Raw genomic sequence first — 56417 nt, forward strand, 5'->3', positions numbered from 1 at the left:
GCGGCCTGGCCTCGTACGGGGTCGACAGCACGATCGTCGTGCGTGTCGAGACGCCCGCCAGGGAGCGGATCCGCGCCAGCAGGTGCTCCAGCTCCAGCGGCGTGGCGACCCGCACCTTGAGGATGTAGTTCTCGTCGCCGGCCACGCTGTGGCACGCCTCGATCTCGGGGATCTCGGCGAGCCGGTCCGCGATGTCGTCGGGGGCGCTGGGATCGAACGGCTTCACCGAGATGAACGCGGTGAGCGGCAGCCCGACCGCCTCCGGGTCGACCACGGCCGCGTAGCCGCGGATGACGCCCCGCTGTTCGAGCCGGCGCACGCGCTGATGCACCGCCGAGGTGGACAGGCCGGTGGCCTTCCCCAGGTCGGTGTAGCTCATCCGCCCGTCCTTGACGAGCAGTTCCACGATTTCTCTGTCCAGCTCCTCCACGCGGATCAACCTACTGGGTCCGGGCGGGAGCGGCACAGCCGACGGCTCCATGGGGGCGCATACCCCCGCACAGAGACATGTGACGAACAACACAGGTATGCACCCGTGTCCTCCGTGATGCGGCGATTACCCGGCTCGCGGCGCGGGAAGTGCTTGCTGTGGCCGAGGCCGAGAGCCTGGCCGGCCAATCCGAGGGGGAGAAAGACTATGCCCAGCCTGGAACGCCTGAACGAAGGCGACGGCAGCCCGTACGAGCCTTATGAGGTCGACACCAGCACGATGTTCCGGGTCACGTGCCCGGACTGCGCGCGCCCGATCGCGCTGCTCCCCGACGAGGACGTGCTCCCCGAGCACGCGCTGTGCCCCTCGCCGTGGAATCCGTTCGGGCTCACGGTGTGCCCCGGCTCGGGCCGCGCCATGGAGGACGCCGCCGCGGCGGACGAGTCGCCGGACGGCCGGGAGTTCGACGCGGCGCTGATGCTCACGCTGCCGGAGAGCCTGGACTGGCGGACGCAGCCGTTCTCCCACATCGGGGGCCCGGGCTCGCAGCCGGTCCGTGTGCCGGAGATGCGCCGGCCCTCCTGACCCGGGCGGCGCGGGTTCCCGCGGGCGGGCCGCGAGGAGCCCGCCCGCCGTACCGGTGCCCGCACCCCCGGCCCCGTGATCAGCGGTTCTCGCGGCTCTCGGGGCCCGCCAGGTGACGGGCGATCACCATGCGCTGGATCTGGTTGGTGCCCTCGACGATCTGCAGCACCTTGGCCTCGCGCATGTAGCGCTCGGCGGGGAAGTCGGCCGTGTAGCCGTAGCCGCCCAGGAGCTGGACGGCGTCGGTCGTCACGCGCATCGCCGCGTCGGTGCAGAAGAGCTTGGCCATCGCCGCCTGCTTGGAGAACGGCAGGCCGGCGTCGCGCAGCCGGGCCGCGGCGAGGTAGAGCCCGCGGCCGGCCTCGATCTGGGTGGCCATGTCGGCGAGCATGAAGCGCAGGCCCTGGAAGTCGGCGATGGGCCGGCCGAACTGCCGCCGTCCGGCGGTGAAGGCGAGCGCCTCGTCCAGCGCGGCCTGGGCGACGCCGATCGCGCAGGCGGCGATGCCGAGGCGCCCGGAGTCCAGCGCGGACAGGGCGATCGCGAAGCCCTGCCCCTCCTCCCCGATGCGGCGGGAATCCGGCACCCGCACGCCGTCGAAGTGGAGTTGGGCCGTCGGCGAGCCCTTCATGCCCATCTTGCGCTCGGGCGCCGCGGCGGACAGGCCGGGCGCGTCACCGGGCACGAGGAAGGCGGTGATGCCGTGCGCGCCCTCGCCTCCCGTACGGGCCATGACCGTGTAGAAGTCCGCGATCCCGCCGTGGGTGATCCAGGCCTTGGTGCCCTCGATCGTCCAGGTGTCGCCGTCGCGGACGGCGCGGGTGCGCAGCGAGGCGGCGTCGGAGCCGGAGGAGGGCTCGGAGAGGCAGTAGGCACCGAGCAGGCCGCCGCCGAGCATCGCGGGCAGGTGCTCGGCCTGCTGCTCCTTGGTGCCGTAGCCGGCGAGGGCGTGGCAGGAGAGGGTGTGCACGCTCACGCCCAGGCCCACGGTGAGGCGGGCGGCCGCGAGCTCCTCCAGGACCTGGAGGTAGACCTCGTAGGGCTGGTCCCCGCCGCCGAACTCCTCGGTGTAGGGCAGGGCGAGCAGACCGGAGGCGGACAGCAGCCGGAAGACCTCGCGGGGGAAGCGCCCGGCTTCCTCCTCCTCGGCCGCGGTGGGTTCGATCTCCCGCTGCACCAGGTCGCGTACGAGCGCGAGCAGGTCGCGGGCCTCCTCGGTGGGCAGCTGTCGCTCCACCGGCTGCGGGCCGTGGTCGGTCATGGCGGCGCTCTCCTCCCTGTTAGGGCGCTGCGGCGACGGGCGCGCAAGGGTGTGGCGCCGTCGCCGGTGTGCCCAGCCGATGATCCCCCGCCGGGTCTCGGCACTGGATGACCTGCGGCTGTGGCGGCTTGGAGTATGCCCGATCGGCGGGCGGACGTCACGGGTTGACAAGTGCCGCACCAGGCACAACGGGCTGGTGACGGAGTCGTGAACGGGGTTGGTCCAAACCATTGACCGGACTGGTCTAGTCCTTCTATGGTCCTGGGCACCGCCCGGCGGGTCCATGCCGAACCGCCGCTCTTCCCCGCCGGGCCGTCAGCGCAGGTCACCCCCCCCCCCCCCCGAAGCAGCTCTCCCCACCCCACCGAGGAGAACCGATGCCCGCACGACCGCGTACCCTCCTGGCCGCCTTCGCCGCCGCCGGGGCCCTGATCACCACCACGCTCTTCACCGGGGCGGCGAACGCGTCGCCCGCAACCGCGACCGTGACCGGTACCGGCAGCACCGCCGACGACACCACCGACGACACCGCCGCCGGCCGCAAGGTGGTCGGCTACTTCACCAACTGGGGCGTCTACGGCCGCAATTACCACGTCAAGAACATCGAGACGTCGGGCTCGGCCGCCAAGCTCACCCACATCAACTACGCCTTCGGCAACGTCACGGGCGGCAAGTGCGCCATCGGCGACGCCTACGCCGACTACGACAAGGCCTACGACGCCGCGGGCAGCGTCGACGGCAAGGCCGACACCTGGGACGACGGCGCCCTGCGCGGCAACTTCAACCAGCTCCGCAAGCTCAAGAAGCTGCACCCGGGGCTCAAAGTGGTCTGGTCCTTCGGCGGTTGGACCTGGTCGGGCGGCTTCGGCGAGGCCGCCCGCAACCCGGCCGCCTTCGCCGAGTCCTGTTACGGCCTCGTCAAGGACCCGCGCTGGGCCGACGTCTTCGACGGCATCGACATCGACTGGGAGTACCCCAACGCCTGCGGCCTCACCTGCGACACCAGCGGCCGCGAGGCGTTCACCAAGCTGATGGCCGCGCTGCGCTCGAAGTTCGGCACGCGCAACCTGGTCACGGCCGCCATCACCGCCGACGGCTCCGACGGCGGCAAGATCGACGCCACCGACTACGCGGGCGCCGCCCGCTACGTCGACTGGTACAACCCCATGACCTACGACTTCTTCGGCGCCTGGGACGCCAAGGGCCCCACGGCCCCGCACTCCCCCCTCACCTCCTACGCCGGCATCCCCAAGCCCGGCTTCACCACCGACGCCGCGATCACCAAGCTCCGGTCCCTCGGTGTCCCCTCCTCCAAACTCCTCCTCGGCATAGGCTTCTACGGCCGCGGCTGGACCGGCGTGAACCAGTCCGCCCCGGGCGGCACCGCCACGGGCCCCGCCAAGGGCACCTACGAGGACGGCATCGACGACTACAAGGTCCTGAAGACCAAGTGCCCGGCGAACGGCACGATCGCGGGCACGGCCTACGCCAAGTGCGGCAGCGACTGGTGGAGCTACGACACCCCGTCGACGATCGCCGGGAAGATGGCGTACAAGAACCGGCAGGGGCTGGGCGGCACGTTCTTCTGGGAGCTGAGCGGCGATACGGCGGACGGCGAACTGATCAAGTCGATCAGCTGACGCCGAGCGGGAGCCCCGCCTCCTCCCCGCCGCCCCGCCGGAGGCGACCGGGCGTCCGGTGGTCGAAGGCGATCAGGGGGTCGCCCGTCAGGGGGTGGTCGACGACCGCCGCCCGGACGCCGAAGACGTCCGCCAGGAGCTCCGGGGTCAGCACCTCCCGCGGCGGGCCCGAGGCCACGAGGGCGCCTTCGTGCAGGACGTGGAGGCGGTCGCACAGGGAGGCCGCCGCGTTCAGGTCGTGCAGCGAGAGCAGCGTCGTGCGGCGCTGCTCCCGCAGCAGGGCCAGCAACTCCACCTGGTGCAGCACGTCCAGGTGGTTCGTCGGCTCGTCCAGGACCAGGACCTCCGGGTCCTGGGCCAGCGCCCGGGCGAGCAGCACCCGCTGGCGCTCGCCGCCCGAGAGCGCCGAGAAGCGCCGCTTCTCCGCCCCGGCGAGCCCCACGCCCGCCAGCGCCGCCGTCACGATCTCCCGGTCGGCGGGGTCCTCGCCCGCGAAGGCCCGTTTGTACGGGGTGCGGCCCATGGCCACCACGGCCCGCACCGAGAGTTCGAAGTCGCTGCCGCGCTCCTGCGGGAGCGCGGCCACGCGCCGGGCCGACTCGGCGGCCGTCAGCGACGTGATGTCCGTACCGCCCACCAGCACCCGGCCGGCGTGCGGCCGCAGGTAACGGTAGACGGTGCGCAGGACCGTCGACTTGCCGCTGCCGTTCGGCCCGACCAGCCCGGCGATCTCCCCGTCCTCCGCGACCAGGTGCACCCCGGAGACGACCGTCCGCCCGGACAGGGACACGTCCAGGTCCTCGATGGCGATCCTCATCCCGTCATCCCCTCTCCACCAGGCGCCGGTCCAGCAGGTACAGCAGCGCCGGCGCACCGACCAGCGCCGTGACGACGCCCACCGGCAGCTCCTGGTCCGGCAGCGCCGTACGGGCCACCAGGTCGACCACGACCAGCAGGACCGCGCCGAACAGCGCGGCCACCGGCAGCAGGACGCGGTGAGCGCCGCCCACGACCATCCGGCAGACGTGCGGGACCATCAGCCCCACGAAGCCGATCGCCCCGGAGACCGACACCAGCACCCCGGTGAGCACGCTCGTCACCACGAACAGCTCGCGTCGCAACCGGGTGACGTCCACGCCCAGCCCGGCCGCGGTCTCATCACCCATCAGGACGGCGTCGAGGGCCCGGGCCCGGGCGAGGAGCGCGGCGAGCCCGAGCAGCACGGCCGCCGCCGGCACGCCGAGCGTGGCCCACTGGGCGCCGCCGAGGGAGCCCATCAGCCAGAAGAGGACGCCGTGCGTCTGCTGGTCGTCGCCGGCCTGCAACACCAGGTAGTGGGTGAAGCCGGACAGGAACTGGCCGATTCCCACCCCCGCCAGCACCAGCCGCAGCGGCGAGAAGCCGCCCCCGCGCCGCGCCATCGCCCACACCAGAGCGAACGACCCGAGCGCACCGGCGAACGCGGCCGCCGAGAGCCCGAGCCCCAGCAGGCCGCCCGCGCCCGCCCCCAGCACGATCGCCGCGACCGCCCCGAGCGAGGCCCCGCTGGAGATCCCCAGCAGGTACGGGTCCGCGAGCGGATTGCGGACGAGGGCCTGGACGGCCGTGCCCACCAGGCCCAGGCCCGCGCCCACCACGGCCGCCAGCAGCGCCCGCGGCACCCGCAGCTGCCACACGATCAGGTCCTGGGTGCCCGGCACCGGCTCCCGGCCGCCGATCCCGCGCGCCACCGAGGACCACACGTCCCCGAGCGGCACGTCCGTGGAGCCCAGGCACACCGAGGCCGTCAGCGCGACCAGCAGCGCGCACCCCAGCGCGGCCGCCACCCAGGGCGCCCGCGCCCCGGGTTCACGCTCCCGCGCCTCCTCCGCGGCCGCCGTGGTGAGCGCCGCCATCTACTTGACCCGGTCCGGGTGCAGCGTGTGCGCGATCTCGCGGACGGTGTCCGCGCTGCGCACGCCCCCGATCGTGGTCCGCTCGGAGCCGATGCGCAGGAAGCGGCCCTCCTTCACGGCGGTGAGGTCCTTGGTGGCGGGGAAGTTCTTCAGGAACTCCGCGGCCTCGTCGAAGGCCTTGGCGTTCGCCTCGTCGCTGCCCCGGTTGCGGACGCCGAGCTGGATCCAGTCCGGGTTCTTGGCGACGACGTCCTCCCAGCCCACGGGCTTGAAGTCGCCGTCGCAGCCGTCGAAGACGTTGCGGCCGCCGGCCATGCCGATGACGGCGTTGGCGACCTGCCGGTTGCAGACGGCCATGGGCTGCTTGGTGCCCGCGTCGTAGTCGAAGAAGAAGTACGAGGGCCGCTTGTCCCCGGGGACGTCCTTGAGGGCGTCGCGCACCGCGTCCGTCTTCTTCCGCATCTCCCGCACCAGTCCGGCGGCGCGCGCGGAGGTGCCGGTGACCTTGCCCAGCTCCTCGATGTCGGCCTCGACGCCGGAGAGGTCCGTGCGCGGGGCCTTGCTCATCGCGGCGCAGGCCGTCGACTTCAGGAAGACGTGCTTGATGCCGGCGGCCTCGAACTCCGCGGCGGTCGGCGCGTCCCCCGCCTTGCCCATGTTCTTCATGGACGAGAACGCGTCCACGTACAGCTCGGCGCCCGAGCCCAGCAGCTTCTCCTTGGGGATGGCGGTCTTCCCCAGCACCGGCACCTTCGCCGCCCGGTCCGCGTACTGCTCCGGCATGGCTCCCTTGCCGGGCGGGAAGCCCGTGCCGACGGCCTTGTCGCCGGCGCCCAGCCACATGAGCAGCTCCAGGCCGGCGGCATTGCTGGTGACGATCTTCCGGGGCGCCGACGCGAACGTGGTCTTCGCGCCCATGCAGTCCGTGACGCTCACCGGAAAGCCGGAGGGGGTGCCGGACCCGGCCTCGTCGGACGTCTTCGCCGCACCGCCACCGCCGCCGCAGGCCGTCGCCGACAGGGCCACAGCGGCCAGAACACCGCACCACGCACGAGGGCGCATCAGACAACTCCAGGAAATTCGATTCGCCACGGGCCCGCCCGTGCGGGCCCGGATCAGGTAGTCGGACCGCGGGCCCGCCCGGTTCCCGCGTGTCGCGAAGAACTGCGACGTACGCTTGCCCGAACGCCCTGCCCACGGCGCGCGGCGCGCCCGGGGCGGATCCGATAGCGTGGAGGAGGCCGTGATGGCGGATGCGACGGACGCGACGGGCACGGCGGATGTGACGGGCACGGCGGAGGCGGCGAAGGCGGCCGAGGCGAAGGCGGCGAAGGCGGCGGAGACGAGCCGTCCCGAGGGGCAGTCCTCGGACCAGCAGCCTGTTCAGCAGCCGGCCCGGCAGCCCGCCCCGCTCAAGGAGATGCCCACCGACTGGCGGCGCGCCCTCGCCATCGTCGCCCACCCCGACGACCTCGAATACGGCGCCTCCGCGGCCGTCGCCGCCTGGCTGGACGACGGCCGCGAGTGCGTCTATCTGCTGGCGAGCGCCGGCGAGGCCGGGATCGACACCCTCGCCCCCACCGAGGCCGGTCCGCTGCGCGAGCGCGAGCAGCGGGCGAGCGCGGCCGCCGTGGGCGTGGCGACCGTCGAGTTCCTCGGCCACCCCGACGGCGTCATCGAGTACGGCACGGCCCTGCGCCGCGACTTCGCCGCCGCCATCCGCCGCCACCGCCCCGAGCTCGTCCTGACGCTCAACCACCACGACACCTGGGGCGGCACGTACTGGAACACCCCCGACCACCGCAACGTCGGCCGGGCCGTCCTCGACGCCGTCGCCGACGCCGGCAACCGCTGGATCTTCCCCGACCTCGCCGAGGAGGGCCTCGTGCCCTGGGACGGCGTGCGCTACGTGGCGGTGGCCGGCTCCCCGCAGCCCACGCACGCCGTCGACGCGAGCAGCGGTCTGGAGCGGGCCGTCGCGTCCCTGCTCTGCCACCGCACGTACATCGAGGCGCTGACGAAGGAGGACCCGGAGACGTACTGCCGCACGTTCCTGGAGAGCAGCATGCGGGCCGTCGCCGGACGGTTCGGCGGGCGGCCGGGCGTGGCGTTCGAGCTGTTCAGCCGCTGACGGACCGCTTCTCGTCCTCCGCGGCCGGGGCCCCTCCGCCGTTCCCCCGGGCCGCTTCTTGCCCTACGTGGCCGGGAGCCCCTCCGCCGCTCCCTCGGGGCCGGCCACCCCGTGGTACTCCGCCGCCCGCTCCATCACCAGCACCGCCACGTCGTCCTGCAGCCGCCCGCCCGTGTGCGCGTCGAGGTCCGCGCGCAGCCGCTGCAGCAGCTGGGGGGTGGGCAGGGCGGCCCAGGCGTCCAGCCGTTCCGCCAGCGGGTAGAAGACGCCGTCCGGCGACCGGGCCTCGGTGACCCCGTCGGTACAGGCCAGCACCCGGCAGCCGGGCGGCAGGGCGAGGCGCTGCGCCGTGCGCGGGGCGGCGGCCAGGTCGCCGAGGCCCAGGGGCAGCCCCGCATCTGCCGGTACCAGCTCGCGCACCCCGCCGTCCGCGTCGATGAGGAACGGCGCGACGTGCCCGCAGTCCACGAGCACCACCGGCACGTGCCCGTCGGCGCCGGGCCCGGCCGGATCCTCCCCCGGCCCCGTCCCCTCTCCCAGGCCCATGCCCTCCTCCGTGCCGAGCACGAGCGCCGTCACGAACTCCTCCGACGCCCGCATCCCCAGCTCGTCCGGCAGGCCACCGGTGCGCTCCGGCTGCAGCCGCGCCTGGTACTCCGCCGACCGGTGGTAGCGGAACAGCCCCTGTTCCATCGCCACCACCCCGCTCGCCAGGTCGCGCCGGTGGTAGGCCGCCTCGCGGAAGGCGGTGAGCACCGCCGCCCCCGCGCCCAGCGTCCCCAGCCCCTTGCCCCGCACGTCACCGATCAGGACGCGCGTCCCGTACGGGGTGTCGACGACCTCGTACACATCGCCGCCGACGAGCGCCTCCCGCTGCGAGGACACGTAGAAGCCGTCCACGACCACGCTGCGCGTACGCAGCGGCAACGGCCGCAGCAGCGCCCGCTGCGCGGCCTCCCCGGTGGCCCGCACGCGCTCCAGCAGGGCCTCGCCGTCGCGCCGCAGCCGGGCCACGGCGATGCTCGCGCCCACCATCAGCGCGTTGCCGACGAAGGAGCCGACCCTGTTGACCGCCACCTCGCCGTTGACCACGCCGTGGTGCGCCACCATCAGGCAGAAGTCGAGGACGCCGACGAACACCGTCTGCCGGTACGTGCACAGCGCCGCGGCCGTCATCGGGGCGAGGGCGGCGTAGACGTCCAGGCGGAGGTTCGACGGGGTCATCAGATCGACGGCCACGATGGTCGCCAGGTAGGCCAGGACCAGCGCGAAGGGGAGTCTGCGCGACGACACCGTGGCGGGACCTCCACGCCGGAATGGGATTCACTGGGGAATTCGTGCCATTACACCCTGGCACGGGTGGTGCGCCCCGGCCCTCGCTGCGATCTTGGCGCCGTCGGGTCTTGACCCAGAGTTTGCTGTAGGTAGTCAGAGTTTGCGATAGGTGCGGGCGTCGTCCGCCGCGGCGAGGACGGCCGCGAGGTCACCGCCGGCCGACGCCGTCACCAGGGCGGTCACGGCGCCTTCCACGAAGGGGGCGTCGGCGATCCGCACCTCGGAGCCGCCGAACCCGTCGGCGAGGAGCGCCTTGACCGTGAGGACCGCGCTGCCCATGTCGCAGAAGACCGCCACCCCCTGCCCCTGGTCCGCGGCTTCGACCGCCCGGCGCACCAGGTCGGCGCTGGTGCCGACCGAACCGTCCGGCAGGCCGCCGGCCGGCGCCGCCGGGGCCGGGTCGCCCGTGCCGACGAGGGACTTCGCGAGCGCTGCCGTGGCGGCGGCTACCTCGCGGCTGTGCGAGACCAGCACGATGCCGACGCGGCCGGGGGGCGCGGCCTCCGCGGGGGCTTCGGCCGCGGCGGCCTCCCGCTCCGGGGCCACCGCGCACAGCTCCGGGTCCGTCGCCTCGTACAGGGCGGTGACCAGCAGCGCGGACGACGTCGCGCCGGGGTCTTTGTGGCCCATGCTGCGCTCGCCCAGGTAACTCGCCCGGCCGCGGCGGGCCCGCAGCGGGACCGTCGCCTCGGCGCCCTCGCGGGCCGCCCGCGCCGCGGCGTCCAGCGCGGCCACGACGCCCTGCGGGAGGGCGGCGGTGTACGCGTCGGCGGCCGGCTGGAGCGCGTCGACCATCGTCTTGTCGCCCGGCGCCGAGTCCCCGAGACGCCGCACGCTCGCCACGGCGGCACCGAGCGCCCGGCCGAGCGTCTCCGGCCCGACCACGGCGTCCTCGCCCAGGATCTTCCCCATGCGCCGCAGCACCGTCCCGTACAACGGCCCGGACGCCCCGCCCACGGTGTTCGTCAGATGCACGCCGACGGCCGTCAGCAGCGCTCCCGGCGTGGCGGGCGGCTCCGCGGCCACCGCCTCGGCGGCAGAGGTGAATCCGCGCTTGAGGTTCGCGCCGTGGTCGGCATCCCCGATGGCGGCGTCGAGGTCGGTGAGGTACGCGGACTCCGCGACGATCACGCGCGTGGCGCGGTCGAGGAAACGGCGGAAGAAGTCCAGGTCGAGCGGGACGGTCATGTGCGGCGACTCCCTCGGTGAACGACAGACCGGGCCCGGCTCAGCGTAGTGTGCGAACGTCGCCCATGTGATCGCTTGCCGACCGCAGAACCGCGCGCCCGCACCCGGATTCGCTGAACCCGTAACGAACCCTTGCCGAGCGGGTATGGCCCGCTCCCCCGCTCCGGCCCCCCGTTGAAGCCGTCGGCAGCATGACGAACCGACAGATCCGAGGCCGAGGCACCGGGCGGCGCCCTGTCGCAGCAGATGCTGACGACGTTCCTTCGGCCGCTCGTTCATCACGGACAGCCGGGGGCGGCTCGCATCCAGTGCCGTTCCGTTGTCCAGCCGAGGAAGCGGCGGGCCCGGCCGTCGTCCGCCGTGCCGTCCGCGTCGAAGGATCCGCCCGCCGCGACCAGCCGCAGGCCCGCGAGTGCGGGTGCGAGCCGCGCCGCGACGTGGTCCGGCTGACGGGCCGTCTCCTCCTCCAGCCGGGCCAGGACCGCGGCCTGTCCGGTCGGCGGGCACAGCGACAGGTGGAAGAGCATCTGCCGCCACGCGTACGCCGCGTCCTTGATCGTGGGGAGCGGGCGCGGGTGGTGCGGGATCCGTGCCGTCAGCCGGCACACGGCGGTGAACGAGCGCCGGGCCAGGTCGGCCCAGCCCGGTGCCGGGGCGGCGCCGAGGGGGCCGGCGAGGGCGGCCAGGTTGTGCGTGGTGAGGATCTGGGCCTGTTCGATCACCGTGCCGTTGGCCGCCACGGACCACCCGCGGGAACCGGTGCCGGCGTACGCGCGGCACAGGTCCGCGAAGTCCCGCTGCGCCGACGTGCCCGGGCCGAGGACCCCGCGGCCGTGCGCGGCCTCCTCCAGGGCGACGACCAGCTCGTAGTCGAGGCCGTAGTACCGCTCGTAGAGCGAGCCGGCGAGCAGCCGGCCCGCGACCGCCGCCGACGCCAGGAACTTTCCGGAGAACGTTCCCATGAAGATGTCGGCGGCGAGCTCCTCGACGAACGGCACGTCCTCGCCGGCCTGCCGGGCCAGCGTCGACAGCTCGCGGACCAGCGGGTTCGGCAGGATCGTCGCGGGGAAGCCCTGCAGCGCGACCTCCGACAGGTGCACCAGCGCCGTCCGGGCGCTGCGGCCCGCCGCGCCCTTCCGGCGCAGCCCGGCGACCGCCGCCACCCAGGGCAGCTCCTCGACGCGCACCTGGCGTTCGAGGTTGAGGAGGAGCAGGGAGCGGCGGTTGCGGAAGGCCAGGTAGTTGGCCGTCATGAGCGCCCGCAGCGACTCGTCCGGGTAGGCGAGCGCGGCGGTCGACGCGACGAGCTGCGGGACCAGCCCGGCCAGGACCTCGGCCGAGGGCACGACGCCGCGCGCGACCAGCGTGGCGAGCGGGGCGCTCAGCGCCGCCTCGACCACACGGCGCGTCGGCTCCGGGATCTCCGCCCCCGCGGGGAGGCCGCTCGCACCCGCCTCCTCCTCGGTGACCGGAGCGAGGAGCGGCCCGACGTCGGGCGCGCCGGTGTCCTGCGGGAGGACGGACAGGCGGCGGGCCACGAGCTGCGCCAGGGCGTGGTGCGGGGGCCGCGCGGCGTCGGCGGCCTGCCGCGCGCGCAGCTCGCGGTGGCGCCCCGAGCCGGGCTCGCCGCGCCGCCGCACCATGGAGTCGACGGCGAGCCGGAGCTGGCCGAGGCAGCGCGGGGCCAGCGCGCGGCGCGCCACGTAGGTCTCCAGCGCGAGGCGCAGGACGGCCGGATTCTCGCCGGGCTTGCGGTGCTTGGTGCACAGGGTGTGCTCGGCGGACAGCCGCTCGTACCGCCGCAGCAGCGCGCCGGCGCGCGCGATCCAGTCCTCGTCCGGCGTGCGGGCCAGGACGCGGCCGGACGTCTCGGCGGTCTCCAGCCAGAGGGCGAGCATGTCGCCGGAGAACGGGTTCCAGACGGTGAGGGCTTCGTGCATGGCCTCGACGGCCCGGTTGGGGCGGCGCCGGCCGATGGCCTGCGCCGCTTCACCGACGGTGAGGCGGTGCGCGACCGCGGCGGCGAGCCCGGGGGCGGGGGCGGTGGCAGGAGCTGTCCCGGGGACGGCGTCGGCTCCTGGGCGGGGGGCGAAACGCAGCCGGTCTGCGAACGGCCGGAGCGTCTCCAGTAGTTGCAGGGCACCGAGCCGGTCGCCGGAGCGCACCAGCCACGCCACGGTGAGCAGCGCCGCTTCCTCCGGAACGGCCACCTCGTACGCCCCGCTGTCGAGCATCGCGTGCAGCTCGGCGAGGCCCTCGTCCGTCAGCCAGTGGGCGAACAGGGCGGCACGGTCGGCGGGTATGCCGGCCCGCCGTGCGGTGTCGCTCTCGTGGGGCAGAAGGGGACCGCCGGCGCTCGCCGCTCCGGTCGCGAAGCCACCCCGGACCACCTCGGGGGTGACCCACGCGGGGAGCCCCGCCACGGGGGTGCGCGATCCGACGGCCAGCCGTCCCGCGGCCATGCCGTCCACGACGTCCCGCCAGCGGCGGATCCGCTCCCCGGCACGGCGGCGGGTGTCCGGGTCCTCGAGCGTCACCGCGGTGGTGAACGCCCGGGCCAACTGCCCGGCGGCATAACCCGCGTGGACGCCTACGGTCTGCTGCGTCGTCTCATCCTGCTCGTTCATGGCCGGCGTGGCAGGCTCTGCCCCTGCGCCCTCCGGGTAAGGAGCCCGGTGATCTACTGACTGATCTACACGCCGATGCCGAGCACGCTAGACGCGGCCGGCACGAACCCGCAAACGGCTTTTCGCAGGAGGAGCCCGGAACCCGCTCCCCGGGAGGGACCCCGTGCTCAGCGTTCCTCGAAGTGGCTCGGGCGCCCCGCGCGGAACACGAGACGACCCCGCCGCTCCGCCTCCGCCCGGTGCATGAGCCGCGCCTCTCCCTCGCGCCCCCGCAGGACAGCCGTGTGCCACGGCGTGGCCCACGCGTCGGCCGCTTCCAGCAGACGGATACCGAACTTCTCCGCGCCGGGCCGCTGCGGGTGGATGGACAGGCGTACGGACCGCGGATGGCAGTCGGCGATGAGGTCGCCCCAGGCGCGGCTGCGGGCGATGACGCCGTACGCGCGGGCCCGGCATTCCCGCTGCAGCGCGGAGCGGGTGCCGGCGAAGTCCGCGGTGTCCTCGACGAGGAAGCGGGTGATGCCGCGGTAGAGCCGCGCCGTCTCCTCGTCGCCGCGGACCAGGGCCCGCAGCTCCTCCACCGGCGGCGCGTAGGCCTCGGTGACGAGCCGCCGCTTGGTGTCGTGGTCCAGGTCCCCGTGGACGTCGCGCAGGTCGAACGTGTCCAGCCGGCCGAGCCCTTCCCCGGTGATCAGGTCGCGCAACGCGTCCCCGTAGGCGTCGATGTGCTCGTCAGGTACGCGGATCAGGTCGCCGAAGATGTGGCCGTCGGAGCAGATCAGTATCCGCGCGCCGGGCGCGTAGATCTCGCCGATGCGCGCGCAGAGCCGGTCGAGGAAGGCGAGCGAGAGGCGCTCGCCCTCGTCCGGCAGGTGTCCGAGGACCTTGGCCGGGTTGGGGGACTTGCACGGAAAGCCGGGGAGGGTGAAGAGGACCGGCTCGCCGGCGTCCGTGAACCGCCGTATCCGGCGCAGCTGCTCCGGGAAGTCCGCGGGGTCCGCGGAACCGGTCCCGGTGGTGCGGTGGTACGGCAGGAGGAGGCGCAGAATGCGTGCCTCCACGGGGGACGGGGCGGTGACAGGAGTGGCGGGGGGGCCGGCGGGGGCCGCGGGAGGGGTCAGGGTGGCCTGGGACATCCGCGCGTTCACCCCCGTCCGTACGGGCAGCCGGGCCGGTCGAAGGCGACCGGGAGTTCGGCGGTGCCGCGTCCGAGGACGGCGGGGATCCAGGGCAGCTCCTCTTCGGGAACGGCGAGCCGCAGACCGGGCAGCCGGGCCAGCAACGTCCCCAGGGCCACCTGGAGTTCGACGCGGGCGAGCGCCGCGCCGGGGCAGAAGTGAATGCCGTGGCCGAAGGCGAGGTGCGGCCCCTGGGCGCGGTCGAGGTCCAGGGTGTCGGGGTCGGGGAAGCGCTCGGGGTCGCGGTTGGCGGCGCACAGGGAGACGATCACGGAGTCGCCGGCGGGCACCCGCGTGCCGTGCAGGTCCGCGTCCTCGGCGAGGAACCGCCAGGTCGTCAGCTCGAAGGCGCTGTCGAGGCGCATCAGTTCCTCGACGGCGGCCGGCATGAGCTCCGGTTCGGCCCGCAGCCGCGCCAGCGCGTCGGGGCGGCGCAGCAGGGCCACCATCGCGGTGGTGATCTGGTTCGTGACGGGTTCCTGGCCGGCCACCAGCAGCTGGAAGATCATGGAGTCCAGCTCCTCCCGGGTCAGCTCGCCGCCGTCGCGGGCGGCGACCAGCCGGCTGAGCAGCCCGTCGCCGGGCGCCTCGCGGCGGTCGGCGACCACCTCGGCGATGTAGCCCTGGAGTTCGCGGAGCAGCGCCTCGTAGGCGGGCCGTCCGGGGTCCGCGGGGCCGACGGGCGCCACGACCTTGCCCCACTCGCGGCGGAAGCGGGCGGCCAGGTGCGGCGGCAGGCCGATGACCTCGGCGAGGACCTGGAAGGGGAAGCGGGCGGCGAAGCACCGCACGAGGTCGACGGGCTCGACCGACCCGGCCGACCCGGCCGAGCCCGTGTCCGCGGCGGCCGGGATCGCGTCGACGAGCGCGTCCGCCATCTCCTGGAAGCGCTCCCGCATCCCCTCGACGCGCCGCGGCGCGAAGGCGTCCGTGACCAGACGCCGCATGGCGGTGTGCTTAGGCGGGTCCTGGTGGAGCAGGTGCACCTGCAGCTGCGAGTGCTGCGGCTCGGGCATGATCGAGGCGCGCTCGCGCCAGCGGTCGTTGCCGCGGTCGTGGTTCTTGCCGAGCCGGGGGTCGGCGAGGGTCTTCTGGGCGGCTTCGTGCCCGGTGACGAGCCAGGCGGTGACCCCGCTCGGGAACAGGACCCGGTGGATCGGGCCCGCCTCCCGCATGCGCGCGTACAGCGGGTAGGGGTCCCGCTTGTACCCGGGCCCGGACAGCGGGACCGGATCGGGCAGCGGGGCCGGACCAGGCGGCAGGGCCGGATCGGCCGGCGGGACCGGACCGGTCGGCGCGGACGGCTCGGACAGGGACACGTGAAGGCTCCTCAGGAAGACGTGGACCCCTGAGAAGTCGGACGGAGGGAGGGGTGAGTTCCCGCCGGTCCGGCGAAATTTCGTACGGATGTCCCCACGCCCGTACGGGTTCCGTATCTCCAGGTAGTCGGCCGGCGGCGACCGCTGGTTCCCGCGGACAGAAGGGACAATCCTCACGCGCCGGGAGCCGGTCGCGGGCGGCCGAACGGGCCGTGCAGCGTGCCACGATGCCCGGATGACCGCTCGTCGCTCCCTCAGTCCGTACGGAACCCTGGCCGGTTTCGTCCTGCTCCTGGCAGCCCTCTTCGGCGTCTCGTACGCCGTCGGCTCGGCCGCCGGCCCGGCCGCCCCCGGCATACACCGCACCGGCGGCGGCTCCGGGCCCGGACCGGGTCCGGGCGGCGGGACGGGCAGCACGGGTGGGACCGGCGGCATGGACGGCATGGACGGTATGAAAGGCATGGGTGGCATGAACGGGATGCACGGTACGGGCGGTGGACGGTGACCACGAGCACGACGTCGACCTCGGCCACGGCCTCCGCCACGGCCGCATCCGCAACCCCCGCTGAAACCACGACCGCCACGACCACCACGACCACCGAACTGATCGTCGGCGGCATGACCTGCGCCGCCTGCGTCGCGCGCGTCGAGAAGAAGCTGGGCAGGGTGGACGGCGTGAGCGCGACCGTCAACCTCGCCACCGGCCGGGCCCGCGTCTCCCACCCCGCGGCGGTCACCGCGGCCGAGCTGGTGGCGGTCGTCGAGGGCGCCGGCTTCACGGCGGCGCTGCCCGAGCCCGAGGCCGTGCCGGAGGCCGGTGAGGAACAGGGCGCGGAGGCGGGCGGCGCCCTCACCCGGCTGCTGATCACGGCGCTGCTCTCCGTCCCCGTACTCGTCCTGTCCATGGCTCCCGGCCTGCAGTTCCGCAACTGGCAGTGGCTGTGCTTCGTGCTCGCGACGCCGGTCGCCGTGTGGGGCGCGTGGCCCTTCCACGAGCGGGCCCTGCGCGGCCTGCGGCACTCGGCCGCGACGATGGACACGCTCGTCTCGCTCGGTGTGCTCGCCTCCTACTCCTGGTCCGCGTACGCCCTCTTCTTCGGGGGCGCGGGGCGGCCCGGCATGCGGATGCCGTTCACACTGCTGCCGTCGATGGCGGGCGGCACGGCGGACGTGTACCTCGAAGCGGTCGTGGGCGTCCCCCTGTTCGTGCTGGTCGGCAGGCTGCTGGAGGCGCGGGCACGGCACAGCACGGGCTCGGCGCTGCGGGCGCTCGCCTCGCTCGCCGCGAAGGACGTGCTGGTACGGGCGGCGGACGGTACGGAGCGCCGCGTGCCCATCGAGCAGTTGCGGGTCGGCGACCGCTTCGTCGTCCGGCCCGGCGAGCGGGTCGCGACCGACGGCGTGGTCGTGACGGGCAGTTCGGCGCTGGACCTGTCCCTCGTGACGGGCGAGAGCGCACCGGTGGAGGCCGGTCCGGGCTCGTCCGTCGTCGGCGGCGCCGTGAACTCCGGCGGGCTGCTGGAGGTACGGGCCGGAGCCGTCGGCTCCGACACGCAGCTCGCCCGGATCGCCAGGCTGGTGGAGGAGGCGCAGGCGGGCAAGGCGAAGGCGCAGCGCGTGGCCGACGCGGTCGCCGGGGTCTTCGTACCGGCGGTGCTGGCCGTCGCCGTGACCGTGCTCGGCTTCTGGCTCGGCGCGGGCGCCTCCCCGCAGGCGGCGGTCACCGCGGCAGTGGCGGTCCTCGTGGTCGCCTGCCCGTGCGCGCTCGGCCTGGCCACGCCCACGGCCCTGCTGGCCGCCACGGGCCGGGGCGCCGGCCTCGGCATCCTGGTCAGCGGGCCGCAGGCCCTGGAGGGACTGCGCCGCGTGGACACCGTCGTCCTGGACAAGACGGGCACGCTGACGACGGGTTCGATGGCGGTGACGGGCGTGACGGCACGCCCGGACGGGCTCGGTGCGGAGGAGGCGGTGCGGCTGGCCGCGGCGGTCGAGCGCGGTTCGGAGCATCCGGTGGGGCGTGCGGTGTGCGCGTACGCGGCTGCGCGGGACGCGGGGGTCGAGGGGGCGGCGAGCCGTGCGGGAACAGGCGACGGGCGTGACACGGCGGGGGTGACGGAGGGCGCGCCGGCTACGGGGGCTGCGGGCTCCGCAAGCGCCGCAGACACTGCAGGCGTTGCGCGCGCCGCAGATGCCGCGAACGCCACCGTCGGCACAGAAGGCACCCCAGACGCGGCCGACACGGCGCAAGCGGCAAGCGCCGTAGCCCCGGCGAGCACGGCGGACACGGCGGACACGGCGACCGCACCGGTCACCTCGGGCTCACCGGTCACGGCGTGCGCACCCGCCCTGCCGGAAGTCACCGGCTTCACGGCCACACCGGGCCGGGGCGTCGCGGGGCGCGTCGCGGAGCGGCTCGTCGAGGTCGTACGGCCGGACGCCTCTCCCGCCGCGGCGGCGCCCGCTTCCCGGACGTCCGGGAAGAACGGGAAGAAGCAGCGGAAGGGACAGCAGGTCTCATCGGGCGGCTCGGGGAGCTCGCAAGGCCGCCTCCCCCAGGTGCTCGCCGACGCCGTGGAGGCCGCCGGGCGCGAGGGCCGGACCGCGGTCGTCGTCCGCGTGGACGGCACGCCCGAGGCCGTGATCGTCCTCGGGGACACCGTCCGCTCCGGCTCGTACCGCGCCGTCGACCACCTCAAGCGGCTCGGCCTGCGGCCCGTCCTCGCGACGGGCGACAGCGAGGGCGCGGCACGGGCCGTCGCCGCCGAACTCGGCATCACCGAGGTGCACGCGCGGGCCACGCCCGAGGACAAGGCCCGGCTCGTCCGCGAACTGCGCGCCCGGGGCCGCCGGGTGGCGGTCATCGGCGACGGGGTCAACGACACGGCCGCACTGGCCGGCGCGGACCTCGGCATCGCCATGGGCGGTGGCACGGACGCGGCCATCGGCGCCGCGGACGTGACGCTCGTCCGCGAGGACATGGGTGCCCTGGCCGACGCCGTCCGGCTCGCCCGGCGGACGTCCTCCACGGTCCGGGCCAACCTCGCCTGGGCGTTCGGCTACAACCTGGTCACCCTGCCGCTGGCGGCGGTGGGGCTGCTCAGCCCGATGGTCGCGGCGGCGGCCATGTCCGTCAGCTCGGTGCTGGTCGTCGGGAACAGCCTGCGGCTGCGGGGCTGGCAGCCGGTGCCCTCGCGGGCGGCGGCCGGACGGCGGCCGCGGCGCGGCACCGTCTCCCCCGGCTCCGCAGGGTCCGCCGATCCAGCCGGTTCGGTCGGTCCGGTCGGCAGGCGCGCCGCCGCCCTGGCGTCGCGAAGTGACGTGTGAAGGTCGTGGAAACCTTGAAGACCTCTTCTCTTGCCGCGGCCGGGCGCGCCGCCCTCGTACCCGTCCTCGCGGGCGCGGTGGCCCTCGGCGGGCTCTGCGCCTGGACGGCTTCGGGCGCGGCGGGCCGGCCGCCGGCCGTCACGGTCGAGGACGCGCGGGTGCTGCTGCCGCTCGGCCGGGACGACACCGCGGCCTTCCTCCGCGTACGGAACGCGGGCGACGTGGACGACGAGCTCATCGGCGTGGACGCGCCCACGGCGGCGGGCGCGATGCTCAGCCGCACCGTGGTGCGGAAGGGCGCCGGCCATATGGAGATGGTGCGGTCCGCGACCGTACCGGCCGGCGGCACGCTGGAGATGTCCCCGCACGGCCTGGACGTCATGGTGTGGGCCCCGCCGCGCATGAAGCCCGGCGACCGGCTGCCCGTCGTCCTGCAGTTCCGGCGTGCAGGGACGGTACGGACGGAGGCGGAGGTCGTCCGGGCGGGCAGCGGCGGCGGCTGACGGCCGGAGCGGGCGCATGCGAGCGGGCGGGGTGGCGGGCGTGTTGCCCGGCCACCCCGCCCACTCATGCGTCCCGCGCTTCCGGCGCAGACGGCGACGGGCGCTAAGCCGCGACCGGCATGCGCACGGCGTCCCGCTCCGCCGTCTCCAACTGGCAGATCAGCGCCTCACGGGCCCGCGCCACGCGCGACCGCACCGTACCGACGGGGCAGCCCGCGACGACGGCCGCCTCCGCGTACGGCAGGCCCAGCATCTGGGTCAGCACGAACGCCTCGCGCCGCTCGTACGGCAGCCGGTCCAGCAACTGCGACAGCGCCACGCCCTCGTCGAAGCCGGGCAGCTGTGCCGTCTGGGCGCGCTCGGCAGCCGACTGCCAGTCGTCCGTGTCCGACAGGCGCGGCCGGGCCGCGTTGAAGCGCAGCCGGTCGACGACCGTGCGGCGGGCGATGGTCAGCAGCCACGTACGGGCCGAGGAGCGGCCCTCGAAGCGGGGCAGCGTGCGCAAGGCCCGCAGGTACGTCTCCTGGACGAGGTCGTCCGCGCCCTGCGGGTCGTTGCTGAGGCGCGCGACGTAGCGCCGCACGTCGTTCTGCGTGGCCCTGATGAAGCACTCGATGGCGTCGGCGTCGCCGCTGCGGGCGGCGAGCGCCCAGGCGGTCACCGTCTCGTCGTCACGCACGGCGGCCTCCGCGGCGGAGCGTCCGGGGGGTGCTGCCCGGGGCAAAAACGGCACCGGGGACGATGGCGGGGTGCACTGCAGCGAGTTCCGTACCGCCATATCCGCCCGCGTCGACGGCGAGGACCTGCCGCCGCGCGTGACCGGCGCAGCGCTCGACGCGCACCTGGGGGGCTGCGCCGAGTGCTGCGCGTGGGGCGAACGAGCACGCCGGCTGAAGGTGCTCGCGGCGCAGCTCGGCATGGGCTGAGGAACCGGCTGCGGGAGTGGCCGCGGGGGCTGCAGGGGCCGCCGGAGGAGCGGCCGACGAGGCGGCCGGAGAAACCGTCGAGGAGACCGCCGGGGAAGCGGCGGGGCTTGCGGGGAGGGTGTGCCGGCGTGGCACGTCCCGCCTACGGGCAGGGGTCATCGCCCTGTGTCCTTCCTGGAATCCGGGCACCCCGAGGAGCGGGGCGGGCCCGGTGACGTGGTTCTGGCGCGGGGGTCGCCGTCAGCCGACGGCGACGCGGGCCGGCGGGCCACGTCGGGAGAGGACGTGCGCGTACAGCAGCTGCCGCAGGCGCTGCGCGGCGCGGCTCCGGTCGGCGCGGATGCGCGGCGGTCCGGAGGGCGCGGGTACGGCGCGGAAGAGGGCGAGGAGCGGGACGAAGAGCCGGCTGCCCACGGTGCGGGCGAGCCGGAAGGCCGCCTGTTCGCCGCCGGCGAGCCACACGCCGCAGACGACGGCGACGAGGACGTGCGCGGACCACATGCCGAGGGCGCCGTGGCCGGCGTGCATGGACATGGAGTGGCCGGCCATGCCGCCCATGGAGGACATGTCCATGGAGGAGACGTCCATGGAGGACGGATCCATGGAGGGCAGGTCCGTGGAGGACATGGCGCCGTGGTAGTCCTTGGGCACGGGGGAACCCGGGTCCAGCCCCAGCCGGGCCGCCCGGGCCGTGTTCACGACGACGTCCTGCGCGAGGCCGAAGAAGAAGTGGAGGCCGGTCTGGGCGCCGACGGTGGCGAGCGTGATCAGCAGCGGCCCGCGCTCGCGGCCCGCCAGGAACCACGCCGCGCTGCCCGTGCCGCACAGCGCGACGGCGACGGCCCACCACGGGACCGTCGTGCCGGACATGACCGCGTGGCCCAGGGCAGCGAGCAGCACACAGACCGCTGCGAACACCGCGGCTCGCAGCGCTCGCGGTCCCTGTTCCGGCTGCGGCCCTGCTCTCATGACGTGCACATCGTTGCACCCGCGCCGCGCGGCGCGAAGGCGGGGTACGCCCTGACGCCCCGTACGACCCCCCGCTCGGGCGCACGGACCCCGCCCCGTACCGTCCGCCCGGCGGTACGAGGCGGGTGGGCCGCCGGCTCGGGGGAAGGACCGACGGCCCGGGGTCCCGTCGCTCCATTGGGACTCGCAGCACCGAGTCAAGCGCGGGGCGCGCGGGCGCGGGAGCGTGTGTGCGGGGGTGATCGTGGGTGCGCGGCTCACACCCCGTGTGAACGATCAGCCTCCGGTGGCGCCGGTGGAGTCCCCGGCGGCTCGGGACGCCTCGGCTGCCTCGGGTGTCTCGGGTGCCTTGGAGGCCTCGGCTGACTTGGCCGGCTTGGCTGTCTTGGCTGTCTTGGCCGGCTCGGCCGGCTCGGCCGGCTCCGGGGCCTCGGCAGTGCTCGTGGCTTCGGTCGTCGTGCCGGGCTTCCGCGTACGGCCGGGCGTCCCGCTGCGGCTGTGGCTACGACTACGGCTACGGCCGCCACCCGGCAGCCAGGCCGCGCTGTTCTTCTCGCCGATGCGCGTGCCTATCGCTCCCTTGATCACGGAGAGGGCGGCGGGCAGGGCGGCGATCGCGGCGGCCTTGAGGGCGGAGACGTCGGTCAGGTCGAACCCGTCGGCGAGGAGGAGACCCAGGAAGGTGGTGACGTAGGCAGCGGCGGTGCGCTCGAGGATGTCGAGCAGGACTTTCGGCACTTTCGGCGCTTTCGGCATGGCTGTTTCTTCGTCTCTTCCGTTCGTGTCCGATGGGTAAGGGAAGCGTCATGGCGGGACGGCCCGTACCGCAAGTCCCGGAGACGCACGGGAAGGAGGGTCCAGGTGACCGATCCCTGGCCGGCAATGAGCTGCGGTGACGACCCGGCCGAGCGGAGCCGTACGGTCCGCGGCGCGCACGAGGAGTTCGTGACCGGTGGCACGGTGGGTGCGGGTGTCCGGGCGGTGGTCGCCGGCTCGTGGCGGCGGTCGGCGGCCGCGCTGCCCGCGGCGGACTTCCTCGCGCCCGTCGAGCTGGACGGCAGGGAGCTGGAGGAGTACCGGCGGGCGCATCCGCTGGCGGCCGTGATGCCGCTGTTCAGGGAGCTGCTCGGCGCGGTCGCCGACGACGGGGCGCACCTGCTGGCGGTCTGCGACGCGTCCGGCCGGATGCTGTGGGTCGAGGGGCGCCGGGGCATCCGGAGCAGGGCGGAGGCGATGCACTTCGTGGCCGGGGCCCGCTGGGACGAGCGGCACGCGGGCACGAACGCGCCCGGGACGGCGCTCGCCCTCGACCGCGCGGTGCAGATCTTCGGCGCCGAGCACTACAACCGGGCGGTCCAGCCGTGGACGTGTGCGGCGGCGCCGGTGCACGACCCCCGGACCGGGCGGCTGCTGGGCGCGGTGGACCTCACCGGCGGCGACCGGCTGGCGGCCCCGCACAGCCTGGCGCTCGTCCGGGCAACGGCGCTGGCCGCGGAGGCGAGACTGGCGGCCGGCGCGGGCACCGGCCGCCCGCTGCTGACGGCCCTCGGCCGCGACGAGGCGGTCCTGACGACGGCGGACGGCCGCCGGGTGCACCTGGGCCGGCGCCACAGCGAGATCCTCGTCCTGCTGGCCGGCCGCCCGGACGGCCTGACGGGAGATCAGCTGGCGGCGGCGCTGTACGGGGACCGTACGGTGCCGCCGGTGACGCTGCGCGCCGAGCTGTCGCGGCTGCGGCGCCTGGTGGGTCCGCTCCTGGGCTCGCGCCCGTACCGGCTGTGTGCGCACGTCGAGACGGACTTCGGCCGGGTGGAGCGGGAGCTGGCGGAGGGGGACGTGCGCGGGGCGCTCCGCTCGTACGACGGGCCGCTGCTGCCCTCGTCGGAGGCGCCGGGTGTGTGCAGAGTGCGGCGGCTGGTGGAGGGGCGGCTGCGGCGGGCGGTGCTGAGCGGCGGGGACGCGTGGGCGCTGCAGGCGTGGGCGGACAGCGCGTGGGGCGAGGAGGACCTGGAGGTGTGGGAGCGACTGCTGGCGGCGCTGCCGGCGAGTGCGCCGCAGCGGGACGGGGTGGCGGCGGAGGCACGGAGGTTACGGGCAACGTTCGCGCAACCTCCCGGGCTCTAGGCTCCGGCCGGTCGCCGTCCACGCCGGAAGCGGACGGCAGCGCACCGGAAGGGAAGGCCGTTCCCATGCCTCGCTACCACAACCCAGGCACCCCCGAAGCGGTGGTCGCGTACCGTCCGCGGTACGACCACTGGATCGGCGGCGAGTACGTCCCGCCGAAGCAGGGCGGCTACTTCGAGAACCCGACGCCGGTGACCGGGCAGCCCTTCACCGAGATCGCCCGGGGCACGGCGGAGGACGTGGAGCGCGCGCTGGACGCGGCGCACGCGGCGGCCCCGGCCTGGGGCCGCACCCCGCCGGCCGAGCGGGCCGCCGTGCTGAACCGCATCGCGGACCGCATGGAGCGGAACCTGGAGGCGCTCGCGGTCGCCGAGTCCTGGGAGAACGGCAAGCCGGTCCGGGAGACCCTGGCCGCCGACATCCCTCTCGCCGTCGACCACTTCCGCTACTTCGCGGGCGCGATCCGCGCCCAGGAGGGCAGCCTGTCGGAGCTCGACGCGGACACGGTCGCGTACCACTTCCACGAGCCGCTGGGCGTGGTCGCCCAGATCATCCCGTGGAACTTCCCGATCCTGATGGCGGCGTGGAAACTCGCGCCGGCGCTGGCGGCGGGCAACGCGGTGGTCCTCAAGCCCGCCGAGCAGACGCCGGCCTCCATCCACGTGTGGCTGGACCTGGTGGCCGACCTCATCCCGCCGGGCGTGGTGAACGTCGTCAACGGCTTCGGCGTGGAGGCGGGCAAGCCCCTGGCAGCGAGCCCCCGCGTGGCCAAGGTCGCCTTCACCGGGGAGACGACCACGGGCCGCCTGATCATGCAGTACGCGTCGGAGAACCTGAAGCCGGTGACCCTCGAACTCGGCGGCAAGAGCCCGAACATCTTCTTCGACGACGTCTCGGCGGCCGACGACGACTTCCTGGACAAGGCCCTCGAAGGCTTCACCATGTTCGCCCTCAACCAGGGCGAGGTGTGCACCTGCCCGTCCCGGGCCCTCATCCAGCAGGGCCACTACGCGGCCTTCCTCGAAGCCGCCGTCGCCCGCACCGAACGCATCCTCCCGGGCCACCCCCTGGACACCGCCACGATGATCGGCGCCCAGGCCTCCAACGACCAGCTGGAGAAGATCCTCTCCTACCTGGACATCGCCCACCAGGAAGGCGCCCGCGTCCTGACGGGCGGCCACCGCGCCGACGCCGGCGGCGAACTGGCCGGCGGCTACTACGTCCAGCCCACGATCCTCGAAGGCCGCAACCACATGCGCGTCTTCCAGGAGGAGATCTTCGGCCCGGTCGTGGCCGTCACGCCCTTCACCGACTTCGCCGACGCGATCTCGATCGCCAACGACACCCTCTACGGCCTCGGCGCCGGCGTCTGGACCCGCAACGGCACGACGGCCTACCAAGCCGGCCGCGCCATCCAGGCGGGCCGCGTCTGGACCAACTGCTACCACACCTATCCGGCCCATGCTGCCTTCGGCGGCTACAAACAGTCGGGCATAGGCCGAGAAGGCCACAAAATGATGCTCACCCACTACCAGCAAACGAAGAACCTGCTGGTGAGCTACAGCCCGAAGAAACTGGGCTTCTTCTAGGCCGCGGAACGGAGCCTCCGACCTGAAGTGATGCAGGCCGGAGGCTCTTGGCTATGCGGAAAGAATCAAAGGCGGACCGACAACCCCTCGCGAGATATGCGCCATCCTGTGTGCTGCCCGGCTCCGGGCCTGGTCTTCTAACCTGTTCGCATGATCGACTACGACGACTCCGGCAGTCCCGCGGTCCGGGTGGGAGACCCCGGATCGTGCCCCGTCCGCCTGCTGTTCTCTGAACCGACGCGGCCGTTCGGGGACGACCCGATGCTCGACTTCCTTGTGAAGGCTCAGGGGCAATGGGTGAACGTGGAGACGCTGGTGCGGACCTGGGGCGGCGACGGTCTGGACGGCTTTCTCTCCTCGCTGGCCGAGGGGTTCCGGGGCTGGGAAGGAACGCGTACCTGGCGCTCCTTGGAGGGCGATCTGACCCTCTCCGCGGTGCATCGACCCGGTGGCTACGTCCACCTGACGTGGGGGATCCACGACCGACCCCCGTCCGAGGCATGGAACTTCGAGACCACCACCGTGCATGCGGCCGGTGAAGAGATGCGAAACCTCGCCGCCGGGATTCACGCCTTCATCACGGGTGCTGCCTGATAGCTGAACGCCCCCTCTCCTGCCTTTCCGTCGTCGCTGCCTCCCTCGGCGGCTCGGCGGCGAGGGTGTCGAGTTGGGGTTGGTCGAAGGTGGGGGGTACCGGGAGCGTGGACCAGTGGGTTAGCGGCCAGGCCACGATGAAGGCGCGGCCGATCACGTTGCCGACGGGGACGAAGCCGTTGCCGGGTTTCTGGAGGTGGTGGTAGCGGGAGTCCCAGGAGTCGTTGCGGTGGTCGCCCATCACCCAGAGATGACCTCGGGGCACCTTGACCGTTCCGACGGGGTAGTCGTCGCAGGGGGTTGAACCGGGGTGGATGTACGGTTCGTCCAGCGGCACGCCGTTGACCTTTATCGGGCTGCCGCTGTTGCACTCCACGGTGTCCCCACCGATCGCGATCACCCGCTTTATCAGGTCCTTCTCGTCCGATGAGGGCATCAGGCCCACGAAGGTGAGGACGTTGCGGGCCCCTCGCAGAACCGGGTTGGTCTCTTTCGGGGCCTGTTCCGGGAGCCAGCCGCCGGGATCGCGGAAGACCACGACTTCCCCGCGCTGCGGCTCGGCACCGAACAACGGCGTCAGTTTGTCCACCAGGACCCGGTCGCCTTCCTGCAGGGTGTTCTGCATCGAGGCCGAGGGTATCGAGAACGCCTGCACGAAGAACGTCTTGATTCCTAAAGCGAGCAACAGGGCGATGGCCACCAAAACGGGCAGCTCGACCCACCAAGGGCGCTTCGTGCGCTTCGCACCTCCACGCCGGCGGGGCCTGCTGACCGCTCTGCCTAACCGGCGGCGCACGGTCGCCTCCTTCGAGCTCATCTATTGAGTTCCTTTGTACGTCATGGAATGGCCTGGGGCTGCTGCACGAACATGAGCCGAGCTGGACAAGTGTAAGAAAGCGGCCATTCGCGAGAGGTAAAGACCGGCACCGCGTCCCCGGCCGCGCACTCCACCGTGCTGCCGGTGCTCGGCACGTGCCGTCCCGGCAAGGGACCCAGCGGTGGCCGTCAGGCACGGCACGGGCGTTGGCCCGCAGCAGGGCTCGAGGGGGCGTACCGGCTGCAGGCCCGGCCTCGCGCCGACCTCGGCGGCGGGCGCGCCCCGACGGGGGATCGCCACGAACGGGTGACCCCATCTGAATTAGCGTCAACTGCCCGCGCTCCTCTAGACTTTACGCACGCACCAGAGAAAAGAAGGGGCACCATCCGTGGGCACCAAATTCATTGAGGTAGACGAAACCCGCAAGGGCCAGCCCGGCGTGGAAGAAGGAGTAAAGACCATCGAGGTCGGCGGTCAGACGATCACCACGCCGATCTACGTCCAGCGAATCGACTTCGACGACCTCTCCCCCGAGGTGACCGAAAGCCTGACCACGGTCAAGTTCGCCGTAACGGTGACCGAGGAAATGGAGGACCTGACCGGGGAGGTGGACGAGGACGGTTCGCCGATGACGGAAATCAAGGAAATTCAGGTGCCCAAGTGGCTCGAAATTGACCTGGGGCCCGAATCCCTGAAGCAGTACGAGGAAGCGATGGCGCCCTTCTTCGCCGCCGGCCGCGAGACGGAGGCGCCGGTCGTGCCCGCGCCCCGCAAGCGCCGGAAGAAGTGACCTCACCCCTCTCCTGCGAGCAGGAGAGGGGCCTTGGTTCACCACGGACGGCCTCTGTCCGGTGAAGCGCAGTGCTACCGGCTGCCGCCCCGGACGTCTCGCGTGACCCCGGGCTACGAGGCATTCCTGCGCATGGGGGCCAGCAAGGTGAGGTGGGTGGCGGGGCGCGTGCCCGAGCGGCCGTCGCGGCGGCCGTTGGTGGTGCGGTAGACGTCCACGGGGCCGGCGGGGCGCCAGTGCTGGCCGAGGCGCTTGGCGGTGTACATCGCCTCGTCCGCGCCCCGCAGCAGCTCCGGCAGGCCGGCGCCGGGCCGGTGGCTGGTGCGGCAGACGCCGATCGAGGCGCGCGGGGAGAGCGTCACGCTGTCGGTTTCGAGGGGCGCCGAGAGCCGCGCGGAGAGGCTGCAGGTCAGCTCCGAGTCCAGGTCGGCGTCCGGGGCGAGGCGCACCACGGCGGTGAACTCGTCGCCGCCCAGCCGCGCCGCGAACCCGTCCCGCTCCCGGCACCAGGCGGACAGGCGCCGGCCGACGGCCGCGATGACCTGGTCGCCCACCGCGTGCCCGTGCGTGTCGTTGATCTGCTTGAAGCCGTTGAGGTCGAGCAGCAGCACGGCCGCGTGCGGACGCTTCACGGCCCGCTGCGCCCGGCTCGTGAACTCCTCGCGGCGCATGAGGCCGGTGAGCGGGTCGGTGCGGGCGGTGTGCAGGCGGCGGACGAGGACGAGGGCGTGGGCGGCCCATCCGAGCGTCGGGGCGGCTATCGGTAAGGCCTGGAGCAGGAGGTTCATCGGGCACCTTCCGGAACAGAGAGGTGGCCCGTCGCAGCCGTCGCCGTGGGCGTGGGCAACGCCGTCGCGGTGGGGCGCGAGCGGGCCGGTGGGTGGGTCCGGTCATGCTGGAGATCCCCCGTTTCCCCGCGTTCGCCTCTGGCGGGCGGCTGCCGTCCCCGGCAGGCTGAGCAGTCGCAGTCATAGTCCGTGCAGTCGCAGTTCGTGCACGCGCAACCCGTGCGGTCGCCGTCCGTTCCATCGCAGCGCACGCAGGCGCCGGCCGCACACTCGCAGTCCGTGCCCTCCTACGGGAAGGAGACCCCGCCGTGACTCCGCAACAAGCCCGGCAGCCCCGCGTCTCGCGCGTCGCCCTCACCCCCGGTGCCGCCCGTCTCCTGCGCCTCCTCCGGGAGCGGCACGGTCCCCTGATGTTCCATCAGTCCGGCGGCTGCTGCGACGGTAGTTCGCCGATGTGCTACCCCGCCGGGGAATTCCGTACGGGCGCCTCGGACGTCCTCCTCGCGGAGCTGGCGGTGGAGGGCGTGGCGGAACCGGTCGGCTTCTGGATGTCCGCGGACCAGTTCGAGCGCTGGCGCCACACCCACCTCACCGTCGACGTCGTGCCCGGCCGTGGCAGCGGTTTCTCCCTGGAGGCGCCGGAGGGCCTGCGCTTCCTGCTGCGGTCACGGCTGCTCACGGACGACGAGGCGCGGCGCCTCGGGGAAGGCGGCGGCTTCCCCGGCCGGAGCCGGCCCGCCCGTCAGGACGCCGCGTCCACCAGCGACAGCGCGTGCAGCCGGTCCGGCGGGCCCGGCCGGGCGTAGTACCAGCCCTGGGCCGTGTCGCAGCCCAGCACGCGCAAGTGGTCCGCCTGCGTGCCCGTCTCGACCCCTTCGACCGTGACCGACAGGTCGAGGGTGTGGGCGAGCGAGACGATCCCCTCGACGATCTTCACGTCGACCGGGTCGGCGGGCGCGCGCTGCATGCCGCGGGTGAAGGAGCGGTCCAGCTTGAGCGTGCTGACGGGCAGCCGGCGCAGGTAGGAGAGGTTGGAGTAGCCCGTGCCGAAGTCGTCCAGGGCGATGTCCACGCCCAGGTCGGCGAGCTGGCGCAGCGGCCGCAGCTCCTCCTCGTCGGCGCCGATGAGGGCGTTCTCGGTGACCTCCAGGCACAGCGCCGACGGGTCCAGGCCGGAGCTGTCGAGGACGGCGACCGTGTCCGCGACGAGCGTGGGGTGGCGCAGCTGCGACGGCGACAGGTTGACGTTCACGCGCATGGGGCCCTCGCAGGCGCCCTCGGTCCGCCAGGCGCGGGCCTGCCGCGCGGCCTCCTGCAGCACCCAGCGGCCGAGGGGCACGATCAGCCCGGTGCTCTCGGCCAGGGGGATGAACTGGTCGGGGCCCAGGACGCCGTGGACGGGGTGCAGCCACCGTACGAGCGCCTCGGCGCCCTGCACCGTGTCGTCGGTGAGCCGGACGAGCGGCTGGTACTCGATGAAGAACTCGCCGTTGTCCAGCGCCCCCGGCAGGCAGTTGGTCAGGCTGTGCCGGGCGATGACGCGGGCGTCGGAGTCCGCGTCGGCCAGCACGTAGCGGTTACCGCCGGCGGCCTTGGCTCGGTACATCGTGATGTCGGCGCTGCGCAGCACCTCCGCGGCACCGCTCTCGCCGGCCGCCCCGTCCACGATGCCGATGCTGGCCCGTACGGACAGGTCGCGGCCGTCGAGGCGGACGGGCTCGGCGAGCGCGGCCAGCATCCGGCGGGCGAGGGCGGTCGCGTCGCTCTGCGCGGTGGGGCCGGTGAGCAGGGCCACGAACTCGTCGCCGCCCAGGCGGGCGACGAGCTCCGCCGGGGCGCCGGTGCAGGCGCGCAGCCGCTCGGCGACGGCGACGAGCAGCCGGTCGCCCACGGCGTGGCCGAGGCTGTCGTTGACGGCCTTGAAGCCGTCGAGGTCGAGGTAGCAGACGCCGAAGCGGTCGCCGCCGGGGGCGAGGGCGCGGTCGAGCCGCTCGAAGAACATGGTGCGGTTGGGCAGGCCGGTGAGGGCGTCGTGGGTGGCCTCGTACTGCAGCTGCTCGTGCAGCAGGCGGCGTTCGGTGATGTCCTCCATGAGCGCCAGCTGGTACTGGGGGCGGCCGTGGGCGTCGCGCAGCAGGGCTACGGAGAGGTCGGTCCACAGCACGCTGCCGTCGCCGCGGTAGTACGCCTTCTCGACGCGGTAGTAGTCGCGTTCGCCGCGGACGAGCTCGCTGTAGAGGCCCCAGACGTCGGGCGAGTCGTCGGGGTGGACCATCTCGCCCACGTTCCGGCCGGTGACCTCGGCGGGGCTGGTGCCGAACATCCGGCTGAGGGCCTCGTTGACGTCCATGATGCGGCCCTCGACGTCGGCGATGCCGACCCCTATGGCGGCGCCCTCGAACACGGCGCGGAACCGCTCCTCGCTGGTGTGCAGCGCCCGCTCCGTCTCGGCCTGCGCGGCAAGGGCCGCGCGGGAGAGGGCCTCCTGCTCGGCGAGGGTCCGCTCGCGCAGGGCGCGGGCGAAGCCGGCGGCGACGGTGTGCTGCAGGCGGGCGCAGCGGCCGCGGGCCTCCTCGGCCGTCAGGTGCCGGCCGGCCGGGCAGTACAGCAGCAGGTACGAGTCGATCGCGCCGAGGAGCGCGGAGAGGGCGTCGGGTTCGGTGCAGTGCGCGCGGACGACGGCCGCGCCGACCTCGGCCGCGGGGGCGGGGTCGAAGGGCTCGGAGCGCAGCACGGCGCGGAGCCGGCCGGCGAGCGGAACGAGGTGGTCCTCGAACTCGGCGCGGGTCATGGAGGTCGCGGTCACGGGGTAGACGGCCCGGCTCCAGACGGCGGCGAAACGGCGCAGGGCGGGTTCGCCTCCCGGCCCGGGACCTGCGGGCCCGGCCGGCGCCGGGTCTACGGCCCCCGTCGGCGCAAGCTCTACGGGCCCGGCCGGCGCCACGTCTGCCGATCCTGCCGGCGCAAGCTCCGCACCCCCGGCCGGCTCTCCCCCCGCCGGCCCCGGCGGTCCCGGCGGGGTCCCCAGGTCCCACACCATGTGTGCGTGGGCATTGCGCGCCCCCGGCCGCCTCGTGCCCGGAACCACGTCCGAACTCCCGATACCCACCCCGACCTCGGTTCCGCTTTCGCTTCCGCTTCTGGTTCCGTTTCTGATTCCGCCCGTACCGCCGGTCCCGGCCCCATTCCCCCTCTGAGGCCCTGTGGCTTCTGCCCCGGCGGGACCGCCGGTAATCGAATCCGCCGTTCCGTCTCCGGATCCGCTCGGCTTCCGGCCGCGCGGCGTCGGGGTCATGGTTTGCGCCCCACGCCCGCGAAGCCGACGAACATGGCCGGGTCGTCGCCCGCTCCGGCAGGAGCGTCCGCCGGGTCGGGCCGCCAGTCCGGCATGGCCACGAGACCGGGCTCGGCCAGTTCGAAGCCGTCGAAGAAGCGCGCCACGTCCCGGTGGGAGCGCATGAGCAGCGGCGAGCCCACGTTGCGGTAGACGCCCTGCACTCCCTGCCCCTCCTCCGGCTTGATCGGACCGGTGTCGGTCGTCGCGTGCGTGAGGACGAGCAGGCTCCCCGGCGCGAGCGCGTCGCGCAGCTCGGCCACCGCCGCCCAGGGGTCGTCCTGGTCCTCCAGGAAGTGGAGGACGGCCACCAGCAGCAGTGCGACCGGCCGGTCCAGGTCGAGGAGCCTGCCGACCTCGTCACTGGTCAGGATGTCATGGGGCTTGCGGAGGTCGGCGGGCAGGACGGCGGTGCGCGTGTCGCCCCGCAGCACGGCCCGGCCGTGGGCGACGGCGACCGGGTCGTGGTCGACGTAGACGACGTGCGAGCGCGGGTCCGCCGCCTGCGCTATCTCGTGGACGTTGCCGAAGGTCGGGATGCCCGAGCCGATGTCGAGGAACTGGGTGACGCCCTCGGCCACCGCGTGGCGCACGGCGCGCCGCATGAAGGCCCGGTTCGCCTGCATGATCTTCGGCAGCCCGGGATAGGCCGCCATGGCCCGGCGGGCGGCCTCCCGGTCGACCTCGAAGTTGTGCGAGCCGCCCAGGTAGTAGTCGTAGATCCGGGACACGCTCGGCACGGAGGGGTCGATGCCCGGGGGGACCCAGGTGGGACGCTCCATCAGTCTGTTGCTCCAGCTCGTCTCGAGGACATGTGAGCAGAGGCTACTGATCATTCGTTCGAATGGAAGCGGCAAGCGGAAATCGGTGATCCGCACGCCGCTGCCGTCCCTCCTCGTCCGCACGGAGATGATCATGCCAATAAATGACCATGGGGGGAAATATGCACCGATGCCGCCCCGGAAGCGGTGGACGGTCATGCGGTGGACGGCCATCAGGCGTGTGCGTCAGCCCCGGGGTTCGCGCCACATGGGCCACATCCGCGGCCCGCCGTCCGGCAGGTCTATGGGCGTACCGGTGAAGACGAAGCCGAGGCGCTCGTAGAGCGTCTTGCTGCGGGCGCTGCTCGCCTCCAGGTAGGCGGGCATGCCCTCCCGGTCGCACCGGTCGAGGACGGGCGTGAGCAGCGCCCTCCCCCGGCCCTCGCTGCGCCGCCCGGGCGCGGCGACGATGGTCGGCAGGTAGTAGTGCGACCGATCGCCGGGGTGCGCCGCGTCCGTCATCTCGCCGACGATCCGCGCACGGTCGTTGCCGGGGTCGGCCTGAGCCAGCCGCTCACCGATCTCGTCACCACCGTCACCGCCAGCGCCGTCACCACCGAGGCCGGCACCGCCGACGCGATCATCGCCACCACTCCCGCCATCGCCCTCCGCCCCGTCCCCCCGCACCGGTATCCACAGCGCCGCCGCCGAGAGGTCGTCCGTCACGTCGACCCATCCGTCCCGCAGCGCCGCGTCCAGGAACACCCCGAAGAAGCCGGGGTGCACGGCCCGCCGGTGGTCCTCGTCCGGGAAGACCCAGCCGCTGACGGGATCCTCCATGAAGGCCTCCCCGATCAGCAGGCTGATCGCGTCCCGCTCCTCCGGCCGGGCCCGGCGGACCTCCGGTACGACGGCGGTGGTGGCGGCAGCGGCTGTCTGATGCACAGTCATGGTTCCTTCCGTACGGCGTACGACGCGGCACACGTCCTGTCCGCGCCCGATCGTACGGAGGCGGCCGCTCCGCGCGTCAGCGGATCCCCAGCTCCCGCAGCACCCGCCGCTGCCGCTCCTCCGGCTCCACGGGGAAGTAGAGGTAACAGACGCCCCCGGAACCGCTCTTGACCTCCCCTTGGGCGTTGTGGCGCTTGGTCCTCAGCCAGATGTTCTCGAACTGCCGGCGCTTGTAGACCCGGCGGACCGCCGCGTCCGACGGGCTCGCCGGGTCGTTGGCGACCACGTCGCCCTGCGCGGTGAACCCGACGACGCACATCAGGTGGCCGGCGGTCCCGTAGCCGGCCCCGTCGAGCTCGGAGGCGAGGAAGGACTGGGAGGTGATGACGGGGATCCGTGCACGGATCAGCTTCTCGACGTCGCCGAGCGAGCGCAGCCGGGTGATCACCCCCTGCATGTCGCGGTACGTCGCCGCGTAGGCCGCGTTGAAGGGCCAGTTGCCGCACCCCTTGTACTGGTAGTCGTAGGTGAAGCGGGCGGCGTGGCAGACCTGCGGGTCGGCGTAGGCGGGGTCCACCCAGGCGAGGTCGGCCGCCGAGGGCATCCGCCCCCAGTACGCGAGGACCATTTGCGAGGAGGTCGGGCTGCACCAGGCCTCGCCGCCGTTGTCGTACTCCGGGTACTGCCCCTTGTGGATCTCCTGGGAGTAACGCGGCACCCGCAGCTCGTGCCCGGCGCCCGCGCCCGGCACGGAGGCGGGCACGGTGAAGCGGTCGGGGACGTCGGAGCCCATCACGCCCAGCCGCCACACCGTGGGCGTGAGGCGGGTGCCCGGCCTGCGGCAGAGGGTCAGCCGCAGTTCGTACGCGGCGATGCGGAGCCCCGTGGCGGGCTTGTCGACGGCGAGGGTGTCCGTGGAGACGCTGCTGCGGCCGTCGCCCTGGCCGTCGACGGAGGTGCGGCGGATGTCGCCGGCCGCGTCGCCGGCCGTCCAGCGGCCCATGACGTACCAGGGGGTGCGGGTGCGGTCGGTGTACGTGCCGCGCACCTCGGTCTGGATCCAGGTGCCGGCGGGCGCGTGGGCGTTCCAGGAGGCGATGACCTCGCTCGCGGGGGCGGGCGGGGTGTGGAGCGGGGCGGTCCAGGTGGCGTACTCCCAGGTGGCCGTGGTGCCGGTGTGCGGGTCGGTGTGTTCGAGGGTGCCGGCCGGCCGGTCGATGACCAGGCCGGTGCGGTGCCCGCCGCCGGGGCGGGTGCCGTGGGCGGTGCCCCGCTGCCAGTCGTCGCGGGAGGTCCAGGCGTGGTAGTCGACGGGCGCCCCGGCGGGTGCGCGCCCGCCGCGCGACGCCGGCCCGTCCTGGGGCGGCCCGGCGGGCGCGGCGAAGGCGAGCGAGGACGCTGCGGCGGCCGACGAGGCGGCGGCGAAGGAGGTGACCGCCGCGGCGCCCAGGGCGGCGGCGAGCACGGTGCGGCGGGGTGTGGGTCTGCCGGGCATGCTGCTGGTCATGGCGCTGGTCCCCCAGTCGTCTGCGGGTGGGGCGCGCGGGCGGACCGCCGCGCGCCGGTGCGCCAGTGATTCCCCGCGCGGCCGGTCCCGATGCCGGTCCGGTCAACACGGCTCCCTCCCGTCCCGCCATAGGGTGGTCCGGTGACCGCTCCGCTCCCCCACGGCCCCGCCCCCTCCGGCTTCGACGAGCTCGCCCCCTGGCTGCTGACGCTCCCTCCGTCCCTCGGCCCCGTACGGCTGGTGGCCGTGGACGGGCACGCCGGCTCGGGGAAGAGCACGTTCAGCGGACGGCTGGCGACCGCGCTCGGCGGGGCGCCCGTACTGCATCTGGATGATCTCGCGACGCACGAGGAGCTGTTCGGCTGGACGGGCCGGCTGCGCGAGCAGGTGCTCGCGCCCCTCGCCCGCGGGGAGACGGCCCGCTTCCGCGCGTACGACTGGGTGGCGCGGCGGTTCGCCGCCGAGCGGGAGATCGGGCCGGAGCCGGTCGTGCTCGTGGAGGGCGTCGGGGCGGGACGCCGGGCGCTCCGCCCCCACCTCGCGTGTCTGCTGTGGATGGAGTTGCCGCATGAGCACTCCTGGGAAAGGGGTCAACTTCGTGACGGTGCAGCGCTGTCCGATTTCTGGGACGGCTGGATGCGGGCGGAGCGCGAGCATTTCGCCGCCGATCCGACGCGCCCGTACGCAGAACTGCTGATTCTTCAGCGGGACGGGGGGTACGAGGTGCTGCCGGGGCCGCTCGGGACGACGCCGGCGGGCCCCGGGCGACCCTGATCATCACGCTCCGTGAGCATCGGCGAGCACCCCGGCCGGTCTCACGGTCCGATCCCCGCCGACTGCGCCAACTCCGCTTGACCGGCGGGGCGTACAGGACTTACGTTCTCATTGTGCGGCCGGTCCAGGCCGCCTGCGGACGCGAAGCCCCCGGTTGTTCCCCCGTGATCGGGGGCTTCGTACCACTCCGGAATTCTCCTTTTGGGCACTTTGCTCCGCCGCCTCCCTCACCCTGGGTGACCATCGCGCGGCGCGTTCCCCCGGCCCCCGGGGACTGCTTTTCCGCCGCGTCCGGCCGCGAACGGCGGTGCGGCACCCTTCGGCCCACGCCAACGGCGCAGGTACGATGCGACGCGGTGCACCCCATCGGCGGGGGCACTGGCACACACTGGTCAACTCCCGTCCACAGCACAGCGGTTCGGCAAGGCGCGCCTGGCACTCGCCGGGCAGCACGCTACGGGGGCACGGTTTGTGGGGGACGTGATGGATTTCGGCATGCAGGGCCCACCCGCCCCGGCCGATCTCGCCTGGCTGCGCGCCGTCGACGCCTACACCATGGGCGCGTACGCACAGGCCGAGGAGGAGTTCCGGGCGGCGGTCCGCGCGGACCCCGGCATGGCCGACGCGTGGCTGGGCCTGCACGCGCTGCGCGCCGACACCACCACCGCGCTGCTGCGCATGTACCGCCACCGGGACCGGTTCGGCGAGCAGCGCACGCGCCACCGGCGCACCCTCAATTCCTGGTACTGGCTGGGCTGGTGGGTCCAGCCCGTCCTGGAGACCGGCCGCGACCTGCTCCTCGCGCACGCCTCGCACTGGCTCGACGGCCGCCACGTCCCGGAGCTGGACCGCGCGCTGGCCGGCTGCCCGCCCGTCGAGACCGACCCCCAGGCCCGCTTCCTGCACGCCTGCCGCGCCTACCTCGTCAAGGACTGGGAGCAGCTCCTGCGGCACACGGAGCCGCTGCTGGACGATCCGCTGCTCGGCATCGAGGCGGGCCTGTTCGGCGGCATGGCCCGGGTGCGGCTGGAGATGTACGGGCAGGCCGAGCCGCTGCTGGCCGCCGCGCTGATGCGCTGCCGCAGCGAACAGCCCCAGCGCAAGGAGCTGCGCTACTGGCTCGCGCGCGCCCATGAGGGCACCGGCCGCAGCGCCGCCGCGCTCCCCCTGTACCGCGCCGTGCACCGCGTCGACCCCGCGTTCATGGACACGTCGGCGCGGCTGACCGCCATCGCCGACGGGGACGGGCTGGACCAGGAGCTGGGCCTGGCCCCGGTGCCGCTGGGCGGTCCGGGCGAGGAGCCGGCCGGTCCTCCCCCGCCCGCCGCCTCCGCCGACGCGGCGGCCGACGCCCCGGACGCCCTCGACGGCCGTGACGTGCTGACCGGCACGGATCCGGAGCCCGCCGGCAGCGTGCAGGCGGATGCCGGGCCGGACGACGTGCGCCGGAAGATCCGCGTCCCCGCGCAGCCCACCGGGAAGTCCCTGGCCGGCCCCTCCGACCCCGTCCTGCTCGCCAAGGCCCTCGCCGAGCTGGAGCGGATGGTCGGCCTGGAACCCGTCAAACGGCAGGTGCGGGCGCTCTCCGCGCAGCTGCACATGGCCCGGCTGCGGGCCGTCCAGGGCCTCCCGGTGCAGCCGCCCAAGCGGCACTTCGTCTTCTCCGGCCCCTCGGGCACCGGCAAGACCACCGTCGCCCGCATCCTCGGCCGGGTCTTCTACGCCCTCGGGCTGCTCGGCGGCGATCACCTGGTGGAGGCCCAGCGCGCCGACCTCGTCGGCGAGTTCCTGGGCCAGACGGCGGTCAAGGCCAACGAGCTGATCGACTCCGCGCTCGGCGGGGTGCTCTTCGTGGACGAGGCCTACAGCCTCTCCAACTCCGGCTACACGAAGGGCGACGCCTACGGCGACGAGGCCCTGCAGGTCCTGCTCAAACGCGCCGAGGACAACCGCGACCGGCTGGTGGTGATCCTCGCCGGCTATCCCGAGGGCATGGACCGGCTGCTCGCCGCCAACCCCGGCCTCGGCTCCCGCTTCACCACCCGCGTCGACTTCCCCAGCTACCGCCCCGCCGAACTCACCAGCATCGGCGAGGTGCTGGCCGCCGAGAACGGCGACGGCTGGGACGAGGAGGCGCTGGAAGAGCTGCGCAGCATCAGCACCCACGTGGTGGCGCAGGGCTGGATCGACGAGCTGGGCAACGGCCGCTTCCTGCGCACGCTGTACGAGAAGAGCTGCGCGTACCGCGATCTGCGGCTGTCCGGCTACCCGGGCACCCCCACGCGCGACGACCTGGCCACGCTGCGCCTGGCGGACCTGATGCAGGCGTACGGGGAGGTGCTGTCGGGGCCGGGCTGGGGCGCGCGGCGGGACGGGTCTCGCGACCCAGGGGACCCGGCGTAACGGCTGCGGCCGCTTGGCATTCCGCCGGACCCTCACCGCTCTGGCGCATCGCCGTTGCGGCGGGCCCCTTCTTCCGCCGCGACGGCAAGAAACCACGACGGCGCGGACCCGGCGGTGCCGGAACCGTCTCAGCCCGCTTCTTTCTCCACCGCGGAAGCGGACTCGGCCGCCGGGTCGTAGCTGCTCGTCCCCTCGTCCAGCAGGGGTTCCTGCGTCTTGAGGTGGGCCGGGGCCAGGGCGCGCAGGACGTGGTAGCCGGAGAGGACGACGATCGTGCCCAGGGCGATGCCGCTGAGCTCGAAGTTGCTGCTGATCTTCAGACTGACGCCGCCGATGCCGATGATGACGCCCGCGGCGACGGGCACGAGGTTCAGCGGATTGCGCAGGTCGACCTTGTTGTGGACCCAGATCTGCGCGCCGAGCAGGCCGATCATGCCGTAGAGGATGACGGTGATGCCGCCGAGCACGCCGCCGGGGATCGCGGCGACGACGGCGCCGAACTTCGGGCAGACGCCGAAGAGGAGGGCGAAGCCGGCCGCGGCCCAGTAGGCGGCGGTGGAGTAGACGCGGGTGGCCGCCATGACGCCGATGTTCTCGGAGTACGTGGTGTTGGCGGGGCCGCCGACGGCGGTGGAGAGCATGGTCGCGAAGCCGTCCGCGGAGATCGCCGTGCCCAGCTGGTCGTCCAGCCGGTCCCCGGTCATCTCGCCGACGGCCTTGACGTGGCCCGCGTTCTCGGCGACGAGCGCGATGACGACGGGCAGCGCCACCAGGGCGGCGGACCAGCCGAAGCTCGGCGCGTGCAGCGAGGGCAGGCCGATCCAGTCGGCCTTGGCGACGCCCGACAGGTCGAGGCGCCAGTGGTCGACCGCCTCCGCACCACCGTTCACCGAGTGGATCTTGCCGAAGAGGCGGTCGAAGAGCCACGAGACCGCGTAGCCGAAGACCAGCCCGAGGAAGATCGCGACGCGCGACCAGAAGCCGCGCAGGCACACCACGGCGAGGCCGGTGAACAGCATCGTCAGCAGGGCCGTCCACTGGTCCTGCGGCCAGTACGTACGGGCCGTGACCGGCGCCAGGTTGAAGCCGATCAGCATGACCACGGCACCGGTGACCACCGGCGGCATCGCCGCGTGGATGATCCGTGCGCCGAACTTCTGCACGACCAGGCCGCTCAGCAGCAGCGCCGCGCCGACCACGAAGATCGCGCCGGTGACGGCCGCGCTGCCGCCGCCCTGCGCCCGGATGATCGCGGCGACGCCGACGAAGGAGAGGCTGCACCCCAGGTAGCTGGGCACCCGGCCGCGGGTCGCGAGCAGGAAGAGGATCGTGGCGACGCCCGACATCATGATCGCGAGGTTCGGGTCCAGGCCCATGAGGACCGGGGCGACGAACGACGCGCCGAACATGGCGACCACGTGCTGGGCGCCGAGTCCGGCGGTCCGCGGCCACGAGAGCCGCTCGTCCGGCCGGACGACGGCGCCCGGTGCGGGGGTGCGCCCGTCACCGTGCAGGGTCCAGCGCACGCCGAGGCCCATGGATGCTCCCGAGGGTTGGTGGGGGGTGATCCGGATCATGCTAAGCCGGGCCGGACGGTGCTCCGGTCCGCCGGTCCCGCAGCAGCGGACGCCCGGGCCGTCCGGGGCCGCGGAGATTTGCTGCAACCGGCGCAATCGGTCGCCCGTAGGACTGTATGACCGGCTTCTCGTGATGTTCTCCGCTCTGTGCACGGTATCGGTGCCATTGTCCGATTCCTGCAACTCAGGAGACACATATGCGTAAGCTCGCCGGCCGCGCAGCGGCCGCTGCCATCATCGCCGCAGTCGCCATCGTCCCGGCCGCCGGGGTGGCCCAGGCCGCTCCCGCCGCGCCGTCGGTCCAGACGTGGGACCACGACCACGACCGGGACCACGACGGTGACCGCGACCGTGACCACGGCCGCGACCACGGCCGCGACCGCGACCGTGACTGCGACCACGGCCGTGACCGTGACCGCGACCACGGCCGCGACCACCACCGCGGCTGGGGCCACCACGACCGCGACCGTGACTGCGACCACGGCTGGGGCTGGGACGACTGGAGCTGGGGCGGCGGCTGGGGCGGCGGCTGGGGCCACCACCGCGGCGGCCACCACGGCGGCGGCTGGGGCGGCGGCTGGGACGACGACTGCAACCGCAGCTGCGGCTGGGGCGGCGGCCACCACGGCGGCTGGGGCGGCTGGGGCGGCGGCTGGGGCATCCTCGGCGGCATCCTCTAACCGCAACAGCTCAACTCACACCCCACAGCACGGGCTGTGGCGACGGACCCTCGTGGTCCGCCGCCCGGCCCGTGCGGCGTTTCGTCTTCCGGCAGCCCCCCGGCGTCACTCCGTCTGCGAGGGCTCCCGCGGCCGCGCCGCGACGGCATCCCGTTCCGGCGCGCGCAGCACGCCCGCACCCGCCACCAGCCCCGCCGCCAGGGCGGTCACGAGGCCGAACGACGCCACGAGCGAGGAGGCCTGCGCGATCTGGCCGATGGCGGCCGGGGCGACGAGCCCGGAGGTGTAGGTGATCGTCGCCACCCCCGCGATCGCCTGGCTCGGGGCCGGACCGCTGCGCCCCGCCGCCGCGAAGGCCAGCGGGACCACGACGGCGACGCCCACGCCGATGAGGGCGAATCCCGCGACGGCGGACGGCGCGCCCGCCGCCGTCACCACGAGCAGCCCGCCGGCGGCGGCCACCACCCCGCTCGCCCGCACGGTCCGTACGGGCCCGAAGCGCCGCACGGCCGGGTCGCCCGCGAACCGGGCGAGGGCCATCGTGCAGGTGAACGCCGTGGTGCAGGCCGCGGCCACACCCGGGGAGGAGCCGGTGACGTCGCGGAGGTAGACCGCCGACCAGTCCAGGCTCGCGCCCTCGGCGAAGACCGCGCAGAAGCCCACGGCACCGATGACGAGCGCCGGGCGCGGCGGCAGCGCGAACCGGGGCGGCGGGTGCGCGCCGCCCGCCGCGCGCAGGTCGAGGACGCCCCGGCAGGCCACCGCACCGAGCACGGCCAGCACCGCGGCCGCCGCGCCCAGGTGGATCCGTGCGTCGAGGTCCGCGTGCGCGGCGGCCGTGCCGGCCGCCGATCCCACGAGCGTGCCCGCGCTCCACATCCCGTGCAGGCCCGACATGACGGAGCGGCCCAGCCGCTCCTCGGTCTCCACGCCGAGCGCGTTCATGGCGACGTCCGCCATGCCGGACGCCGCGCCGTAGACGGCGAGCGCCCCGCAGAGCGCGGGCAGGCCGGGCGAGAGGGCGGGCAGCGCCACGGAGGCGCACCACAGGACGATCAGACCGCGGAGGGCGGCCCGGGAGCCGAAGCGGTGGCTGACGCGGCCCGCGAGCGGCATGGCGCACGCCGAGCCGACGGCGGGGAGGACGAGCGCGAGGCCCAGCTCTCCGGAGCCGAGGTCCAAGTGGCTCTGGATCCAGGGGATGCGGGTGGCGAAGCTGCCGGTGACCGCGCCGTGCACGGCGAACACCGCGGCCACGGCGTACCGCGCGCGGCGCAGCCGGCGGCCGCCGTCCGTGAACCCGTCCCTGGCGCCCATGGCCGTCCATCCTCGCGGACGGGGCCCGTGCGGGTCGACCCCGCGCCGGGCCCCGCCGCCTGTGCGCGGCCGCGGTTCAGCAGGTGCCCAGGTCCTGCCACACGCCCCATTCGCCGGTGGTGCCGGGCTCGTCGCCCTTGGTCCACCACTTGGCCTTCCAGGAGCGGGACTTCCAGGAGACGGTGGCGCCGCCGTTGTAGGTGGCTTCCTTGTCCCACTGCGGGGCGGTGCAGGTGCCGCCGGTGGGGGTCCCGGTCGGGGTGCCGGTGGGGGTGCCGGTCGGCGTCCCCGTCGGGGTCGGCGTGGTGCCGCCCGGGTCGACGACGGTGGTGCCGCGGGCCAGGTCGCCGGCGAGGGCGTACGTCTTGCCGCCGAAGGTCACGCTCCAGTTCGAGGGGGTGGACACGGGAAGGTAGTAGACGAAGTCGAGGTCCGCCGAGGCGCCGGGCGCGAGCGGCTGGGAGGCCGGGAGTTTCACGGAGACCCGGTTGTAGTCGCCTTTGAGCCCGCCGATGTTGTTGCTCGCGGTGTGGTCGCTGCGGATGACCTTCAGGCCCCAGCCGGACTGGTCCTTCGCGTTGCCGGGTGCGGAATTGCCGTAGTCGAACTGGAATTCCGTGCCGCCGGGCAGGGTGGCCGTGGTCCGGTTGGTGATGCGGACCTTCGGATTGATCGGGTAGTTGCTGTCGCCGAGCGGGAAGTCCAGCAGGCTCACGTCCACGTCGAGCGCCTGTGCGGGCAGGTCGGTGGTCGCGCGCCGGGCCCCGTAGGCGGGTGCGGACTTGAACGCGTCGTACATCGCGGTGGTGAGGGTGCTGCCCGGTTCGTACTGGCCCTTGGCGGCGTTCCAGCCGTAGTCGCCGGCGAGTTCCCACACCATCGTCCCGCCGAGGCCCTTGTCGACGACGTACTGGGCCTTGGCCTTGACGGACTGCTCGTCCTCGGTGGAGAGGAAGACCTTCTTCTCGGCGTTCCAGAGCCAGGGCGCGGTGAGGGTGGCGTCGTAATTGCGGGCGTAGGTGCCGGTCAGCTTGGTGCCGGCCGGGAAGCCGTACTTTCCGGCGTAGTCGCCGACGACGCCCTTCTCCAGGTTCTTCGCGTGCCACATCGGGTTGGAGCCGGCCGGGGACTCCTTGCCGTCGTCGTCCTTGTCGTGCCAGAGGTTGTCGATGCCGACGGCGCCGTCGCCGCAGCTGGTGAGGCCGGAGCCGGCCGGGCAGGACGTGGTCTTCGCCGTGCCCCACAGGCCGTTCGTCCCGCCGGTGACGTTCTTCCAGCCGCGGGTGTAGTAGGGCAGTCCGAGGTTGATGCGGCCGGGGGGCAGGGCGCCGCGGAAGTAGTGGTAGGCCCAGTCGCCGTTGAGGTAACCGGTCCCGCCGTACTGGGCGGTGGTGTAAACGCCCCATTTGGCGAGTTCGGCGTCCTTGCCGTCGTCGTAGAGCGCGGCGTTGGGGCCGGCGAATTCGTTCCAGGCGCCGTGCAGGTCGTACGACATCACGTTCACGTAGTCCAGGTACTTCGTGACCTGGTACGTCTCCATGCCGCGCAGCAGGTATCCGGAGGAGGGCGCGGCGACGGAGAGGAGGTAGTGCTTGCCGTCGGCCGCCCCGGCCCGGTCGAGCTTTTCCCGGAGCGTCTTCATCAGGGCCGCGTAGCCCTTGTTGAGGCCGCCGCGCCGGGCGTTGGCGAGCGCCCAGTCCTTGGGGTTCCCGGCGTCCTTCATGGACGTCGGGTATTCGTAGTCGATGTCGACGCCGTTGAATCCGTACGTCCTGAGGAAGGAGACGGCCGATTCCGCGAAGGCGTCGATGCCGGTCTGGTTGACCGAGCCGTCGGCGTTCGTCGCCGTCCGGTAGAAACCGCCGGAGTCGACGCGCTTGCCGTTCTCGTCGATGTAGCCGCCGGTCTCCGCCCAGCCGCCGACCGAAATGAGGGTCTTCACCTGGGGGTGCTGCTTCTTGTACTTGTTCAGGAGGTTGAAGTGGCCCTTGTACGGGAGGGCCGGGTCCATCTCGGCTCCGGCGACGCCCGGCCAGGTCATGCCGGTCGCGGGGTTGTCCGCGCCGTCCGGGCCGACGGAGATCTTGTCGTCGGGGCCGACGTGGGCGAAGGCGTAGTTGAGGTGGGTGACCTTGTCCCACGGGATGTCGGGGGCGAGGTAGGCGGGGGTGCCGTCCTTGCCGGTGCGCCAGCCCGTGAAGTAGCCGATGACGCGGCGCTGGTGGTCGGCGCCCAGCTTCTCGCGGCCGGCGGAGTCGTAGACGGAGCAGTACGGGACGTCGGTGCCGGGGGTGGTGTAGAGGCCGTCGGGGCGGCAGGCCGCCTGGTCCTCGGCGTGCGACGTGGCCGCCGAGACGGTGCCGATCAGCAGCCCGGCCAGGGCGGCGCCGGCGGCGGCGAGGGTGGCCCCGCGGCGGGCGCGGGTACCGGTACAGGATCTCTCCCGGGACGGTCGGAACAACACGATCAGGTCCTCCTGGTGGGGTGCCCGGCGCGGGCCGGGCGGGCGGGGGGTGAGCGTCGTGCTGTGGCCCGCGGTGTGCGCCCACCGGCGGGCCGTACTCCTCGGAGGTGTGGCAGAGGTTAAGAGGACTAGACCAGTGCGTCAATAGGTACGGACCAAGCCGGGAAACCGGAGCTGAACGCTCCACCGCGGCCGGCCCGGATTCCCCCGCCGGCCCGGGGTCCGATGCGTCACATCTCCGTGGACACCGCGCCGCAGCCCGGCGTACGCTCGTCCCGTCGACCAGCGGTTTTACCGGACCGCAGGTCGTCCGCATGTAGCATGACCTGAATTACGAAACGCAGCGCACTCCGGGGTCGGTGAAAGTCCGAACCGGCGGTTACAGTCCGCGACCCGTCCGCAGCCAGCGGCCGGTTGACCAGGTGAAATTCCTGGACCGACGGTTAAAGTCCGGATGGGAGGCAGTGCGCGGCGGGCACGCATCGGCACACCGTCGCAGGTGGCAGCCCTCACGGGCGGCCCCTTTCCGTACGGCTCCCCCAGGAGCCCCGGTGTCCCCCGTTGTGCGTACCCGCTTCCTTCGTCGTCCCGTACGACAGCCCCGGAGTCCGTGCCCGAAGAGGCAGGAGGACCCGGTGGCCACCGCGACCGAAGCAGACGCGATGCGACGCGCCATTGCGCTCGCCGCTCGCGCCCTTGGCGCGACGAGCCCCAACCCCGTCGTCGGCTGCGTCCTCCTGGATCCGCAGGGGGCCGTGCTCGGCGAAGGATGGCACCGCCGGGCCGGCGGCCCGCACGCCGAGGCCGAAGCCCTCGCCGCGGCCTCCGCCGCCGGACACGACGTGCGCGGCGCCACCGCCGTCGTCACCCTCGAACCCTGCAACCACACCGGCCGCACCGGCCCCTGTGCGCAGGCCCTGATCAGCGCCGGCATCGGCCGCGTCGTCTACGCCGTCGCCGACCCCACCGACGCCGCCACCGGCGGAGCGGCCACCCTGGCCGCCGCCGGTGTCGACACGGAGGGCGGCCTCCTCGCCGACGAGGCCGCCGCCGGGAACACCGCCTGGCTCACGTCGGTCCTGCGCGGCCGCCCCTTCGTGCAGTGGAAGTACGCCGCCACGCTCGACGGGCGCAGCGCGGCCGCCGACCGCACCAGCCGCTGGATCACGTCGCCCGCCTCCCGCGCCGACGTCCACCGGCTGCGCGCCGAGGCCGACGCGGTCGTGGTCGGCTCCGGCACCCTGCGCGCCGACGACCCGCACCTGGCCGTGCGGGACCGCGAAGGCGCGGTGCAGCCCCTGCGCGTCGTCGTCGACACGCACGCCTCCGTCCGGCCCGGCGCACGGGTCCTCGACGCCGCGGCGCCCACCCTGGTCGCGGTCGCCGAGGACGCGGACACCGGCCACCTGCCCGGCGTGGACGTCGTCCGCCTGCCCCGGGCCGGGTCCGGCCGCGGCGGCCTCGACGTCGACGCGCTGCTCACCGAGCTGTACGGGCGCGGGGTCCGGTCCGTCCTGCTCGAAGGCGGTCCCGCCCTCGCCGGCTCGTTCCTCGCCGCGGGCAGGGTCGACCGCGTCGTCGGCTATCTCGCTCCCGCCCTGCTGGGCGCCGGGCCGGCCGCCCTCGGCGACGCCGGCATCGGCACGATCGCGCAGGCCCTGCGCCTCGAAGTGACCGACGTCGCCCGGCTCGGTCCCGACCTGCGGATCACCGCAGTCCCCACCGCTTCCGCCACCGCCCCTGAGGAGAACTGACAGTGTTCACCGGAATCGTCGAAGAACTGGGCGAGGTCGTCTCCGTCGAGAACCTCGGCGACAGCTCCCTGTTCCGGCTCCGCGGCCCGCTCGTCACCGAGGGCGCCAAGCACGGCGACTCGATCGCCGTCAACGGCGTGTGCCTCACCGTCGTGGAGACCGCGGACGGCGAGTTCACCGCGGACGTGATGGCCGAGTCCCTCAAGCGCTCCGGCCTCGGGGCGCTCGTCCCGGGCTCGCGCGTCAACCTCGAACGCCCCATGGCGCTCGGCGGGCGCCTCGGCGGCCACCTCGTCCAGGGCCACGTCGACGGCACGGGCACCGTGCTGGAGCGGTTCCCCGGCGAGCACTGGGAGATCGTGAAGATCGGCCTGCCGGGCGAGCTCGCCCGCTACGTCGTCGACAAGGGCTCCATCACCGTCGACGGCATCAGCCTCACCGTGGTCGAGGCGGGCGACGACTTCTTCACCGTCAGCCTCATCCCCACCACGCTCGAACTGACCACGCTGGGCATCAAGCAGCCCGGCGACCTCGTCAACCTCGAAGTGGACGTCCTCGCCAAGTACGTCGAACGGCTGCTCGGCGACCGCTCCCGCACGACCGGGGAGTCCCGCGCATGAGCGCCCTGAACTGGCTCACCGCCGAGGCGTTCAGCGTCTTCGGGCAGCACGTCATCTGGTCCGACCTGATCGGCAACAGCATCGGCCTCGCCGCCCTCGCCCTCGGCTGGCGGCGCTCCATATGGACCTGGCCCGTGCAGTTCCTGTCCGGCGTCATCCTCGTCGCCGCGTACGCCTCCGCCCACCTCAGCGGCGGCGTCGGCAAGCAGCTCCTCGTCATCGGCGTGGCCGTGTGGGGCTGGCGGCAGTGGCAGCGCGGCAAGCAGGACGCGCAGGACGGCTCCATCGCCGTCCGCTTCGCGACCTGGCGCGAGCGCGCGGCGCTGCTGGCCGGGACGGCGATCGGCACCCTCGCCGTGGGCGGCCTGTTCGCGGCCGTGCCGGAGCTGTCCTGGAACCCCTGGCCGGACGCGTACATCTTCGTCGGCACGCTCGCCGCGATGGTCGCCCAGGCCCGTGGCCTGATCGAGTTCTGGGTGGCCTGGCTGCTGGTCGACGTCGTGGGCGTCCCGCTCGCCTTCAGCAGCGGCCTCGCCTTCTCCGGCCTCGTCTACGTCTTCTACCTCGCCCTGGTCCTGTGGGGCATGCGCGACTGGTGGCTGCGCTCGCGCAACAGCACTGAGCCCGCCCTGGAAGGAGCTGCAGCATGACTGTCCTCGACACCGGGAGCCTTCCGGTGACCGGCGATTCCGCCCTCGACCCCGTCGAGCGCGCCGTCGCCGACATCGCCGCCGGCCGCCCCGTCGTCGTGGTGGACGACGAGAACCGCGAGAACGAGGGCGACCTCGTCGTCGCCGCGGAGAAGGTCACCACCGAGATCGTCGCCTTCATGATGAGCGAGTGCCGCGGGCTGATCTGCGTACCGCTGGAGGAGGAGGACGTCGACCGGCTCGCCCTGCCGCAGATGGTCACGGACAACACCGAGTCCATGCGCACCGCCTTCACCGTCTCCGTCGACGCCTCCCGTGCGCACGGCACGGACACGGGCATCTCCGCCGCGGACCGCGCGGTCACCATCCGGCTGCTCGCCGACCCGGCCGCCGCCCCCGGCGACTTCGTCCGCCCGGGCCACGTCTTCCCGCTGCGCGCCCGGCCGGGCGGCGTCCTCGCCCGCAACGGCCACACCGAGGCCGGCGTGGACCTGGCCCGGATGGCGGGCCTGCGGCCCGCCGCCGCGATCGTGGAGATCGCCGGTGAGGACGGGGCGATGCTGCGGCTGCCCGAGCTGATCCCCTTCGCCCGCAAGCACGGTCTCGCGATCATCTCCATCGAGGACCTGATCGCCTACCGCCGGGCGGCGGAAGAGCGGCAGCCCGGGGACCGGCTGCCCGGCGGAGACCGGCGGCCCGAGGCGCTCGCCGCTCCGGGCGTCCGCCGCGAGGCCGTGACGCGGCTGCCCACCCCCGCCGGCGACTTCCGCGCCCACGGCTACCGCTCGACCGCCGACGGCGTCGAGCACATCGCCCTGGTGGCCGGCGACCTCGGCGACGGCGAGGACGTGCTGGTCCGGGTGCACTCCGAGTGCCTCACGGGCGACGTGTTCGGCTCGCTGCGCTGCGACTGCGGCCCGCAGCTGCAGGCGTCCATGGAGCGCATCGCCGCCGAGGGCGGCGTGGTCCTCTACCTGCGCGGGCACGAGGGCCGCGGCATCGGCCTGCTGCCCAAGCTGCGCGCCTACGAGCTCCAGGAGGACGGGCGCGACACGCTGGACGCCAACCTCGAACTGGGCCTGCCCGCGGACGGCCGGGACTACGCGGCCGGCGCGGAGATCCTCGCCGACCTCGGGGTCCGCTCGCTGCGGCTGATGACCAACAACCCCGACAAGAGCGCCGCCCTGGTCCGTCACGGGCTGAAGGTCACCGGCCGCGAGCCGGTGCCCGTCCAGGCCGGGGAGCACAACCTGCGCTACCTCCGGACAAAGCGCGACCGCATGGGCCACGACCTGCCCTGGCTCGACGGCGCGCACGTGTCCGCCTGCACCAACCAGTAGTCCCGGACCGGCAACCCCGGCAATCCGTACCGATCGACCCCGAGGAGAGCACGTGAGCGGCAAGGGCGCCCCCGAGCTGAGTGTGAAGAACTGCCAGGACCTGCGGGTGGCCGTGATCGCCGCGCAGTGGCACGAGAAGGTCATGGACGGCCTGGTCGACGGCGCCCTGCGCGCGCTGCACGACCTCGGCATCGACGAGCCCACGGTGCTGCGGGTGCCCGGCAGCTGGGAGCTGCCCGTCGCCGCCAAGGTCCTCGCGGGCCGCGGCTACCACGCGATCGTCGCCCTCGGCGTCGTCATCCGCGGCGGCACGCCCCACTTCGACTACGTGTGCCAGGGCGTCACCGAGGGCCTCACCCGGGTGGCCGTGGACACCGGCGTCCCGGTGGGCTTCGGCGTCCTCACGTGTGACGACGACGAACAGGCCCTGGACCGGGCCGGACTCGAGGGCTCGCACGAGGACAAGGGCCACGAGGCCGTCACCGCCGCGGTCGCGACGGCGGTACTTCTCCGCTCGGTGTCCGAGCCCTGGCACTGACGGCGGGGGCGGACCCCGTAGGGTAGGACGCACCATGTCCAAGAAGACGTTCGAGGAGCTCTTCGCCGAGCTCCAGCAGAAGGCCGCCGGCGACCCCGCCACCTCCCGCACCGCCGAGCTGGTGGGCAAGGGCGTCCATGCCATCGGCAAGAAGGTGGTCGAAGAGGCCGCCGAGGTGTGGATGGCCGCCGAGTACGAGGGCGCCGAGGCCACCGCCGAGGAGATCTCCCAGCTGCTGTACCACCTCCAGGTGATGATGGTCGCCCGCGGGATCTCCCTGGACGACGTCTACGCCCATCTCTGACCGGCGGTCCCCCGCGCCCGCCACGCCGCACCGTCACCCGTACGTCCGTACCTCCCCCCGCAATCACCCCGCACTCTCCTCGCACGAAGGAAGACGACCTCATGCTGCGCATCGCTGTTCCCAACAAGGGTTCTCTCTCCGAGCCTGCGTCGGCGATGCTCCATGAGGCCGGCTACCGCCAGCGCAAGGACCGCAGGGAGCTCGTCCTGGTCGACTCGGCCAACGACGTCGAGTTCTTCTTCCTCCGCCCCCGCGACATCGCCGTCTACGTGGGCTCCGGCAAGCTCGACATCGGCATCACCGGCCGTGACCTGCTGCTGGACTCGGGCTCGCAGGCCGAAGAGATCATGCAGCTCGGCTTCGCCAGCTCCACGTTCCGCTACGCCACCCGGCCGGGCACGGCCCGCGACGTCAGCGAGTTCGGCGGCATGACGGTGGCCACGTCCTTCTCCGGCCTGGTGACCAAGCACCTCGCCGACAACGGCGTGGACGCCTCCGTCGTCCACCTCGACGGCGCGGTCGAGACGGCCATCCAGCTCGGCGTCGCCGAGATCATCGCGGATGTCGTGGAGACCGGCACCACCCTGCGCAACGCCGGCCTGGAGATCATCGGCGAGCCGATCCTGGAGTCCGAGGCCGTCGTCATCCGCCGCTCCGGCGCGCCGGGCGGCGACCCCAAGGTCCAGCAGTTCCTCCGCCGCATGCAGGGCGTCCTCGTGGCCCGCCGCTACGTGATGATGGACTACGACATCCGCGTCGAGCACGTGGAGCGCGCCGTCGCCCTCACCCCCGGCCTGGAGTCGCCGACCGTCTCCCCGCTGCACCACGAGGGCTGGGTCGCGGTCCGCTCGATGGTCCCGTCCAGCGACGCCCAGAGCATCATGGACGAGCTGTACGACCTGGGCGCCCGCGCCATCCTCACCACCAACATCCACGCCTGCCGTCTCTGACCGGCCCGCGCCCGATCCCCAGCGAGAGCACCAGCGACGTGTCCACGCCCGTATCCCCGTCCGGCCCGCCCGGGCTCCCGGTCACCTTCCGCCCGACCCTCACCCGGATCGTGCTGATGAGCCTGGGCACCGCCCTGCTCGTCGTCCTCACGGCGGTGTCCTTCCTGCTCGACACGGCGACTGCCGGGGACCGGGCCTCCTTCATCGGCACCGGTGTGCTGATCTTCGCGTTCCTCGGGCTGCTCAGCCGCCCCAAGGTGGTCGCCACGCAGGAGGGCGTCACGGTGGTGAACCTGACCACCAAACGGCGGCTGGAGTGGGCCCAGATCGTCCGGGTCACCCTGCGCCCGGGCGACGCCTGGGTCCACCTCGACCTCGCCGACGGCACGAGCCTGCCGGCCATGGGCATCCAGCCCGGCATGGCCAAGGACCAGGCCATCGCCAACGCCCGGGCCCTGCGGGCCCTGGTGGAGGAGCACGGCACCGGGGTCTCCTCCACCTGATCCCGGCCGGCCGTCACCCGTCCGCCACCTGTCCGGCGGCAGACAGGCCCGCCTGTGATCGCGGTTCCTTGATTACCCTGGTGCCACGGGCACGGACGTGCCCCGTCCCGCACGAGGAACCGGCCGTGGTACGCACACGGCCCGCGGGACACCTGCGACCCGAGGAGTGACTCCCTCCGGCAATGGACGGATCGTCCTGTAGTACCCGCGCCGCCGCCCACCCCGTGGAGGCGGCGGCATGAGCGTCACCGTGTCCCTGCTGCTGCTCGCGGCAGCCCTTCTCCTCATCCTGGCGAACGGCTTCTTCGTCGCCGCCGAGTTCGGCCTGGTGACCGTCGAGAAGCCGGAGGCCGAGCGGGCCGCGGCCGCCGGCGACCGCCGGGCCCGGACCGTCGTCGCCTCCCTGCGCGAGCTCTCCTTCCAGCTCTCCGGGACCCAACTCGGCATCACCATCACCTCCTTGGTCGTCGGCATGCTGGCCGAGCCGGCCCTGGGCCGGCTGCTCACCGGGCCGTTCGGCGCCGCCGGCCTGCCCGCGGGCGCCGCGCCCGGCGCGGCGGTCGTGACCGGCATGCTGGTCACGTCCGCGGTGCAGATGGTCATCGGGGAGCTGGTGCCCAAGAACTGGGCCGTCTCGCGGCCGCTGCAGGTCGCGCGCTTCGTCGCCGGCCCGCAGCACGCCTTCGCCCACTTCTTCCGGCCGGTGATCACCCTGCTCAACACGGTCGCCAACCGGCTCGTCCGGGCGCTCGGCGTCGAGCCCGCCGAGGAGCTGGCCTCGGCCCGCACCCCCGGCGAACTCGTCTCCCTGGCCCGGCACTCCGCGCGCGCCGGCGCTCTGGAGCAGGACACCGCGGACCTCTTCGTCCGCACCCTCTCGCTCGGCGACCTCACCGCTCAGCACGTGATGACGCCGCGCGTGAAGGTCAGCGCGCTGCAGTCCTCGGCGACCGCCGAGGACGTCCTCAACCTCACCCGTGCCACGGGCCTCTCGCGTTTCCCCGTCTACCGGGAGCGCCTGGACGACATCGTCGGCATGGTCCACCTCAAGGCCGCCCTGGCGGTGCCGTCCGGCGAGCGGCTGCGCACGCCGGTCGGGCGGATCACCGTCCCGCCGCTGCTCGTGCCGGAGACGCTGCCCGTACAGCCGCTGCTGGAGCAGCTGCGCAGCGAGCAGCCGATCGCCGTGGTCGTCGACGAGTACGGCGGCACCGCGGGCGTGGTGACCCTGGAGGACATCGTCGAGGAGCTCGTCGGCGAGGTCCGCGACGAGCACGACGACGAGGACGCGGACCGGCCCGAACTGGCCCCCGTGGCCTGCGAGGACGGCCGGCAGGCGTGGGAGGCCGACGGCGGCTGCCGGGTCGACGCCCTGCGCCGCATAGGCCTGGAGGCGCCGGACGGGCCGTACGAGACCGTCGCCGGTCTCGTGGCCGGCCTGCTGGGCCGCATCCCGGCGGCGGGCGACACGGCCGAGCTGCCCGGGTGGCGGATCTCGGTGCGCGGGGTGGCCCACCACCGGGCCGAGCGGGTGCGCTTCGCGCGCGTTCCCGCGGGCAGGAGTGAGGCACGATGAGCGTGCTGCAACTCCTCTTCGCCGCGCTGCTGGTGCTCGCCAACGGCTTCTTCGTGGGCGCCGAGTTCGCGCTGGTGTCCGTGCGCCGCAGCCAGATCGAGCCGAAGGCGGCCGAGGGTTCGGGGCGGGCCCGTACGGTCCTGACCGGCCTGGAGAACCTGCCGCAGATGATGGCCGCCGCCCAGTTCGGCATCACGGTCTGCTCGCTGACGCTCGGCGCGGTCGCCGAGCCGACGGTGGCGGCGCTGCTGGAGCCGGTGTTCGAGGCGGTGCGGATGCCCGCGGGGCTGATCCATCCGCTGGGCTACGTCATCGCGCTCGCGGTCGTGGTCTCCCTGCACCTGGTGATCGGCGAGATGGTGCCGAAGAACCTGGCCATGTCGGCGCCCGACCGGGCGGCGCTGTGGCTGGGGCCGGGGCTCGTGGCGTTCGCGCGCGTGTGCCGGCCGGTCACGCGGCTGCTGGGCGCGTGCGCGCACGGCGTGCTGCGGCTCTTCCGCGTCGAGCCCAAGGACGAGGTGGAGGCCGTGTTCACCAGCGAGCAGCTGACCCACCTGGTGGCGGACTCCCGTCAGGCGGGGCTGCTGGAGCGGGCCGAGCAGGAGCGCCTGGAGGACGCGCTGGAGCTGGGCAGCCGCCCGGTCACCGACGTCCTCCTCGATCCGGCATCACTGGTCACGGTGGCCCCCTCCGTCACTCCCCGCCAGATCGAGGAGCTGACGGTCCGGACCGGCTACTCCCGTTTCCCGGTGTGCGCGCCGGGCGGCGCGGTCATGGGCTATCTGCACGTCAAGGACGTGCTGGACCTGGAGGACCGCGAGCGCGCGGTGCCGCAGCGGGTCTGGCGCCGGGTGGAGACCGTCCGGGCCGAACTCCCGCTGGACGACGCCCTGACGGTGATGCGCAGGGCCGCCGCCCACCTGGCGGCGGTCACGGACGCGTCGGGGCGGGTGCTGGGCCTGGTGGCCCTGGAGGACGTCCTGGAGAAGCTGGTGGGCGAGGTGCGGGACCCGGCGCACCGGAAGGGGGTTCCGGCGGCGCAGCCCGCGCGGGTGGCGGATCCCCGCGGTCCCCGCGAGCGCACGGAGGCGCTGGCGAGCTGACAGGTCCCGGGCGCCGGGCACTCCCCCGATTCCCCTGCCACGCGGGCCCCGCGTGGCTAGGCTGAAACCGCCGCCGTGTCACGGCCGGTGAAGCTCATGGAGGAATCGGGGGAGCCCGCCATGTCCGAACCGCTGGTCCGCGTGGAGACGGTGGAGCTCGACGCGCACGGGTCACGGCAGATCAGCAGCCGGGTGCGCCGCACGTCCTCGCTGGAGGAGCGGTCGGAAGAGCTGCAGCAGGCCATCGCCTCCGCGTCCGCGATCGCCCAGGGCTCCCTGGACCGGCTGCAGGAGCGCGACGGCTGGCGGGTCGGCAGCCTGCAGGTCACCTTCGGGGTGACGCTCGCGGCCGAGGCCGGGGTGATCCTCTCGAAGGCGTCCGCGGAGGCGTCTTTCGAAGTGACGCTGACGGTGGAGCGCGCCTGAGGGGCCTGCTGTGCCCGGATCCGGCTACGCGGTCGACCTGTACGAGGCGGACAGGTCCTTGGGGGCGGGGCTGCTGCTCACGCGGTGCTTCGTACTGACGGCGAATCACTGCCTGCGGTACCTGAGAGGTGACGAGGAGCGCATCAGCGTGCACCTCGGTGACGGCACCGCGGTCGGGGGACGGGTCTGCCGGCGCGTCGAAGAGGCCGACCTCGCCCTGATCGAGGTCCTCGAACCGGAGCTGGTGCCGCCGGCCCTGCCCGTAGGGGACCTCCCCCGCCGCGGCGACCGCTGGCGCGGGCTGCACCGGCCTTCGCTGAGCGATCCCCACCTGAGCGGGCACGTGGACGAGCACTCCGTCGACTACACGTGCGTGGGCGGCGGGCGCATCCAGGCCATCCAGCTCCTGGCGGAGCAGACCCTGGGCGACTACTCGGGCTACTCGGGCGGACCGGTCGAGCGGGAGAGCACACACACGTGCGAACCGGCCCTGCTCGGCGTCCTGATCGAGCAGTACCCGGACCGGCAGGCGCCCGAGCGCGCGGCGAACGTGCTGTTCGCCGTGCCGCTCCGGGAGGTGATGAGCCGCTTCCCCCACTTCCGTACGGGCCACCTGCTGCGGGCGCTGGAGCCGCCGGCTAGCACCGCGGAACGGACGGGGCGGCAGGAGGAGCAGTCCGCTACGAGAGGGGTGGTGGCTCCGCCGGCAGTCGGTGTTCCGGTGGGCGCCCTTTCTGAAGCACCATCCGCTCCGGTCTCCGTCGACGCGGCGGTCGCCAAGGGCGAGGCGCTGTTGAGCGCGCTCAAGGAGTGGTCGGAGCGAGGCCTCATCGATCCGGCGCAGGTTGCCGGGTTGCAGGTGCACGTCGCGAAGAACGTCATCGACCTGGCGCTGGGGGGTGACATGCCATGACGGATGAGCTGGGAGAGGTGATCAGGAAGACCGAGGAGGCAGTGACCGGGCGAGGTGATGCGTATTCGTTGCTCTCGATGACCATGAGGGCCGTCTCCTCCTCCCTCTCGGTTCGCCCCGGCACGGTCGAAGACACCTGCTACCTGTCGACACTGTTCCTTGCCCTGGGCCAGCACAGGAATGCATTCAGAATTCTGCGCATCGCTGCGCTCGGCGTCCCCCGCTCATGGGCCCTCGACAGCTCCGCCAAGGCCGCGGCGCTGAACAAACTGGCGGCGAGGATGGCCGACCTGGGGGAACTGGAAGAGGCACAACACGCGCTGGAGAGAGCTCGGGGGTTCGATGCCGAGCAGCACGTACGGGCCGAAACGCTCGCGAACCTCGCCGCAGTCCACGCGCGGGCCGGTGACTTCGAGAAGGCCGAGAGCGTCGTCGGGCTCGCGCGGCTCGCGCTCGACGGGGGTGACGACCACGAAGTGCGGCGCCTGCTCGGCTCCGTCGACCTGGCGCTCGCCCGCTGGAACAACGATCCCGTGCAGCTCGGGCAAGTGGCCGAAGAGCTGCGCGAAGCCGACCGGGAGCGACGCGGCGCGCCGGAGTCGCAGCGCTCTGCGGAGGTTTCGGCGCTCATCCTGCGGGCGGCCGTGGAGTTCGAATGGGCGCGGTCGCTGAACGCCCGGGAGCGCATGGCACAGGTCACCGACGTGCTGGCCACCGTCGCGGCCCGGGCCGCCGCCGAACTGGGCGCCCGCCACCCGCAGGCCGTCACCGCTGCGATCGACCTGGCCTGCGCGGAGTTCGAGACGGCACGGCGGACGGAGGATCTTTCACGGCTGGAGCACGCCGTGCAGGCGCTGAAGGAGGCGGCGGTACGGGCGTCGGGCTGCTTCGGCGACCGCCACCCCCTCACGATCACCGCGCTGACGAACCACGCGTGCGCCGAACTCGACCTGGCGAGGGCCACGGAGTCGCCCAGCCAGTTGGAGCGCGCCGCGACGGCCCTGAGCGCGGCCGATCGCGTCACCACCGCCGGCGTCGGGGCAGAGCATCCCGCCGCTCTGCTGCTGAAGGGGGCCTTGAAGGCGTGCCGCCGCATGCAGGGCACCGACGGCGTCCCGAACGCATACGGATCCCAGCTCACTCTGGTGCGCACGGCCGTCGGCGACGAGTGGCACCCCCACGAGGAGCTGATGTCGCCGGACGTGGCGTCCCGGGTGCTGAGCGCGCCGCCGCAGCCCGCCGTCGCCTCGCAGGAGTTACTGGCTCTCCTTGAGGAAAGTCACGAACTCGCCTTCCATGTCGGGCGGCAGGGGGCCTGGTCCGCGGCACTCGGCTCGCACCGGCAGGTCGCGGCGGCCCGCGAGAGGTTGCTCGGCCCGGACCACCCCGACACGCTGGCGAGCCGGTACGAGATCGCCTTCGCCCTGTCCAAACTGGGTCGTCACGCCGATGCGCTGGGGTTCTTCGGGCAGGTCGCCGGCGCCCGCGCCCGGGTTCTCGGCCCCGAGCACCCCGACAGCCTCGCGGCGCGCCAGGAGATGGCGTGCGTCCTCGGCCGGCTGGGGCGGCACTTCGAGGCCTTCCAGGTGTACTCGGAGGTGCTGGGCACCCGGGAGCGCACGATGGGAGCGGAGCACCCGGACACGCTGCGCTGCCGGCACAACCTCGCCTTCAGCATCGGGCGGCTGGGGCGCTGGGAGGAGGCGTACCGCATGGCGTGCGAGGTGGCCGAGGCCCGGTCCCGCAGGCTCGGGACCGAGCATCCCGACACCCTGACCACGCTGTACGAGATCGCCTACGCGCTCGGGCGGCTCGGGCGGTGGGAAGAGGCGCTGGCGACGTACCGCGACGTGTCCGGCGGCCGCGTCCGGGCGCTGGGCCCCGACCACCCCGAAACGCTCGCCGCCCGCTACGAGGTCGGTGTCTGCCTCGGTCGCCTGGGACGCAGCGCACAGGCCC

At 73.5% G+C, this 56417-nt stretch carries 49 protein-coding genes, 1 tRNA gene, 2 pseudogenes and 1 riboswitch (2 of these 53 cut by a window edge); of the genes and pseudogenes, 28 read left to right on the forward strand and 24 right to left on the reverse strand.

The annotated features are described in order from the left end of the window. A protein-coding gene (locus ACFZCD_RS26270) for an Lrp/AsnC family transcriptional regulator (RefSeq protein WP_030365423.1) crosses the window boundary here: on the reverse strand, positions 1-430 show its 5' portion. Its footprint begins 14 nt before the window's first position; 430 of the gene's 444 nt are visible here — the first part of the coding sequence; the start codon lies at positions 428-430; its stop codon lies off the left edge, out of view. Between the two features lie 207 nt (positions 431-637). On the opposite strand from ACFZCD_RS26270, the gene ACFZCD_RS26275 reads away from it, so the two are divergent. Continuing rightward, positions 638-1015: a hypothetical protein gene (locus ACFZCD_RS26275; RefSeq protein WP_391834961.1), complete on the forward strand. Its 378-nt coding sequence runs from the start codon at positions 638-640 to the stop codon at positions 1013-1015. Positions 1016-1094: 79 nt separating this feature from the next. Here the strand turns inward: ACFZCD_RS26275 and ACFZCD_RS26280 are convergent, their stop codons facing one another. Then, a complete protein-coding gene (locus tag ACFZCD_RS26280; RefSeq protein WP_391834963.1) occupies positions 1095-2276 on the reverse strand; it encodes an acyl-CoA dehydrogenase family protein in 1182 nt (393 codons plus the stop codon). A gap of 377 nt (positions 2277-2653) precedes the next feature. On the opposite strand from ACFZCD_RS26280, the gene ACFZCD_RS26285 reads away from it, so the two are divergent. Then, complete coding sequence (locus ACFZCD_RS26285) at positions 2654-3916, forward strand: glycoside hydrolase family 18 protein (RefSeq protein WP_391834965.1); 1263 nt, start codon at positions 2654-2656, stop codon at positions 3914-3916. On the opposite strand, the gene ACFZCD_RS26290 is transcribed toward ACFZCD_RS26285, so the two are convergent. Genes ACFZCD_RS26290 through ACFZCD_RS26300 form a run of 3 tightly spaced genes read right to left on the reverse strand, consistent with a single transcriptional unit; the run spans position 3909 to position 6873 of the window. Beyond that, a complete protein-coding gene (locus ACFZCD_RS26290; RefSeq protein WP_391834967.1) occupies positions 3909-4733 on the reverse strand; it encodes an ABC transporter ATP-binding protein in 825 nt (274 codons plus the stop codon). The genes ACFZCD_RS26285 and ACFZCD_RS26290 overlap by 8 nt on opposite strands. Positions 4734-4737: 4 nt before the next feature. Continuing rightward, on the reverse strand, positions 4738-5811 hold the full coding sequence (locus ACFZCD_RS26295) for a FecCD family ABC transporter permease (RefSeq protein ID WP_391834969.1): 1074 nt from the start codon (positions 5809-5811) through the stop codon (positions 4738-4740). Further along, a complete protein-coding gene (locus ACFZCD_RS26300) occupies positions 5812-6873 on the reverse strand; it encodes an ABC transporter substrate-binding protein (protein WP_391834970.1) in 1062 nt (353 codons plus the stop codon). 358 nt (positions 6874-7231) lie between these two features. On the opposite strand from ACFZCD_RS26300, the gene ACFZCD_RS26305 reads away from it, so the two are divergent. Beyond that, positions 7232-7942 carry a PIG-L deacetylase family protein gene (locus ACFZCD_RS26305; RefSeq protein WP_391835621.1) on the forward strand — a complete coding sequence of 237 codons (711 nt, stop codon included), beginning with the start codon at positions 7232-7234 and terminating at the stop codon, positions 7940-7942. A gap of 63 nt (positions 7943-8005) precedes the next feature. Here the strand turns inward: ACFZCD_RS26305 and ACFZCD_RS26310 are convergent, their stop codons facing one another. From ACFZCD_RS26310 to ACFZCD_RS26340, 7 genes and pseudogenes are all read right to left on the reverse strand, one after another. Beyond that, entirely contained in the window at positions 8006-9235 is a 1230-nt protein-coding gene (locus tag ACFZCD_RS26310) for a PP2C family protein-serine/threonine phosphatase (RefSeq protein ID WP_391834972.1), read from the reverse strand. A gap of 135 nt (positions 9236-9370) precedes the next feature. After that, positions 9371-9823 carry a PTS-dependent dihydroxyacetone kinase phosphotransferase subunit DhaM gene (locus tag ACFZCD_RS26315; RefSeq protein ID WP_391835623.1) on the reverse strand — a complete coding sequence of 151 codons (453 nt, stop codon included), beginning with the start codon at positions 9821-9823 and terminating at the stop codon, positions 9371-9373. A gap of 15 nt (positions 9824-9838) precedes the next feature. Next, positions 9839-10465: pseudogene (gene dhaL, locus ACFZCD_RS26320) on the reverse strand (dihydroxyacetone kinase subunit DhaL); the annotation flags it as partial. 278 nt (positions 10466-10743) lie between these two features. Beyond that, entirely contained in the window at positions 10744-13092 is a 2349-nt protein-coding gene (locus tag ACFZCD_RS26325) for a hypothetical protein (RefSeq protein ID WP_391834974.1), read from the reverse strand. Further along, a tRNA-Arg gene (locus ACFZCD_RS26330) sits at positions 13092-13167 on the reverse strand. Before ACFZCD_RS26330 ends, ACFZCD_RS26325 begins: the two co-directional genes overlap by 1 nt. Before the next feature lie 92 nt (positions 13168-13259). Next, entirely contained in the window at positions 13260-14228 is a 969-nt protein-coding gene (locus ACFZCD_RS26335) for an L-tyrosine/L-tryptophan isonitrile synthase family protein (protein WP_391834976.1), read from the reverse strand. An 8-nt stretch (positions 14229-14236) separates the two neighbouring features. Continuing rightward, on the reverse strand, positions 14237-15532 hold the full coding sequence (locus ACFZCD_RS26340; protein WP_391835625.1) for a cytochrome P450: 1296 nt from the start codon (positions 15530-15532) through the stop codon (positions 14237-14239). A gap of 292 nt (positions 15533-15824) precedes the next feature. Here ACFZCD_RS26340 and ACFZCD_RS26345 point away from each other — a divergent pair, with 292 nt between their 5' ends. The 3 genes from ACFZCD_RS26345 (at position 15825) to ACFZCD_RS26355 (ending at position 19416) form a co-directional block, all read left to right on the forward strand. Further along, complete coding sequence (locus ACFZCD_RS26345) at positions 15825-16094, forward strand: hypothetical protein (protein ID WP_391834978.1); 270 nt, start codon at positions 15825-15827, stop codon at positions 16092-16094. Positions 16095-16207: 113 nt separating this feature from the next. Then, the gene (locus tag ACFZCD_RS26350) at positions 16208-18913 is read left to right on the forward strand and encodes a heavy metal translocating P-type ATPase (protein WP_391835627.1); all 2706 of its coding nucleotides are present in this window, start codon (positions 16208-16210) and stop codon (positions 18911-18913) included. Between the two features lie 5 nt (positions 18914-18918). Continuing rightward, positions 18919-19416: a copper chaperone PCu(A)C gene (locus tag ACFZCD_RS26355; protein ID WP_391834980.1), complete on the forward strand. Its 498-nt coding sequence runs from the start codon at positions 18919-18921 to the stop codon at positions 19414-19416. Between the two features lie 103 nt (positions 19417-19519). Here the strand turns inward: ACFZCD_RS26355 and ACFZCD_RS26360 are convergent, their stop codons facing one another. After that, the gene (locus tag ACFZCD_RS26360) at positions 19520-20095 is read right to left on the reverse strand and encodes a sigma-70 family RNA polymerase sigma factor (RefSeq protein WP_391834982.1); all 576 of its coding nucleotides are present in this window, start codon (positions 20093-20095) and stop codon (positions 19520-19522) included. A gap of 70 nt (positions 20096-20165) precedes the next feature. Between ACFZCD_RS26360 and ACFZCD_RS26365 the strand changes: the two genes are divergently transcribed. Continuing rightward, positions 20166-20342 carry a zf-HC2 domain-containing protein gene (locus tag ACFZCD_RS26365; RefSeq protein ID WP_391834984.1) on the forward strand — a complete coding sequence of 59 codons (177 nt, stop codon included), beginning with the start codon at positions 20166-20168 and terminating at the stop codon, positions 20340-20342. Positions 20343-20582: 240 nt separating this feature from the next. On the opposite strand, the gene ACFZCD_RS26370 is transcribed toward ACFZCD_RS26365, so the two are convergent. Both ACFZCD_RS26370 and ACFZCD_RS26375 read right to left on the reverse strand, forming a co-directional pair. Further along, a complete protein-coding gene (locus tag ACFZCD_RS26370; RefSeq protein WP_391834986.1) occupies positions 20583-21311 on the reverse strand; it encodes a hypothetical protein in 729 nt (242 codons plus the stop codon). Between the two features lie 276 nt (positions 21312-21587). Beyond that, a complete protein-coding gene (locus tag ACFZCD_RS26375) occupies positions 21588-22067 on the reverse strand; it encodes a holin (RefSeq protein WP_391834988.1) in 480 nt (159 codons plus the stop codon). Positions 22068-22172: 105 nt separating this feature from the next. Between ACFZCD_RS26375 and ACFZCD_RS26380 the strand changes: the two genes are divergently transcribed. The 3 genes from ACFZCD_RS26380 to ACFZCD_RS26390 all read left to right on the forward strand — a co-directional run bounded on the left by ACFZCD_RS26380 (position 22173) and on the right by ACFZCD_RS26390 (position 25618). Continuing rightward, positions 22173-23435, forward strand: coding sequence for a GAF domain-containing protein (locus tag ACFZCD_RS26380; protein WP_391834990.1), 1263 nt, complete (start codon positions 22173-22175; stop codon positions 23433-23435). A gap of 65 nt (positions 23436-23500) precedes the next feature. Then, positions 23501-25024 carry an aldehyde dehydrogenase family protein gene (locus ACFZCD_RS26385; protein WP_391834992.1) on the forward strand — a complete coding sequence of 508 codons (1524 nt, stop codon included), beginning with the start codon at positions 23501-23503 and terminating at the stop codon, positions 25022-25024. Between the two features lie 150 nt (positions 25025-25174). Next, positions 25175-25618: a DUF6228 family protein gene (locus ACFZCD_RS26390; RefSeq protein ID WP_391834994.1), complete on the forward strand. Its 444-nt coding sequence runs from the start codon at positions 25175-25177 to the stop codon at positions 25616-25618. Here ACFZCD_RS26390 and lepB read toward each other — a convergent pair. Then, a complete protein-coding gene (lepB, locus tag ACFZCD_RS26395) occupies positions 25602-26435 on the reverse strand; it encodes a signal peptidase I (protein ID WP_391834996.1) in 834 nt (277 codons plus the stop codon). The two genes, ACFZCD_RS26390 and lepB, sit on opposite strands and share 17 nt — an antisense overlap. 388 nt (positions 26436-26823) lie before the next feature. On the opposite strand from lepB, the gene ACFZCD_RS26400 reads away from it, so the two are divergent. Further along, on the forward strand, positions 26824-27225 hold the full coding sequence (locus ACFZCD_RS26400) for a hypothetical protein (protein ID WP_391834998.1): 402 nt from the start codon (positions 26824-26826) through the stop codon (positions 27223-27225). Positions 27226-27338: 113 nt separating this feature from the next. On the opposite strand, the gene ACFZCD_RS26405 is transcribed toward ACFZCD_RS26400, so the two are convergent. Next, positions 27339-28013 (reverse strand): GGDEF domain-containing protein, encoded by a 675-nt coding sequence (locus ACFZCD_RS26405; RefSeq protein ID WP_391835000.1) that lies wholly within the window; start codon positions 28011-28013, stop codon positions 27339-27341. 308 nt (positions 28014-28321) lie between these two features. On the opposite strand from ACFZCD_RS26405, the pseudogene ACFZCD_RS26410 reads away from it, so the two are divergent. Continuing rightward, a pseudogene (locus tag ACFZCD_RS26410) lies at positions 28322-28714 on the forward strand (DUF779 domain-containing protein); the annotation flags it as partial. A 41-nt stretch (positions 28715-28755) separates the two neighbouring features. Here the strand turns inward: ACFZCD_RS26410 and ACFZCD_RS26415 are convergent. From ACFZCD_RS26415 to ACFZCD_RS26430, 4 genes are all read right to left on the reverse strand, one after another. Further along, on the reverse strand, positions 28756-30957 hold the full coding sequence (locus ACFZCD_RS26415) for a putative bifunctional diguanylate cyclase/phosphodiesterase (RefSeq protein ID WP_391835002.1): 2202 nt from the start codon (positions 30955-30957) through the stop codon (positions 28756-28758). Between the two features lie 347 nt (positions 30958-31304). Continuing rightward, positions 31305-32129, reverse strand: a complete 825-nt coding sequence (locus tag ACFZCD_RS26420) for an SAM-dependent methyltransferase (protein ID WP_391835004.1) — start codon at positions 32127-32129, stop codon at positions 31305-31307. Between the two features lie 225 nt (positions 32130-32354). Then, positions 32355-33059: a GNAT family N-acetyltransferase gene (locus ACFZCD_RS26425; RefSeq protein WP_391835006.1), complete on the reverse strand. Its 705-nt coding sequence runs from the start codon at positions 33057-33059 to the stop codon at positions 32355-32357. Between the two features lie 76 nt (positions 33060-33135). Next, positions 33136-34566: a peptidase C39 family protein gene (locus tag ACFZCD_RS26430; RefSeq protein ID WP_391835008.1), complete on the reverse strand. Its 1431-nt coding sequence runs from the start codon at positions 34564-34566 to the stop codon at positions 33136-33138. Positions 34567-34707: 141 nt separating this feature from the next. On the opposite strand from ACFZCD_RS26430, the gene ACFZCD_RS26435 reads away from it, so the two are divergent. Then, positions 34708-35340, forward strand: coding sequence for a uridine kinase (locus ACFZCD_RS26435; protein WP_391835010.1), 633 nt, complete (start codon positions 34708-34710; stop codon positions 35338-35340). Positions 35341-35823: 483 nt separating this feature from the next. Then, complete coding sequence (locus ACFZCD_RS26440) at positions 35824-37743, forward strand: AAA family ATPase (protein ID WP_391835012.1); 1920 nt, start codon at positions 35824-35826, stop codon at positions 37741-37743. A gap of 128 nt (positions 37744-37871) precedes the next feature. Here the strand turns inward: ACFZCD_RS26440 and ACFZCD_RS26445 are convergent, their stop codons facing one another. Then, positions 37872-39281 (reverse strand): uracil-xanthine permease family protein, encoded by a 1410-nt coding sequence (locus tag ACFZCD_RS26445; protein WP_391835014.1) that lies wholly within the window; start codon positions 39279-39281, stop codon positions 37872-37874. A gap of 236 nt (positions 39282-39517) precedes the next feature. Here ACFZCD_RS26445 and ACFZCD_RS26450 point away from each other — a divergent pair, with 236 nt between their 5' ends. After that, positions 39518-40000 (forward strand): hypothetical protein, encoded by a 483-nt coding sequence (locus tag ACFZCD_RS26450; RefSeq protein ID WP_391835016.1) that lies wholly within the window; start codon positions 39518-39520, stop codon positions 39998-40000. A gap of 105 nt (positions 40001-40105) precedes the next feature. On the opposite strand, the gene ACFZCD_RS26455 is transcribed toward ACFZCD_RS26450, so the two are convergent. Together ACFZCD_RS26455 and ACFZCD_RS26460 are read right to left on the reverse strand one after the other, a co-directional pair. Continuing rightward, complete coding sequence (locus ACFZCD_RS26455; RefSeq protein ID WP_391835018.1) at positions 40106-41317, reverse strand: MFS transporter; 1212 nt, start codon at positions 41315-41317, stop codon at positions 40106-40108. 76 nt (positions 41318-41393) lie between these two features. Then, positions 41394-43781, reverse strand: coding sequence for a chitinase C-terminal domain-containing protein (locus ACFZCD_RS26460; RefSeq protein ID WP_391835020.1), 2388 nt, complete (start codon positions 43779-43781; stop codon positions 41394-41396). Positions 43782-44122: 341 nt separating this feature from the next. Further along, a riboswitch (FMN riboswitch) is annotated at positions 44123-44253 on the forward strand. A 163-nt stretch (positions 44254-44416) separates the two neighbouring features. On the opposite strand from ACFZCD_RS26460, the gene ribD reads away from it, so the two are divergent. The 13 genes from ribD to ACFZCD_RS26525 all read left to right on the forward strand — a co-directional run. Beyond that, positions 44417-45535, forward strand: a complete 1119-nt coding sequence (ribD, locus tag ACFZCD_RS26465) for a bifunctional diaminohydroxyphosphoribosylaminopyrimidine deaminase/5-amino-6-(5-phosphoribosylamino)uracil reductase RibD (protein ID WP_391835022.1) — start codon at positions 44417-44419, stop codon at positions 45533-45535. Positions 45536-45537: 2 nt separating this feature from the next. Further along, the gene (locus ACFZCD_RS26470) at positions 45538-46155 is read left to right on the forward strand and encodes a riboflavin synthase (RefSeq protein ID WP_391835024.1); all 618 of its coding nucleotides are present in this window, start codon (positions 45538-45540) and stop codon (positions 46153-46155) included. Then, entirely contained in the window at positions 46152-46805 is a 654-nt protein-coding gene (locus ACFZCD_RS26475) for a nicotinamide riboside transporter PnuC (protein WP_391835026.1), read from the forward strand. The genes ACFZCD_RS26470 and ACFZCD_RS26475 overlap by 4 nt, the downstream gene beginning before the upstream one ends. Further along, positions 46802-48145 (forward strand): bifunctional 3,4-dihydroxy-2-butanone-4-phosphate synthase/GTP cyclohydrolase II, encoded by a 1344-nt coding sequence (locus ACFZCD_RS26480; protein WP_391835028.1) that lies wholly within the window; start codon positions 46802-46804, stop codon positions 48143-48145. The genes ACFZCD_RS26475 and ACFZCD_RS26480 overlap by 4 nt, the downstream gene beginning before the upstream one ends. Before the next feature lie 52 nt (positions 48146-48197). Next, positions 48198-48683, forward strand: coding sequence for a 6,7-dimethyl-8-ribityllumazine synthase (gene ribH, locus ACFZCD_RS26485; protein ID WP_391835030.1), 486 nt, complete (start codon positions 48198-48200; stop codon positions 48681-48683). A gap of 34 nt (positions 48684-48717) precedes the next feature. Continuing rightward, positions 48718-48987, forward strand: coding sequence for a phosphoribosyl-ATP diphosphatase (locus ACFZCD_RS26490; protein ID WP_391835032.1), 270 nt, complete (start codon positions 48718-48720; stop codon positions 48985-48987). A gap of 101 nt (positions 48988-49088) precedes the next feature. Beyond that, positions 49089-49937, forward strand: coding sequence for an ATP phosphoribosyltransferase (gene hisG, locus ACFZCD_RS26495; RefSeq protein ID WP_391835034.1), 849 nt, complete (start codon positions 49089-49091; stop codon positions 49935-49937). 38 nt (positions 49938-49975) lie between these two features. Further along, the gene (locus tag ACFZCD_RS26500) at positions 49976-50440 is read left to right on the forward strand and encodes a PH domain-containing protein (protein WP_391835036.1); all 465 of its coding nucleotides are present in this window, start codon (positions 49976-49978) and stop codon (positions 50438-50440) included. A 238-nt stretch (positions 50441-50678) separates the two neighbouring features. Then, entirely contained in the window at positions 50679-52016 is a 1338-nt protein-coding gene (locus ACFZCD_RS26505; protein ID WP_391835038.1) for a hemolysin family protein, read from the forward strand. Further along, positions 52013-53119, forward strand: coding sequence for a hemolysin family protein (locus tag ACFZCD_RS26510; protein WP_391835040.1), 1107 nt, complete (start codon positions 52013-52015; stop codon positions 53117-53119). The genes ACFZCD_RS26505 and ACFZCD_RS26510 overlap by 4 nt, the downstream gene beginning before the upstream one ends. Positions 53120-53239: 120 nt before the next feature. Further along, on the forward strand, positions 53240-53545 hold the full coding sequence (locus tag ACFZCD_RS26515; protein ID WP_391835041.1) for a CU044_2847 family protein: 306 nt from the start codon (positions 53240-53242) through the stop codon (positions 53543-53545). A gap of 10 nt (positions 53546-53555) precedes the next feature. Beyond that, on the forward strand, positions 53556-54458 hold the full coding sequence (locus tag ACFZCD_RS26520; RefSeq protein WP_391835043.1) for a serine protease: 903 nt from the start codon (positions 53556-53558) through the stop codon (positions 54456-54458). Next, positions 54455-56417: the 5' portion of a tetratricopeptide repeat protein gene (locus ACFZCD_RS26525; protein ID WP_391835045.1), read on the forward strand. It continues 446 nt past the right edge of the window; 1963 of the gene's 2409 nt are visible here — the first part of the coding sequence; the start codon lies at positions 54455-54457; its stop codon lies off the right edge, out of view. The genes ACFZCD_RS26520 and ACFZCD_RS26525 overlap by 4 nt, the downstream gene beginning before the upstream one ends.

Source organism: Streptomyces sp. NPDC008001 (genome assembly GCF_042958085.1).
Taxonomy (GTDB): Bacteria; Actinomycetota; Actinomycetes; order Streptomycetales; family Streptomycetaceae; genus Streptomyces.

Bases quoted from the DNA above. Each gene is read 5' to 3' on its own strand.
- ACFZCD_RS26300 (WP_391834970.1), bottom strand. From the start codon at position 6,873: ATGCGCCCTCGTGCGTGGTGCGGTGTTCTGGCCGCTGTGGCCCTGTCG.
- ACFZCD_RS26480 (WP_391835028.1), top strand. From the start codon at position 46,802: ATGACTGTCCTCGACACCGGGAGCCTTCCGGTGACCGGCGATTCCGCC.
- ACFZCD_RS26325 (WP_391834974.1), bottom strand. From the start codon at position 13,092: ATGAACGAGCAGGATGAGACGACGCAGCAGACCGTAGGCGTCCACGCG.
- ACFZCD_RS26515 (WP_391835041.1), top strand. From the start codon at position 53,240: ATGTCCGAACCGCTGGTCCGCGTGGAGACGGTGGAGCTCGACGCGCAC.
- ACFZCD_RS26430 (WP_391835008.1), bottom strand. From the start codon at position 34,566: ATGACCAGCAGCATGCCCGGCAGACCCACACCCCGCCGCACCGTGCTC.
- ACFZCD_RS26370 (WP_391834986.1), bottom strand. From the start codon at position 21,311: ATGAGAGCAGGGCCGCAGCCGGAACAGGGACCGCGAGCGCTGCGAGCC.
- ACFZCD_RS26290 (WP_391834967.1), bottom strand. From the start codon at position 4,733: ATGAGGATCGCCATCGAGGACCTGGACGTGTCCCTGTCCGGGCGGACG.
- ACFZCD_RS26350 (WP_391835627.1), top strand. From the start codon at position 16,208: ATGACCTGCGCCGCCTGCGTCGCGCGCGTCGAGAAGAAGCTGGGCAGG.
- ACFZCD_RS26275 (WP_391834961.1), top strand. From the start codon at position 638: ATGCCCAGCCTGGAACGCCTGAACGAAGGCGACGGCAGCCCGTACGAG.
- ACFZCD_RS26505 (WP_391835038.1), top strand. From the start codon at position 50,679: ATGAGCGTCACCGTGTCCCTGCTGCTGCTCGCGGCAGCCCTTCTCCTC.
- ACFZCD_RS26375 (WP_391834988.1), bottom strand. From the start codon at position 22,067: ATGCCGAAAGCGCCGAAAGTGCCGAAAGTCCTGCTCGACATCCTCGAG.
- ACFZCD_RS26445 (WP_391835014.1), bottom strand. From the start codon at position 39,281: ATGGGCCTCGGCGTGCGCTGGACCCTGCACGGTGACGGGCGCACCCCC.
- ACFZCD_RS26420 (WP_391835004.1), bottom strand. From the start codon at position 32,129: ATGGAGCGTCCCACCTGGGTCCCCCCGGGCATCGACCCCTCCGTGCCG.
- ACFZCD_RS26425 (WP_391835006.1), bottom strand. From the start codon at position 33,059: ATGACTGTGCATCAGACAGCCGCTGCCGCCACCACCGCCGTCGTACCG.
- ACFZCD_RS26475 (WP_391835026.1), top strand. From the start codon at position 46,152: ATGAGCGCCCTGAACTGGCTCACCGCCGAGGCGTTCAGCGTCTTCGGG.
- ACFZCD_RS26405 (WP_391835000.1), bottom strand. From the start codon at position 28,013: ATGAACCTCCTGCTCCAGGCCTTACCGATAGCCGCCCCGACGCTCGGA.
- ACFZCD_RS26385 (WP_391834992.1), top strand. From the start codon at position 23,501: ATGCCTCGCTACCACAACCCAGGCACCCCCGAAGCGGTGGTCGCGTAC.
- hisG (WP_391835034.1), top strand. From the start codon at position 49,089: ATGCTGCGCATCGCTGTTCCCAACAAGGGTTCTCTCTCCGAGCCTGCG.
- ACFZCD_RS26345 (WP_391834978.1), top strand. From the start codon at position 15,825: ATGACCGCTCGTCGCTCCCTCAGTCCGTACGGAACCCTGGCCGGTTTC.
- ACFZCD_RS26295 (WP_391834969.1), bottom strand. From the start codon at position 5,811: ATGGCGGCGCTCACCACGGCGGCCGCGGAGGAGGCGCGGGAGCGTGAA.
- ACFZCD_RS26450 (WP_391835016.1), top strand. From the start codon at position 39,518: ATGCGTAAGCTCGCCGGCCGCGCAGCGGCCGCTGCCATCATCGCCGCA.
- lepB (WP_391834996.1), bottom strand. From the start codon at position 26,435: ATGAGCTCGAAGGAGGCGACCGTGCGCCGCCGGTTAGGCAGAGCGGTC.
- ACFZCD_RS26390 (WP_391834994.1), top strand. From the start codon at position 25,175: ATGATCGACTACGACGACTCCGGCAGTCCCGCGGTCCGGGTGGGAGAC.
- ACFZCD_RS26305 (WP_391835621.1), top strand. From the start codon at position 7,232: ATGCCCACCGACTGGCGGCGCGCCCTCGCCATCGTCGCCCACCCCGAC.
- ACFZCD_RS26455 (WP_391835018.1), bottom strand. From the start codon at position 41,317: ATGGGCGCCAGGGACGGGTTCACGGACGGCGGCCGCCGGCTGCGCCGC.
- ACFZCD_RS26510 (WP_391835040.1), top strand. From the start codon at position 52,013: ATGAGCGTGCTGCAACTCCTCTTCGCCGCGCTGCTGGTGCTCGCCAAC.
- ACFZCD_RS26335 (WP_391834976.1), bottom strand. From the start codon at position 14,228: ATGTCCCAGGCCACCCTGACCCCTCCCGCGGCCCCCGCCGGCCCCCCC.
- ACFZCD_RS26440 (WP_391835012.1), top strand. From the start codon at position 35,824: ATGGATTTCGGCATGCAGGGCCCACCCGCCCCGGCCGATCTCGCCTGG.
- ACFZCD_RS26280 (WP_391834963.1), bottom strand. From the start codon at position 2,276: ATGACCGACCACGGCCCGCAGCCGGTGGAGCGACAGCTGCCCACCGAG.
- ACFZCD_RS26490 (WP_391835032.1), top strand. From the start codon at position 48,718: ATGTCCAAGAAGACGTTCGAGGAGCTCTTCGCCGAGCTCCAGCAGAAG.
- ACFZCD_RS26285 (WP_391834965.1), top strand. From the start codon at position 2,654: ATGCCCGCACGACCGCGTACCCTCCTGGCCGCCTTCGCCGCCGCCGGG.